The organism is Devosia sp. (assembly GCF_017307495.1).
Taxonomy (GTDB): Bacteria; Pseudomonadota; Alphaproteobacteria; order Rhizobiales; family Devosiaceae; genus Devosia_A.
Map to the genome: position 1 here is coordinate 223,538 of NZ_JAFKHE010000013.1, position 57,671 is coordinate 281,208.

Here is a 57,671-nt window from a genome sequence, read left to right on the forward strand (position 1 = left end):
CGGTGCCGTCGAGCTTCAGCGAGTTGAGCCCGCCCTTGGCGTCCACGGTAACGGTGACGCGGCCGTTCGACAGTACGCCATCCTTGGCCTTGAGGTTCCCGCCGGGCATCACCGCAGCCCTCGAGGCGGGGATGGTGACATAGCTCAGCGCCGGCACTTCCACCGGATCGGTGTAGTAGGCACCATGCTCGGGCAGGTCGGAGGTCACCACGTCCTGCCGCTGGATGCGGTGCGACGAGGGGCCGGTGGGGACGAGGTCCTCGAGGCCGAAGCCGCGCTTGGGATCGGGCGCGTCCGCCATCGGCGGCAGGTACGGGAGGCGGACCGACTGCGTCACCGCAAAGCCGTGCGGGTTGTAGACGAGCAGCGTCGGCTCGTCCCCGCCCGCATCGATGGCGAGGCGCTCGAGCCCGTCGCGGCGCAGCATGCGGGCGACGCTGGCGCCCTCGGCGACGGTCGCGAGCTTCAGCAGCTGCTGGGTGCGCGTCTCGGGCGACCACGGCTGCGTGATCGAGCGATCAGCGCCCCAGGTATGCTCGGCATAGAGCGCGAGGCCCTTGCGCGCGGTGTCATGCAGCATGGCGCGGCGGCGCGGTTCTTCGCCCGGATGCCAGGCATCGAGGCCGGTGGCGGCATCGAGGTCGCGCTGGCCGCGCATCGCCTGAGCGGTTTCGTGCGCGGTCGAGCCGGCGCCGAAATTCCACCAGTCGGTCCAGTCGCCGCGCAGCGTCTGCATGGTTTCGGCGGGCTGCCGACGCACGCGGTCGAAGAACTCGCTGATCGTGCCGAGCCGAAGCTTGATGCCGCCGGTCGAGGCATTGCCCTCGTTGAAGTTGCGAATGAAATCGGGCAGCGCCGCCTGCGGCGAGCCGTTGTCGTGGTAGCGCACATTGGTGATCTGCATCATCAGGAACGGATGCGGATAGCCGGTCGCCTCCCACTTCTTCGCCCAGCGCGGCACGCGGGCGCGGGCCTCCTCCATGTTGGTCGGGATCTGCAGGCTACGGTCCGAGGTCACGCCATAGATGAAGCCGTTATACGCGGTGATGGTGCGGCCCCCCGGCGCCTGCCAGTTGAAGGCGCGCGGCCAGGGTGCCAGGGCGTGGCCGTAATGCTCGTTGATGGCCATCGAGATGCCGGTGATGCCGTGGTCGAGCAGCGCATCGACGACGCCCCAGGGCAGGCCGTTGACGTCGGTGTTCATCGCCGAACGGACGGGGATGCCGAGGTCGCGGAAGAACTGCAGCGGCTTCAGCACGTCGAGGACCATCGAGTGGTCCATCAGGGGCGTCATGTGCCAGCCCATGCCGGCGACTTCGATCTGCCCGCGCTTCACCGCCGCGAGGAAGCGGTCGCGGTCGGCATTGCTGGCGTGCACCCACCAGTCCATCGTTCCGCCGGTGACCTCGCAGGTCCAGCGGAACTTCGCGTCGTCGGGGTAGTCGGCGGTGCGCTCGGCGATATCGAGTGCCTCGTCGATGAAGCGGCGGTGCAGCTCCATCACCACCGGCTGCGGGTGCGTGTAGCCGATATCGGTATGGCTGTGATGGACGAACAGAATCTCGTTGATCATGGGTGGTCCGCGAAAGCTGGAGAGGGTGGAGTGACGCCTCAGAAGGCGGCGAGCTTGACCGAGAGCGGCGTGCCGATCTCGAAATGCTGGAGCGGCTCGGAGAGCTTGCCGTTGGCGACGCGGAACACGGTGAGCCGGTCAGAATCCTGGTTGGCGACCACGAGGTGCTTGCCGGACGGCGAGAAGCAGAGATCGCGCGGCGTCTTGCCGCCGCTCTTCATCCGCGCCGTCTGTGTGAGTCTGCCGTCCGCGCCGATCCGGAGCACGAGGATCTCGTCGCAGACACGCAGCGACACGAAGAGGTGCCGATTGTCTGGCGCCAGCAGGATGCCGGCCGACTGCACGATGCCGCCGTCGAGCGAGGGGACGCGGAAGGCGTCGCGCTGGGTGAGCGCGCCGGTGGCCGGATCGACCGCGAGGCTGACGACGGTTGCAATCAGCTCGCTGACCACGAACAGCGAGCGTCCGTCCGGATGGAAGACGAGATGCCGCGGCCCGAGGCCTGGCGGGAAGCTGAAATCCTTGCCCGGCGCGCGCGCCAGGCTGCCGTCGGCACCAAAGTCGTAGGCCACGAGCCGGTCGATGCCGAGGTCGGAGACATAGACGGTATTGCCGGCGGGGGATTGCACCACGCAGTGCGCGTGCGCCGTTGTCTGCCGCTCGCGGTTCGGGCCGCTGCCGGTATGCACCACGCTGGCCACGGCCGCGCCCAGCGACCCGTCGGGCCCGATCGGAAACACCGTCAGCGCCGCGTCCGGATAGCCTGCCGGGTTGGCACCATTGTAGTTGGCGACGAGCAGGAATCGGCCGTCGCGCGACAGGCTCGCGTGGCAGGCTTCGTTGCCCAGCGTCGGCTGCCGGTTGACGAGGCGCAGCCCGCCGGCCTCGACCGCATAGGCGGCGACGGCGCTCTGGTTGGTCCCGCTGATCTCGCAGGTGGAATAGAGCCGGCCGCGCCCCGCGTCGGTGACCAGCCAGGCCGTGTCGTCGACTCCGCCGGTCATGTCGACGAGCCTCAGCTCGCCCGTGTCGTCGTCGAAGGCCAGCCGGCCGATGCCCTGGCCGTTGGCGGCGCCGTATTGCGGCATCGGGCGCGTGAGGCTCCCGGTGAATGCGTAAGTTGGCACGCTGCCCTCCCCATTTGCCCTGCTTCGTGCCGCTTTTTCGCGGCTTTCCACGGCCCGAGGGCCGCTGTCGGAAGTCAATTGACACGACTAGTATGGTAGAACTACAAGTATTTGACAAGGGAGGAAGCTGGCATGAACGAACCAGCCAAAGGGGCGTCCAACACGGTCCTGGTGACGGGCGCGGCCATGGGCATCGGCCGCGGCGTGGCCGAGGTGCTGAGCGAGCAGGGCAGGAATCTCGTGCTGTTCGACCTCAACGCCGACGCACTGAACGCCACGTCGAAGGAGCTCGGTGGCAGGCATGCGCTCAAGGTCGGCTCGGTCACCAGTCTCGCCGACTGCGAGGAGGCGGTGCACATCGCCGTCGCCCGCTTCGGCGGCCTCGGCGGCGTCTCGCACAATGCCGGCATCCAGACCTATGGCGACGCCGTCAGCACCACGCCGGAGCTGTGGGCCAAGACCCTCGACACCAACCTCACCGGCGGCTTCTACGTCGCCAAGGCGGCGATGCCCGAGCTCAGGCGCAACAGGGGCGCCATCGTCCTCACCGCCTCGGTGCAGGGCATGGCGGCGCAGAAGGGCGCGCTGGCCTATGTCGTCGCCAAGCACGGGTTGATCGGGCTCGTCACCGGCATGGCGATGGACGAGGCCGAGAACGGCGTGCGCGTGCTCGGCGTGGCGCCGGGGTCGGTCGAAACGCCGATGCTGCGCTGGGCCATCAACCAGGACCCCAACCCCAAGGCGCTCGACGAGGAGATCGACGCCATGCACCCGATCGGGCGGCGCGGCCAGCCGCGCGAGATCGGCGAGGTGATCGCCTTCCTCCTCTCCGACAAGGCCTCGTTCATGACCGGCGAAACCGTGCGCGTCGATGGCGGCATGCTCGCCCGCATCCCCGGCGCGCCCAAGAAGGCCGACGGCAAGTCCACCTAGAGATTTTGAGTTCGATGAAGATCGTAGACATCAAGGCCACCACCGTCGCCATGCCGCTCGAGGCGCCGCTGCGGCATGCCTCGGGCGCCCATTGGGGCCGGTTCGTGCGCACCATCGTCGAGGTGGTGACCGACGAGGGCATTTCCGGCTGGGGTGAGCTCGGCGGCGGCGGCGAAAGCGCCGAGGCGGCCGTGAAAGGGCTGCTGCCCTACCTCAAGGGCCACGATCCGCTGCAGCTCGAGCAGCTGCGCTGGAAGATCATGAACCCGGTCGCCAGCCTCTACAATTCGCGCATGCAGCTGCATGCGGCGATCGAGATGGCCTGCATGGATGCGGCGGGCAAGTACCTCGGCATCCGCGCGTGCGACCTGATCGGCGGGGCGCTGCGCGAGTCGATCCCCTTCGCGAGCTACCTGTTCTATCGCTACGCCAGCCCGGAGAACGGCTTCGACGACGAGTTCGGCGCCGACGAGCTGGTCGCCGAGGCCAAGCGCCAGAAGCAGCTGCACGGCTTCAAGTCGCACAAGCTCAAGGGCGGCGTGTTCCGGCCCGAGCACGATGTCGAGGTGTTCTCGGCCATCGCCGAGGCCTTGCCGGGCGACCGTTTCCGGCTCGACCCCAACTCGGTGTGGTCGGTGGAGGAGTCGATCTGGGTGGCCCAGCAGATCGGGCATATCCGGAACGATTACTTCGAGGATCCGTGCTTCGGCCTCGAGGGCATGCGGCGGGTGCGCGAGCGCATCTCCATCCCCACCGCGACCAACACCGTGGTGGTGAACTTCGAGCAGCTCGCCAGCTGCATCAAGCATGACGCGGTCGACGTGATCCTGCTCGATACCACCTTCTGGGGCGGGCTGCGCCAGGCCTACAAGGCCGGGCAGGTGCTCGAGACCTTCCAGTTCGGCGCCTCGGTGCACTCCTCGGGCGAACTCGGCATCCAGCTCGCCTCGATGCTGCACCTCGGGGCGGCGCTGCCCAACATGAGCTTTGCCGCCGACGCGCACTACCACCACCTGCTCGACGACATCATCGTCGGCGGCAAGATGCAGTACGTCGATGGCGAGATCGCCGTGCCCAGGGGGCCGGGCCTCGGCGTCGAGGTCGACCGCGAGGCGCTAGCCAGGTACGCCGCCTACTACAAGGAGGTGGGCGGCTACACCTACGACCGCGATCCCGGCCGGCCCGACTGGTACTCGGTGCAGCCCGAGATGCGCTATGCCGATCCGGCGCGGCACTGAGGGGGCGCGCGCATGGCAACCGTAACCCTTCGCGACATCGTCAAGATCTACGGCGAGTTCGTCGCCATCAAGGGCATCGACCTCGACATCGAGGACGGCACCTTCGTGGTGCTGGTCGGCCCCTCCGGCTGCGGCAAGTCCACGTTGCTGCGCATGATCGCCGGGCTCGAGACCATCTCGCATGGCGAGCTGAGGATTGGCGAGAAAGTCGTTAACGACCTGCCCTCGCGCGATCGTGGCATCTCCATGGTGTTCCAGTCCTACGCGCTCTATCCGCACATGAGCGTCAAGGACAACCTGGGCTTCGGCCTCAAGATCAGCGGCGTGCCCAAGCCCGAGATCGAGCGCCGCCGCAGCGAGGCGGCTGGCATGCTCGGGCTCAGCCCCTACATGGATCGGCGGCCGAGCCAGCTCTCGGGCGGGCAGCGCCAGCGCGTCGCCATCGGCCGCGCCATGGTGCGCGAGCCGGAAGTGTTCCTGTTCGACGAGCCGCTGTCGAACCTCGATGCGAAGCTCCGCAACCAGACCCGCGTCGAGATCAAGCGGCTGCAGCGCCAGCTCGGCGCGACCGTGGTGTTCGTCACCCACGACCAGGTCGAGGCCATGACGCTGGCCGACAAGATCGTCGTTCTGCACGACGGCGAGGTCGCCCAGATCGGCACCCCGCTCGAAGTGTTCGAGCGTCCGCGCAACCAGTTCGTCGCCGGCTTCATGGGGGCGCCGTCGATGAACTTCATACCGGCCACGGTCGGCGAGGGTGCGAGCATCAGGGCAGGGGGCATCGACATCGCCGTCCCGCCCGAGCGCTTCGACCTGCCGGCGGCCGGCACCGAGGTGATCCTCGGCGTGCGTCCCGAGGATGTCGTGCCGGAGGGGCACGGCACCCGCCCGCCGCTGGGCGCCGATTTCACCGGCGCAGTCGAGTTCGCCGAAATGCTCGGCGACCAGAGCCTGCTGTTCACCAGCTTCGGCGGCGCCGAAGTCGTCGCCCGCATGCAGCATCCGCGCGCGCTGGCGCCCAACGAGGCGGTGCGCTTCCGCATCGACGGCAGCCGCGTCCACGTCTTCGACCGCACGACCCAGAATTCGCTGCTCCGCTAACCCCGGGGCAGCGAGGACGACAGAACAAAAGGGAGAGAACGTTATGTCGTTATTCAAGACCATCGGGGCCGCAGGCCTCGCGACTGCCTTGAGTGTCGGTGCCGCATCCGCCGCGGACCTGGCGCTCTATTCGGACAAGACCCCGTGGAACGCCGGCATGACCGGCCTCGCCGAGGCGGCGAGCAAGGCCTCGGGCGCCACCATCAAGCTGCAGGAAATCACGCCGACCGACAAATACCAGGCGTTCATGCAGACCTCGATCGCCGGCAACAACGTGCCCGCCTTCTTCACCTGGTGGAACGGCCAGCAGCTCAACGACCTCGTCGCCACCGGCGTCGCTGCCGACCTCACGCCCTACTGGCAGCAGGCCATCGCCGACGGCGATTTCTCGGCTGACCAGCAGGCGCTCGTCAGCGTCGACGGCAAGCCCTACGGCATCCTGCTCAACGTCGCCAACTGGGTGATGTTCTACAACAAAAACCACTTCCAGAAGGCCGGCATCGCCAACCCGCCGACCACCTGGGCCGAGTTCATCGAGGACTGCGACAAGCTCAAGGCCGCCGGCTTCACCCCGATCAACGGCCCGGCCTCGGGCGGCTGGATGCCGTTCATCTGGTTCAGCCAGCTCGTGCTCGGCACCAACCCGGACTCGTTCGTCGGCCTCACCGACGGTTCGGTCGCCTATGACAGCCCCGACGTGCAGAACGCCTTCAAGGTCTGGGGCGACATGTATGCCAAGGGCTACTTCACCGACCCGCGCGAGCAGGACGACCAGAAGTTCTTCGTCGACGGCACCGCCTCGATGTTCCTCGTCGGCGACTGGCACTCGGGCTCGTTCGTCGAGGCCGGCATGAAGGCGGGCACCGATTTCGGCACCTTCCTGATGCCCTCGCTCAGCCCCGAGGTGCAGCAGTCGGTGATCGTCGAGGCCTCGCCGATCGTCGTTTCGAAGGCCGCTCTCGAGGCCAATCCCGACCTCGGCAAGGGCGTGCAGGCGATGATGGGCGCCGACGCCGCGAACGTGCTGGGCTCGACTGTCCAGGTCTACAACGGCAACCTCAAGGCCAACGCGCCCAACGAGATCATTGCCGCCGACAAGGACCTCGTCGCCGCCGCCAAGCCCCGCGCCCTCGTGCGCTGGTGGGAAGCCGTGCCGTCGCAGATCCAGGGCGACCTCGTCGCCGCCATGGGCGCCTTCATGTTCAACCCGACCGCCGACCAGGCGACCGAGACGATGAAGACGATGCAGACCATCAACGCCGACTACTGGGCCTCGAAGTAAGCCCAGCCTGCCGGTCGCGCTCTCCCGGGCGCGGCCGGTTCTAGCTCTCAGAGAGATCCGCCGCGATGATTCCTGCCTCCGTACTGCTCAGCCCCCAGGTGCTGAAGGAAGCCCGCCGGCGCGAGCGGCGCGTCGCCTGGCGGCAGACGCGCATCGCCTGGCTGTTTATTGCCCCGGCCGTGCTGATGGTCGCGCTGTTCCTGCTGGCACCGGTCGTCTTCAACGTCATCCTGAGCTTCACCAAGTGGCAGAAGTTCACCGGCATCGACCAGTTCGCCGGCTTCAACAACTATGCCCGCCTGTTCCGCGTGCCCTACTTCTCCGAGGCGCTGGGCAACACCGCCGTCTGGGTGGTGGGCGCCGTGATCTTCCCGCTCGCCGTCGGCCTGGGGCTGGCGCTGCTGCTGCGCAACATCCCGTTCCAGGAAACCTTCAAGAGCCTGTTCTTCCTGCCGCGCGTGCTCGCTCCGACTGCCGTCGGCGCCGTCTGGTACTATGTCTACGCCCCGCGCGGCGTGCTCAACTCGGTCATTACGGGCGCTACCGGCAGCCCGTTCGACTACGGCTGGCTCTATTCGCCCGACACCGTCACCGGCTCGGTGATCGTCACTTTCGTCTGGCAGACGCTCGGCATTACCATGGTGCTGCTGCTGCTCGGCCTTGCCGCCATCCCGCGCGACCCGATCGAGGCGGCGCGCGTCGATGGCGCCTCGTCCGGGCAGATCTTCCGCCACATCATCTGGCCGCTGCTGCTGCCCACCGTGCTGGTGGTCACCATCCTCAACGTCGCCGCGGGCTTCACCACCTTCGACCTGCTCTGGGTCATGGCCGGCGACTATCCGGGCAAGCGCACGCTCTCGCTCGCCGTCTACATGTACTACGAGAGCTTCTCCAACGGCGCCTGGGCCTATGGCTCGGCTGTCGCCGTGGTGCTCGGCGCCATGGTGATCGCCGTCAGTGCGCTGCTGGCCGTGGTCCAGTCGCGCGTCTCCAGGAACATTCGGTAGCAAGATGGCCGTCGACGTCACAGACAAGCAGTTCATTGCCGGGCTCATCGACAAGGAGCGGCGCGCGCAACGCAGCGGCGGCCGCTGGCTGGTGCTGCCGATCCTGGCGCTGACCATCGCCTACCTGACGCCGCTCTATTACCTGTTCGTCACGGTGTTCAAGACCAGCCCCGAATACGCCAGGAAGGGCGTGCTGGAACTGCCCGACTCCCTGGCCCCTATCCTCGACAACGTCGTCCAGGCCTGGACCATCGCGCATCTGGGCGAGGCGGCGCTGAACTCGTTCAGCTACGCGCTGGTCGGCGCGGGGCTTGCCGTCGCCTTCGCCGCGGCCGCCGCCTATGGCATGACGCGGCTCCACCTGCTCGGCGCCAACGGCTGGTTCATGCTGATCTTCACCGGCACGCTGTTCCCGTTCCAGATGTACCTGGTGCCGCTGCTGTTCGGCTATCAGCGCGTCGGGCTGATCAACACCTGGTTCGGCATGCTGCTGGTCTATGTGGCGATCTGCATCCCGTTCCCGCTGCTGGTGCTGCGCAACTCGTTCTCCGCCATCACCCGCGAGGTCGACGAGGCGGCGCGCATCGAGGGGGCGTCGGAATGGCGCGTCTTCATCTCGATGATCGTGCCCAACGCCGTCGGCCCGATGATCGCGCTGTTCCTGCTGCAGTTCACCTTCATCTGGAACGACCTGCTGTTCTCCTCGATCCTCGCCAACGGCATCGAGGTGCGCTCGATCATGGTGGCGCTGCAATCGCTGCAGGGCACCTATTCCACACTGGGACCAAATGTCGTGATCACGGCCACGCTCATTTCGAGTATTCCCACCATCTTGTTGTTCATCGCGCTGCGCCGGTACTTCATGGCGGGCCTCCAACTCGGGACCAAATGACCACGCAGATCGGCAAGGCAAAGCGAGGGTCGCGCCTCGGAGACGACAGCAAGCCCGAGCGGCTTGAAAGCAGCTCGATCGCCGCGCAGGTTCATGACGTGCTGATGGAACGAATCCTCGACATGGAACTGCCGCCGTTCGAGGAACTGTCGGAAGCCCGCCTCGCCGCCGAGTTCGGCGTCAGCCGCACGCCCGTGCGCGAGGCGCTGGCCCGCCTGGCCCGCCGCGGCCTCGTCGACATCCTGCCGCAGCGCGGCACCGTCGTCTCGCCGCTCAGCGAGGCGCTGATCGCCAAGTCCCGCTTCATCCGCGAAGCGCTGGAGCGCCCGCTGGCGCGCCTCGCCGCCGAGAAGCTGACGCCGGAGATCGAGGCGCTGCTGACCCGCGAGGTGGCGCTGCAGCATACCTTCGCCAATCTCACCGACGACCAGAGCTTCCTTGCCTCCGACGAGCGCTTCCACGCGCTCATCGCCAAGGCCGCCGGGTTCGAATCGATCTGGGACGACGTGCGCGAGGCCAAGTTCCACATGGACCGCGTCCGTCGCCTGTCGCTGCTCAGCCAGGAGCACATGTTCTTCATCGTGCGCGAGCACGAGGACATCCTCGAGCGGCTGAAGGCCCATGACGTCGAAGGCGCCGACCGCAGCATCGCGGTGCACCTGACCTCGGTCATGCATGAACTCGACGTCATCCACGCGAGGCACCCCGAGTACTTTACGCGCGACGCCAAGTCCTGAGGGCGTTGGCGCTCGGCGCTTCCCCGGCCCATCCTTCTGTTCAGAACGCTCGCTGCCCCCACCCCTACCGGGTCATTCCCGCGAAAGCGGGAACCTCTGTTTTCGCGCAGCCCGCGCCATCGCAAACAGAAATCCCCGCTTGCGCGGGGATGACCCCGTGTTTGATGGAGACCGAGCGGCTGGTCCCGCGCTGCCAGCGTCATGCGCCGCTGTCGTGGCACGTCGCCTCCGCCCCACCAGCCAGAGAGCTTGGGACGGGCGCAGCGGCAACGGTCGCAAACATCCGACTTTATCCGGAAGTAATAGCCCCATCCCCTTCCATCTCAGCGCCAAGTCTGCCAAACATCATACCAAAGCGCGTCAAGCGCCGTATGGGAGTGCTGCTCGATGCGGATCGAGGCTGTCGATTTCTTCTATCTCGCCATGCCCGAGGTGACGCTCGAGGCCGACGGCAGCCAGGATGCGCTGCTGGTGCGCGTCGCCGCTGGCGGGCTGGTCGGCTGGGGCGAGTGCGAGGCCTCGCCGCTGGTCTCGATCGCCGCCTTCGTCACCCCGCGCTCACATGGCGTGTGCCAGCCGGTCGCCGCCTCGGTGCTCGGCGAAAGGCTGGATGGCCCCGAGGATATCCGCCGCATCGCCGCGCTGGTCGAGCGCAACTCGATGGACCTGCTGCAGGCCGCCCACACCTTCTCCGGCGTCGAGATGGCGCTGTGGGACCTCGTCGGCAAGGCGCGCGGCGAGCCGGTGTGGAAGCTGCTCGGCTACCCGCACGCCTTCCCCAAGGTGCCCTATGCCTCGCTGCTGTTCGGCGACACGCCGCAGGCGACGCTGGAAGCCGGCCGGCAGGCCGTCGCCCGCGGCTTCCGCGCCATCAAGTTCGGCTGGGCCGGCTTCGGCGAGGGCTCGGTGGCGCGGGACGCCGACCACCTGCATGCCGCCCGCGAGGCGCTCGGGCTCGACGGGCATCTGCTGGTCGATGCCGGCCAGATCTGGGTCGAGGATGTCGAGGCCGCCGCCGCCCGCCTGCCGGCGCTCGAGGCCACCCGCACCACCTGGCTCGAGGAGCCGTTCCAGGCCAGCGCCTACGAGGCCTATGGCGCGCTGTCGAAGCGCACCGGATCGGTGAAGCTGGCCGGCGGCGAGGGCGCGCACAACGTCCACATGGCGCGCCACCTGATCGATTTCGGCGGCGTCGGCTTCGTCCAGATCGATTGCGGCCGCATCGGCGGCATCGCGCCGGCCAAGGCGGTGGCCGACTACGCCGCAGCCAAGGGCGTGACCTACGTCAACCACACCTTCACCTCGCACCTGGCGCTCTCGGCCTCGCTGCAACCCTATGCCGGCGTCGAGCAAAGCCGCATCTGCGAATACCCCGCTGCCCCCAAGCAACTGGCCGTCGACATTACCACCAGCCACCTGTTGCCCGACGGCAATGGCGAGGTGCATGTCCCAGACGCGCCCGGCCTCGGGCTCGACGTGAACCTCGCCTCCCTGTCGCGCTACCACCGCCCGGTGGAGATCAGCGTCGGCGGCGACATCCTGTTCCGCAGCAAGGCCATGGCATGACCAGCTCCCCCGCGCCCGCCGACAAGCCCCCGCGTCGCCGTCGCACGTCGGCCGCCAGCACGCCCAGCCGCGGCCTGCGCGCCGGCTATGCCATGCGCGGCCTGCAGGGCAAGGTCATCGACGCGCTCGGCCGCGACATCGTCGGCGGCACGTATGCGCCGGGGAGCCTGCTGCCCAAGGAAGCGGAGCTCACCGCCGCCTACGGCGTCAGCCGCACTTCGGTGCGCGAGGCCATGAAGGTGCTCTCGGCCAAGGGCCTGATCGAGATCCGCCAGAAGATCGGCACCCGCGTGCGCGCCCGCGACCTGTGGAACGTGTTCGACAGCGACGTGCTCACCTGGCATCACCAGCAGGGCCTCAGCGAATCCGTGATGCGCGACCTGATCGAGCTGCGCCAGGTCATCGAGCCCGCCGCCGCCCGTTTCGCCTCCTCGCGCGCCAGCATGGCGGACCTGCGCCGCATCGAGCGCGCCCTTGCCGACATGGCCCGGCACGTCACCGACCCGGTCGGCTATGCCGAGAGCGACGTCGAGTTCCACATGGCCGTGTTCGCTGCCTCGCACAACGCGCTGCTGTCGCGCTTCGGGCACCTCGTCGCCGATTTCCTGCACATGAGCTTTTCCATGCAGCAGGAGGCGGTCAGCCGGTCGGGGGTCGATTTCAGCAAGGACGCCGAGGAGCACCGCCGCGTCTACGACGCCATCAATCGCGGCGAGCCCGACGCCGCTGCCGCCGCCATGCTCAATGTCATCCTCGACGGCAAGCGTGCGCTCGGCGAGGCCATGGAGACCTTGTCGCGCTAACGTCATATCTTTGCTGCCCCCGCAGCGGACCGGGTGGGGGCGACGTCGTTGACGCTGGCAAATAAAGTATGATGTTATCGACTTAAGTCGTCAAAGGGGAGGGAACCTATGAACGATACGACACCCGGCGCCGCCACCGGCGTCATGATGCATCGTCGTCACGTGCTGGGCCTCGGGCTCGGCTTCACCGCCACCATCGTGCTCGGCTCGGGCGCCCGCGCCCAGCAGGCCACGGTCAAGTTCTGGGACCCCGGCCTGTTCGCCGTCTCGGCCGACGGCATCCTCAACAAGGACCGCTCGTTCATCTACAAGGCGGTCGCGGCCTACCAGGCCGCCAACCCCGGTGAGACGATCGAGATCACCGAGACCAGCGGCGACATCACCGCCACCTCGAACCAGTTCCGCGCCGCCTCGATCGCGAAGAACGGCCCCGACATGAAGTCGGCCTATGCCGGCGGCGCCGTGCTGTCGTTCAGCCAGTTCATCGAGCCGCTCGACAGCGTCTTCTCGCCCGAGGAGCAGGCGAGGATCACCGGCTGGGACACGGTGCGCGACGGCTACCGCACCGACGGCTCCATCCTCGCGCTGCCCTATGGCGCCGGCTCCTATTTCTACGTCTTCTACCGCCCCTCGCTGTTCCAGCAGGCCGGCGTCGAGTTTGTCGAGCCCAAGACCTGGGAGGACATGCTGGCCCTGGGCGAAGAGCTCAAGGCCAAGGGCGTCACCCCGTTCTGGGTCTGCAACCAGGAAGGCTACATGGGCGCCTGGGCCATCGCCGCGCTCGGCGGCGGCCAGCTCGGCGCCAACGCCTTCACCGAGATGGTGCTGAAGAACCAGCCCATCAACAGCCCGGGCCTGGTCGAGGCCTACAAGGCCTATGCCGACATGTATGCCCGCGGCCTCACCAACCCCGATGCGGGCGAGCTGCAGAACGGCGAGGCCACCTCGGGCTTCGTGCAGGGCCGCGGCGCCATGACCATCAACGGGGCCTGGTCCAATGCCGAACTGCTCGACGCGCTCGGCGACGATGTCGGCATGTTCCCGATCCCGACCCTCGCCTCGGCCACGGAGCCGGGCGTTCTCGCCGGCGGTCCGAACCTGGCGGTGTTCGTCACCAACTACGCGGCCAACAAGGACGCGGCCTTCAAGTTCATCAAGTATCTGGCCGAGGCCAAGACCATCGACCTCTATGTCGAACTGAGCCAGACCGAGCCCTCCAACCACAAGGACGCCGATGCCTCGGTGATCACCAACCGGCTGCTGCGCGAGCAGGCCGAGCGGCTGAAGACGACCAAGACCGTCTATCCGTTCGACAACATCATGCCGCAGCCGGTGATCGACCTGTTCTACCGCGTGAACGCCACCACGTTCACCGGCCAGCAGACAGCCGAGGATGCGGTGGCCCAGCTGCAGGCCGAGTTCGACAAGCAGGGCTGATGTCGAGCTCGCTTGCCGACGGCGATGACCTTGCCGGGGCGGCGCCATCGCGCGGCGCCCCGCTCTCCCGCGGTCGGCGCGCCGAGCGCCGCTTCGCGCTGCTGGCCGTCGCGCCGGCGGCGTTGCTGGTCTTCGGCCTGATGCTGGTGCCGATCTTCGGCGCCCTCGGCATCTCGTTCTTCAAGACCGATGGCGTGACAGCCGATTTCGTCGGCCTCGCCAACTATGTCGGCCTGCTTACCGACCCGCTGGTCGGCGCCGTGCTGCTGGTCAACCTGCAATTCCTCATCGCGGTGCCGCTGGTGCTGGTGACGGCGACGCTCACTGCCGTGCTGCTCTACGAGAAGGTGCTCGGCTGGCGGACCTTCCGCATCGTCTTCTTCATCCCCTCGGTGCTGTCGACCGCCGTTATCGGCCTGATGTTCAAGTCGACCTTTGCCTTCGATGGCCCGGTCAACAAGCTGGTCGTCGCCGCCGGCGGCATGCCGGTGAGCTTCTTCTCTGCCCCGACCCTCGCCATCGCGGTGATCATCCTGGCGCTCGTCTGGTCCGGCTTCGGTTATGGCGCGCTGATCATCCTCGCCGGGCTATCGGCCATCGACCGCGAGGTCTACGAGGCGGCCGATCTCGATGGTGCCGGCTGGTGGCAGAAGCTGTTCTTCATCACCCTGCCGCAGATCCGCCGCGTGCTGCTCTTCGTGTCGGTGATCAACGTCATCTACACCTTCACCTCGCTGTTCGGCTTCGTCTACGTGATGACCGCCGGCGGGCCCGGCTACTCGACCACGACGCTCGACTACCTGATCTACCAGAAGGCCTTCTCGAGCGCCGACATGGGCTCGGGCTCGGCGCTGGCCATCCTCGTCTTCATCCTCATCGGCATCCTCACCGTGCTGCAGGCCCTGGTGAGCCGCGAGCGCGAGCCGAACAATGGCTGAAGCCCGCCGCGCCCCGACCAGGCTGCCGCCGTTCCTGATCCTGCTGCTCGTGGCGGCAACGACGCTCTATCCGCTCAGCTTCGTCGTCGCCAACGCCTTCCGCGCCAAGGCCGAATACCTCAAGGCGCCCTATGGCTGGCCGGCGAACTGGTCGCTCAACAACTTCGTCCTGCTCATCGACAACTACGATGTCATCGGCGCCGCGACCAACAGCGTGCTGGTGATCGGCTGCGCCCTCGCCATCTCGCTCACCGCCTCGACGCTCGCCGCCTATGCCATCGTCAAGCTCGACCTGCCGGGCCGGCGCCTGTTCGGCGGCACCTTCGTGTCGGTGATGCTGGTGCCGAGCCAGGTGCTGATCATCCCAGTCTACCTGCTGCTCTCGTCCCTGCGGCTGGTCGATACGCTCCCCGGCGTCGTCCTCGTCTATGCCGCGACCAACATCCCGTTCGGCGTGTTCTTCATGACCGCCGTGATGCGCTCGGTGCCCAACGACATCATCGAGGCGGCGCGCATCGACGGGGCAGGGCCCATGCGCATCCTGGTCTCGGTGGTGGTGCCGGTGCTGCGCACCTCGATCCTCACCCTAGCCATCCTCGCCTTCCTCGCCATGTGGAACGAGCTGATCTTCGGGCTGATCCTGTTGCCGAGCGAGGCCAACAACCTGCTGACCGCGAAAATGGCCTCGATCGGCGGCCGCTTCGTCACCAACCAGCCGCTGCTGATGGCGGGTCTCCTGCTGACCTCGCTGCCGCCGATCCTAGTCCTCACCTTCCTCTCCAAATACCTTGTCAGCGGCATCGCCGCCGGCATGGGCAAGTAGCGAGTTCCATCGATGACCAGCACCGTCTCCGCCGCCATGGCCACCATCGGCTTCGACCCCGCCCAGGGGGGAGCTTTCCGCCTGGGCCTCAATGGCCGCGACCTGCTGGTCCCCGCGCCGGCGCTGAACCTCGTCATCGACGGCAAGGTGATCACTGGCTGGCACAACCCCAGGCTGACCGGCGGTCGCGGCCTCGACATCACCGGCGCCGTAGCCGATGGCGTCGAGGCCACCCTGTCCGTCGCGCAGGTCGCCGACCGCGATGCCTTCGAGTTCGCGCTCACCCTGCGCAACACCGGCACGGCGCCGGTCCGCATCACCACCGCCGATGCCTTCGCCGGCACGCTCGCACCCGCGACCTGGCAGGGCCTGAGCTTCACCTCCAAATGGGGCGACGAGTTCGAGCCCGAGCATTTCAGCCTCGACGCCCCGCGCGAGATCGAAATCCGCACCGGCCGCTCCTCGCTCGGCCAGAGCCCCTGGCTCGGCGCCACCAGCGCTCTCGGTGCCGTCGTCGTCGCCCCGGTGTGGAGCGGCAACTGGCACATCGGCATCGCGCCCGGTGCCGATGGCGTGCGCCTCAATGCCGGCATCAGCCCATGGAAATTCTGGCACGACCTCGAACCGGGAGAGAGCTTCGAGGCGCCCTCCGTGCTGGTCGCCGTCGGCACCGATCTCGAGGCCGCGGCCGTGGCGCTCACCCGCGCCGTCGGCGCCCGCCTGCCGCGCTCCGCCGCCAGCGAAGCCATCCCGCTCGAGTGGAACCACTGGTGGCCCTACGAGGACAAGGACATCACCGAGGCGATCTTCCTCGAGAACGCCGAAATCGCCACCGAGCTCGGCTTCGAGGTCTCCACCCTCGATGCCGGCTGGTTCGGCGCGGCCGATGCCGACACCTTCTGGTGGGATATCCGCGGCGATTTCTCCGACGAGAACCTCGCCCGCTTCCCGCACGGCATTGCCGGCCTTGCCGACCGCGTGCGCCAGCGCGGCCAGCGCTTCGGCATCTGGATGGAGGTCGAGGCGGTCGGGCTCAAGGCCCGCGTGCGCAGCGAGCGCGCCGACATCATGGCGCGCCGCGACGACGATCCGCCCGAGGCCCCGCTCGATGCCGCCGATCCCGGCTTCCTCGGCTATGTCTGCCTCGGCTCCGAGGCGGGCCGGGCGCATGCCCGGCAACTGCTCGAGACGCTGGTGGCAAAGACCCGCTGCGAGTGGATCAAGATCGACTTCAACCTCGATCCCAAGGCCGGCTGCTCCTGCACCGACCATGGCCACGGCGCCGGCGACGGGCTCTATGCCCACTATCGCGGCCTCTACGCCCTCTACGACGAATTCCGCGCCGCCCACCCCGAGGTCATCGTCGAGGCCTGCGCCTCGGGTGGCCTGCGCGTCGATGCGGGCCTGCTCCGCCACGTCCACTGCGCCTTCCTGTCCGACCCGGACTGGGTGCCGCACCACCTCGCCACCGTCCACGGCAACTCCTACCTGCTGCCGCCCGCCGCCATGCTGCACTGGCCGATGTCGGAGTGGCGCACCAAGAACCCCAACCAGCGCCTCAGCCTGCGCGATCCGGCGCTGACCGAGGACATGTTCGACAGCATCATCCGCGGCGCCTTCATGCACCGCTTCGGACTCAGTTGGCGGCTGCCCGACCTGCCGCACAAGTGGCGCGAGCGGCTGAAGGCGCACCTCGCGCTCTATGCCCGCGATGTCGTCCCCTTCGTCCGCAATGGCGACATGTACCGCCTGACCCCGCCGCCGTCGCGCAAGGGCGGTGGCGAAGCCCAGCCGCGCTTCCAGCTGACGCACGGCGATCGCCACCTGCTGCTCGGTTTCTCGCTCGGCCCGCACGCCGAGAACCTTGGCATCCGTCCGGCCGATGGCGGCTACACCATCCGCCCGCGCAACCTCGATCCGACCCGGCGCTACCGCCTCACCGAACTGTCGCCCGAGGGCGAGGTGCCGAGCCTCGTCCGCACCGGCCACGAGTGGATGGCGCAGGGCCTTCCGCTCATCCGTACCTCGTCCTACGCCGGCATTCTCGAGCCGGCCTGAGCGCCTCCCTCCCCCTAAAGGGGAGGGATCGCGGGAGGGGGTAGTGCGGCGATCATCGATGGACCCCCACACCCAGCCCCTCCCCTTGAGGGGAGGGATCGAGGGAGGGGGTGGTGCGGCGATCACCGTTGAACCCCCACCCCACCCCCTCCCCTCAAGGGGGAGGGGAGCCCCTATGGCACAGTGATGTTCTGGTCGGCCGCGACGGGGGTGGCCTCCCTCCCCCTTGAGGGGAGGGATCGAGGGAGGGGGTAGTGCGGCGATCACCGATGGACCCCCACCCCCAGCCCCTCCCCTCAAGGGGGAGGGGAGCCCCGATGGGCGCAGTGATGTTCTGGTCGGCCGCGACGGGGTGGCCTCCCTCCCCCTTGAGGGGAGGGATCGAGGGGGGGGTAGTGCGGCGATCACCGATGGACCCCCACCCCCAACCCCTCCCCTCAAGGGGGAGGGGGGCCGACTGCGGTCAACAGCTTCCACCCACAGAACACTTTACCTGGCAGGCCCACTCATGTTCCATCGCGCCGGACGGCGCGGCCGGGTTTGATGCCGCGCATGGAGGAATCATCATGAAATACCGCTATCTCGGCCGTTCCGGCCTGCTCGTCTCGCGCCTGTGCCTCGGCACCATGACCTTCGGCAACACCCAGTGGGGCTGCGACCAGGAGGGCTCGAGCGCCATTGTCCGGAAGTTCGTCGAGGGCGGCGGCAATTTCATCGACACGGCGAACTCCTATTCGAACGGCGAGTCCGAAAACATCCTCGGCGTCGCGCTCAAGGACTACAATCGCGACCACCTGGTCATCGCCACCAAGTGCTGGTTCCCCTCCGACCCGGCGATCACCGCGCGGGGCCTTTCCCGCAAGAACATCGTCGAGGCCTGCGAAGCCAGCCTCAGGCGGCTCGGGACGGACTACATCGACCTCTACCAGTTCCACGGCCCCGACCCGTACACGCCGATCGAGGAGAGCCTGCGCGCCGCCGATGACCTGATCCGTGCCGGCAAGGTTCGCTATCTCGGCTGCTCGAACTTCTATGGCTTCCAGATTGCGCAGGCCAACGGCGTCGCCGCCCTCAAGGGCTACGAGCCGCTGGTTTCAGCCCAGCATCTCTACAACCTCGTCCGCCGCGACATCGAGCGCGAGATCCTGCCGGCCTGCGACGCCGAGGGTCTCGGCATGATCTGCTGGAGCCCGCTGGCCGCCGGCATGCTGAGCGGCAAGTATTCCGGCAGCGACAAGCCCGACGCCAATTCCCGCATCGGCATCCAGGCCGCCATCACGCTGCCGCGCTACTGGTTCGAGGATTCGCTGAAGATGATCGACCTCGTCGTCGAGACCGCGAGGGACCTCGGCAAGACCCCGAGCCAGGTCGCGCTCAGCTGGCTGTTCGGCGACCGGCGCGTCACCGCCGCCATCATCGGCGCCCGCCGTGTCGAGCAGGTGGAAGAGAACATGCTGGCCGGCGATTTCGACCTGCCCGACGACGTGCGCCAGAAGCTGACCGACGCCATGCCATTGAAGCTCGGCTATCCCTACGAGTGGATGAGCCTCAACCTGCCGTCGACCTTCGGGAAGGCCGAGTTCGAGCCCAGCCACGCCAGTCGCCTGCCGCTGTAGCACGCGCCGCTTCGACACGAGCGATCGGGACCTCCCCTCACCCTGCCAATGCCGCCGGGCGAGGGAGGTCCGGTGCCGACGCAACCTGAGCCATGCCGCCAGCCGTCGGGCATTTAACCGATCGGTTGACATTGCCGCGGTGATGCAGTATTGAACCATTAGGTTATCAACCAAGTGGTTCACAAATGAGCGCCGACACAAGCACCGGGGGCATCGAGCCCAACCTGGCAACGGTCGAGACCCCGGCCGACGAAGCCGTGATCCGCATTCGCCGCAGCTTCGCGGCGCCGCGCGCGCTGGTCTGGCGCTGCTACACCGATCCCGTCCACCTCGTGCATTTCTGGGGCCCACACGGCGCCACCAACCCGGTCTGCGACCTCGACCTGCGCGTCGGCGGCCACTGGCGGCAGGTGATGCACTTTCCCTCCGGCAACGAGTACGGCTACACCAGCGCCTATCTCGAGATCACGCCGCCCGAGCGGCTGGTCTGGCGCGACGCCCCGGACAGCTACCGCTTCGGCGATCCGCTCCCGCCCGCCGGCATGGTCACCGAACTGACCCTCGCCGAGGACGGCAGCCGCACCCTGCTGTCCGTCATCGTCCGCTTCACCTCGCTCGCCGCCCGCGACGAATCCGTCACCCGCGGTTTCGCCACCACGGTGCTCGAGGGCAGCGAGAAGCTCGACGCCTACCTCGAAACCCTCGCCGCCGACGCGGCTCGCTGACCGGGAGGCACACCATGCCCAGCTTCACCTCGAAAGACGGCACCACCATCGCCTACGACGTGCGCGGCTCCGGCCCGGCCGTCATCCTGATCGACGGCGCCTGGTGCGGTCGCAACATGGGCCCGATGCCCAGGCTTGCGCCGCTCCTGGCCCCGCACTTCACCGTCTACAACTACGACCGGCGCAGCCGCGGCGACAGCTCGATCTCGACCGACTACTCGCCCGACCGGGAGTATGAGGACCTCGCCGGGCTGATCGACATCGCCGGTGGCTCGGCCCATCTCTACGGCACGTCGTCGGGCGCTGCGATCGCCCTGTTCGCCGCCGCGCGCCGACTGCCGGTCAACCGTCTCGCCATTTTCGAGCCGCCCTTCACCGACGTGCCCGGCGGCAAGCCGATGCCGCAGGGCTACCAGGCCGAGGTCGAGCGCCTCGTCGCCGAGGACAACCGGCCCGCCCTCGCCAGGTATTTCATGGTCAGGATGATCGGCATGCCTTCGTTCATGATGCCGCTGATGCGGCTCAATCCGCATTGGAAGGCGATGCTGCACAACGCCCCGAGCCTGCCGCACGACACCGCGGTGATGGAAGGCTATGGCTTTCCCACCGAGGCTGCCCGCTCGATCCGGGTCCCGACCATCGTCATGAGTGGCGACAAGACCTTCAAGCAGCTGAAGGAAACCGTCCGCCTCGCCCGCGAGACCATTCCCGGCGCCCGCTTCGCCTCGTTGCCTGGCCAGAGCCATGACGCGGCGGCCGGGCTGGTCGCCCCCATCCTCATCGATTTCTTCACCGGCGCCGACGCCGCCCGCATTGCAGCCTGACCTTCGAGACCGAGCATGACCGACCACCTGTCCCAGACCCTTTCGGCCCTCGCCGATCCCACCCGCCGCGGCATCCTCGCCCGGCTGGCGCGCGGCGAGGCGACCGTCGGCGAACTGGCCGAACCCTACGACATGTCGATGGCGGCCGTGTCCAAGCACCTGAAGGTGCTGGAAAAGGCCGGGCTGATCTCGCGCGGCAAGGAGGCGCAGTGGCGTCCCTGCCGGCTCGAGGCGGCGCCGATGCGCGAGGTCGCCGACTGGGTCGAGAGCTACCGCCGCTTCTGGGACGAAAGCCTCGACCGGCTGGGCGACTACCTCGCCGAACTGCAGAAGGGAGAGCCGGACGGCCCGAAGAACTAGCCACTTTCAGCCGATCGGGCGGCCTGGCCGAAACGAATGGAACGACCAAAGGTCATATCGCTCGCCGACATCGTCCGGCAGCGACGCGGCGAAGCTCTGCGCCGCCTCCGGCTACGAGCCGGGACCGCACACTGGTTCGTGATCTACTGGCGGTTCTGGGAGGACAGCCTCGATCGCCTCGCCGACTACCTGAAGGAACTCAAGGAGTTGAAGATGCCCATCGAAGACCTGAAGATCGAAACCCCGGCCAACGAGCCGATAATCGTTTCAACCCGCGACTTTGCCGCGCCGCGCGCCCTGGTGTGGAAGGTGATGACCGAACGCGAGCATGTCGCCCGCTGGTGGGGCACCAACGGCCAGAACAATGTCATCACCGATTTCGACGTTCGCCCGGGCGGCAAATGGCGCATCGAGTCGCACGAGCCCGACGGCAAGATCTACATCTTCGTGGGCGAATACCGCGAGGTCGATGCGCCGAACCGGTTTGTGTGGACCTTCGGCATGGAGAACATGTTCATCGGCAAGACGCTCCTCGAGACCCACACCTTCGAGGAAGAAAACGGCGTCACCCACTACAAGTCGATCTCCCGCTTCGACACTGTCGAGGATCGCGACGGCATGATCGCTTCCGGCATGGAAGAAGGCATGCGCCATGGCATGATGGTGATGGACGAAATCCTCGGCGAACTGACCAGGGGCTGACCCGATGCTCGACACCCTCGTCGCCATTCCCGACGATCGCCGCCTTGAACTGGAGCGGGTGCTGCCCGCGCCGCGCGAGCTGGTCTGGACGATGTTCTCCGATCCTTACCACCTCAGCCGCTGGTGGGGGCCAGAAGGCTTCACCAACCCGGTGATCGAGATGGAGTTCAGGGAAGGGGGCAGGTGGCACCACGTGATGCGCGGCCCCGACGGCAAGGACTATCCGATCGACAGCGTCTTCATCGAGGTCACGCCGCCCGAGCGCATCGTCTACCGCAACGCGGCCGCCGATCCGGAAATCTTCGGCGACAACCCGCCGCCGAGCTTCATCCGCGTGATCACCCTGACCGACATCGGCAACGGCCGCACCCGGCTGACGCTCGACGCCTATTTCGACACCGCCGCCAACAAGGATGCCATCATTCGCCGCGGCTTCCGCCAGGGCACCGAACAGAGCCTCGACAAGCTCGCCGCCCACCTGCTCAGTCTTGGAGGGACCAAGTGAAGTTCACCGCCAGCATCCACCAGATGGGCAACAACACCGGCATCGACGTGCCCCCCGCGGTGCGCGACGCACTCGGCGGCGGCAAGAATCCGCTGGTCCGCGTCACCCTTGCCGGCCACAGCTGGCAGAGCAAGATCGCCACCATGGGCGACAGGCTGCTGATCGGCGTTTCCGCCGACATCCGCAGGATCACCGGTGTCAAAGGCGGCGAGACGCACGAGGTCGAGGTGCTCCTCGACGACAAGCCGCGCGTCGTCGAGGCCCCCGGCGACCTGCAGGCCGCACTCGATGCCGACCCGGTTGCCCAGGCCGCCTGGAACAGGCTGGCCCCCAGCCACAGGAAGGCCCACGTCACCGCCATCGAAGGCGCCAAGGCCCCGGAGACGCGGCTGCGCCGGGTGCAGAAGGCCATCGAGATGCTGACCACCGGCTAGCACCACCGAGCCCCGAGCTCCGCGACGCCGGTAAAGCCGCCGCGAGCCGACCGTTCTTCGATTGCCACCCGGCCCGCTCGCCGCATACCCTCCCGCCATCGTGGAGGTGCGATTGGCCGAACCGAGCCGGGGTGCACGTCTTGCCCGACTGTTTCCCGCGCTGGTGCCGACCGGCTCGGGCCTTGTCCGCGATCTCGTCGCCGGCCTTACCCTGGCCGCCGTCACCGTTCCCGAGCAGATGGCCACCGCCCGCCTCGCCGGCTACGCACCGCAATTCGGCCTGCTCGCCTTCATCGCCGCCACGCTCGGCTTTGCCCTGTTCGGGGCGAGCCGGGTGCTCACCGGCGGCGCCGACTCCACCATCACCTCGATCTTTGCCGGCAGCCTCGCCGCGCTGGCGGCCACCGGCGCCGCCGGGGTGCAGCAGTCGGGCGCCATGCTGGCGCTGCTCGTCGGCGCCTTCGTCGTTGCCGCCAGCCTGCTGCGCCTTGGCTGGGTGGCAAGCCTGCTGTCGACGCCGGTGCTCACCGGCTTCCTCGCCGGCATCTCGGTCCATATCATCGTCTCGCAACTCCCGGCCGTCCTCGGCGTGCCGGCCGGTGGCGGCGCGCTGTTCGACCAGTTGGCCGGTCTCGCCGGCCGGCTCGGCGCGCTCAATCCGCTGACGCTGGTCCTGGGCCTCGGCGTCATGCTCGTCGTTCTCGTCGGCGAACGCTGGCGCCCGCGCTGGCCCTGGGCCCTCATCGCCGTGGCCGCCGCCTCGCTCCTCGTCGCCTCGCTCGGGCTCGAGCCGTTGGGCGTCGCCACGCTCGGGGCCCTGCCATCGGGCCTGCCCGCGCCCGTCGTGCCGGCCTTCGGCGAGGTGCTCGACCTGCTGCCCCTGGCCCTCATCGTCGCGCTCGTCGTGCTCATCCAGACCGCCGTCGTCGCCAACGCCTTCCGCGAGCCCGGCCACCCCGCCCAAATCGATCGCGATTATCTCGGCATCGGCATGGGCTGCCTGCTGTCCGGGCTCGCCGGCGCCTTCCCGGTCAATGCCAGCCCGCCCCGCACGGCCGTCGCCGCCTCGGCCGGCGCCCGCTCGCAGCTTGCGGCCCTCCTCGCCGCGCTGCTGGTGCTGGCGCTGCTGCTTGCCGGCGGACCGCTGCTCGGCGGCATCCCGGTCGCCGCCCTTGCCGGCGTGCTGCTGTTCGTCGCCCTGCGCATCCTGCGCGTCGCGACGATGACGCGCGTGCTGCGCGCCGCCCCGGTCGAAGCCGGGCTGATCCTCGTCACCGCGCTGGCCATCATCGTGCTGCCGATCCAGACCGGCGTCGCCATCGCCATCGGCATCTCGCTCCTGCACAGCGTCTACATCTCGGCCAGTACCCGTGCGGTGCGGCTGGTCCGCCTGCCCGGCAGCACCGTCTGGTGGCCGCCTGCTGCCGAAGTGCCCGGCGAGCGCGTGCCCGGCGTGCTGGTCGTCGGCTTTCCGGCCCCGCTGCTCTTTGCCAATGCCGAGATCTTCCGCCGCGGCGTCATGCGCCTCGTTGCCGACGAAGCCGCGCCACCGCGGCTGGTGGTGCTCGAGGCGAGCGGCATCGCCGATGTCGACTTCACCGCCGGCGCGATGCTGGTCGAGCTGATCGGCACGTTGCGCCAGCGCGGCATCGCCGTTGCGCTCGCCCGGCTCGAGTCCGCCCGCGCGGCGCGCTCCGTTCACCGCCTCGGCATCGCCCAGGCCCTCGGAGAAGCCGCGATCTTCCACAGCGTCGAGGAAGCCGTCCGTCAGTTGGGGAGCCGTTCAGATGCGCGCTAGCCTTGGTCCGGTGCTGGAGCCGGTCGACATTGTCTCACTCAGGCCGACCCAGATCACCGTCGGCCTGCGCGAGGTGGAGCTCAAGCGCCGGCAGTGGCGCGAGCGCGGCACCAACCACGATGAGCACTATCTCGGCCGGCACATGGTGCCGGTGGCGATCGGGCCGAAGGGACACCTCTATGTCGTCGACCATCACCACCTGCTGCGCGCCCTGCACGACGAGAAGGTCCCCCAGGTGCTGACCCGCACCGTCGCCGACCTCGGCAGTCTCGACAAGCCGCTGTTCTGGACCGCACTCGACAAGCTCGGGCTGCTGCACCCGTTCGATGCCGCCGGCAGTCGCCGCGACTACGAGCACATCCCGGAGTCGATCGCCGACCTGGTGGACGATCCCTACCGGTCGCTCGCCGGCGAACTGCGCCGCAATGGTGGCTACGCCAAGGTGCAGCTGCCCTTTGCCGAATTCCTGTGGGCCGACTACCTGCGCAGCCAGTTCGCGGCCGCCGACCTCGCCGGCGATTTCGATGCCGTGCTCGAAAAGGCGCTGGTCGTGGCGCGGCAACGGGCCGCGTCCTACCTGCCGGGCTGGTGCGGCGTCGACGATTGAACTTGACCCTGCGGCCCGCCTTCCGACTCTAGGCTCCATGCTTGAGTCGCTGTTCGACATCCCGCACGACCCGGAGGAAATCCTTCGCACCGTGTTCGGCCACCAGAGCTTTCGTGGCCAGCAGGAAGAGGTCGTGCGCCACGTCGCCGGCGGCGGCGATGCCGTCGTGCTGTTTCCGACCGGCGCCGGCAAGTCGATGTGCTACCAGGTGCCAGCACTGGCCCGCAAAGGCGTCGGCATCGTCGTCTCCCCGCTCATCGCCCTGATGCGCGACCAGGTCGAGGCGCTGCGCCAGGCCGGCGTCAACGCCGCGACGCTCAATTCCTCGATCAGCGCCGAGGAATCCACCCGCACCTTCCGCGACCTGAAGGCCGGCAAGCTCGACCTGCTCTACGTCGCGCCCGAGCGCCTCGTGCTGCCCGGCTTCAAGTCGATGATGCAGGGCGTCCCCATCGCGCTCATCGCCATCGACGAGGCGCATTGCGTGTCCCAGTGGGGCCACGACTTCCGCCCCGAGTACCGCGAGCTCTCCAATCTCGCCGCCGACTATCCGGGCGTGCCCCGCATCGCACTGACGGCCACCGCCGACCCGACGACGCGCGAGGACATCATCGAGCGCCTCGGCCTCGCCGACGCCCGTGTCTTCACCACCAGCTTCGACCGCCCCAACATCAGCTATTCGATCGTCGAGCGCGACAACGCCCGCGCCCAGCTCAAGAGCTTCCTCGCCCGGCACACCGGCAATTCCGGCATCGTCTATTGCCTCTCCCGCGCCAAGGTCGATGCCACCGCCGAGTGGCTGAACAAGCAGGGGGTTCGCGCGCTCCCCTATCACGCCGGCATGAACGCGCGGGAGCGCAGCGCCAACCAGGACGCCTTCCTCAAGGAAGAGCAGCTCTGCCTCGTCGCCACCGTCGCCTTCGGCATGGGCATCGACAAGCCCGACGTGCGCTATGTCGCCCACCTGGACCTGCCCAGTTCGATCGAGGCCTACTACCAGGAGACCGGCCGCGCCGGCCGCGACGGCCTGCCGGCCGAGGCCTGGATGTGCTACGGCATGTCCGATGTGGCCCAGCGCCGCCGCATGATCGACGAGGGCAACGCGCCCGACGACGTGAAGCGCATCGAACATTCCAAGCTGACCGCCCTGCTTTCGGTGTGCGAAACCCCGGAATGCCGGCGCAAGTCCATCCTCGCCCATTTCGGCGAGCGCCACGCCGGAAATTGCGGCAACTGCGACACTTGCCTGTCGCCGGTCGAGACCTGGGACGGCTCCGGCGCCGCCATCAAGGCGCTCGCCGCCATCTACCGCACCGGCCAGCGCTTCGGCGCCGGGCACGTCATCGACGTGCTGCTCGGCAAGCAGACCGACAAGGTCACCCAGTTCTCCCACCAGGACCAGCCGGTCTTCGGGCAGGGCAGGGACCTCGACCAGCGCTCCTGGCAATCGGTGTTCCGCCAGCTGACCGCCATGGGCCTGGTCAGCGTCGACCACACCTTCGGCGCCCTGCACCTCACCGAGGAGGCCCGGGCCGTGTTCAAGGGCGAGCGCAAGGTCACCTTCCGCCGCGATCGTCCGCGCAAGGCCACCGAAACCCGCCGCGCCCTGCAGAACGCCGTCGCGCTCCCCGGTCCGGCCCAGGCCCTGTTCGATGCGCTGCGCGCCGAACGCGCCCAGATCGCCAAGGCCCAGGGCGTCCCGCCCTACGTCGTCTTCCACGACACCACCCTGCGCGAAATGGCCATGGACCGCCCGCAGACCATGGCCGAACTGGCCACCATCTCCGGCATCGGCGAGAGCAAGCTCAAGCGCTACGGCGCCGAGTTCCTGGCTGTGCTTAGGGCGGCAGGGCCGGCGTAGTCCGAAAGGCCCCCTCACCCGGCCCTTCGGGCCGACCTCTCCCCCAAAGGGAGAGGTGCGCAGTGGCGAGATCGTGCCCCTTTTTCACCTCTCCCTTGGGGGAGAGGTCGCCGCGTAGCGGCGGGTGAGGGGGCCTTGCGACCCTCACGTCCCCCGCGGCTTCGCCCGCGCCGTCGCCGCCGCCTCGAGCGGGTTCTCCGGCCAGTAGTGCCGCGGATACCGCCCCTTGAGGTCCTTGGCCACGTCCTTCCAGCTGCCGCGCCAGAACCCGGGCAGGTCGCGCGTCGTCTGGATCGGCCGGTGCGCGGGGCTGAGCAGCACCAGCAGCAGCGGCACCTTGCCGCCCGCGACGCTCGGGTGCCTGTCCATGCCGAACAGCTCCTGCACCCGTACCTCCAGCGCCGGCCCGTTCTCCGCCCCGTAGTCGATCGGCAGGCGCGAGCCCGAGGGCGCATCGAAATGCGACGGCAGCAGCCGCTCCATCTCCTGCCGCTTGCCCCACGGCAGCAGCCCCTCGAGTGCCCCCGCCAGGTCCTCCGCCGTGATCTCGCCCAGCGCCGTCTTCCCGACGATGCTCGGCACCAGCCAGTCGACGCTCGCAGCCAGCCCGGCATCCGACAGGTCCGGCCAGTCCTCGCCCTCCGCCGCGCGCAGGAAGCTCGCCCGCTCGCGCAGCGCCTTCTGCTCCCTTGTCCACGGCAGCTGCCCGATGCCGAGTCTGGCGATCCCCTCCGCCAGCGCCCGCGCCGCCGCCTCGGCATCGGCGATCGCCACCGGCGCCTCGTCGAGCCGCAGCGCTCCGAGCCGCCGCACCCGACGGGCGCGCACGCTCTTCGAGCTCCGGTCGAACCCCATCACCGTCTCGTCGACGATCTGGCCGGCGAACAACTCCTCGATCGTCGCCCGCTCGATCGCCACCGCCGAGCGGATCCGGCCGGTCGCCGCTGCCCCGGTCACATCCGCGACGACGAGATAGGGCGCTGCCGCCAGCGCATCGGTTTCATCGAGGCTCGCCTGCCGTCCATTGGCCAGCCGGAACCGGCCGCGCGCCCCGGCCTGCTGCGCCACCCGGTCCGGATAGGCCCGCGCCAGGTGCCGCCCGACCTCGCCGCGGCCTTCCCACCTCTCCCTTGGGGAGGTCGGTCGAAGACCGGGGGAGGGGGCCTTTCCCGGCCCCGCCATCTGGGCCCAGCGCCGCGCCAGGCCGCGCGCCTCGTCGGCCCGCTTGCCGCGCTCGCGCGAAAACCGCTCCAGCCGGTGGCCGAGGTCGGTCCCGTCGCCGCCGAGGCCGCGTTCGCTGAGCAGCACCGCCAGTTCCGCCGCCGTCAGCGCATCGTCCTCCTCGGCGGCGCGGTGGATCATGTGCGCCAGTCGTGGATGCAGCGGCAGCCGCGCCAGCGCCTTGCCCTCGGCCGTGATCCGTCCCGCGCCATCGAGCGCCTCGAGCCCCTTCAGCAGCCCGATTGCCTCGTTCCAGGCCGGCCCCGGCGGCGGATCGAGGAAGCGCATCTGCGCCGGATCGCTTACGCCCCAGCCGGCAAGGTCGAGCGCCAGCCCGCTGAGGTCCGCTTCCAGCATTTCCGGCGCATCGAACGGCGAGAGCGCGGCCTGCTGGCCTTCGCCCCACAGCCGGTAGCACACGCCCGGCTCGACGCGCCCTGCGCGTCCGCGTCGCTGGTCCGCCGAGGCGCGCGACACCTTTCGCGTCTCGAGCACGGTCAGCCCCGTCGCCGGCTCATAGGCCGGCGCGCGCCTCAGGCCGCTGTCGACGACGATCCGCACCCCCTCGATGGTCAGCGAGGTCTCGGCGATCGAGGTCGCCAGCACCACCTTGCGCCGCCCCTCCGGCGCCGGCTGCACGGCGCGATCCTGCTCCTCAGGCGTCAGCTGGCCGTAGAGCGGCGCGATGTCGACATCGCCCGGAACCCGGCCTTCCAGCCGCTCCGCCACCCGGGAGATCTCGGCCTGCCCGGGCAGGAACACCAGCGCCGAACCCGGTTGCTCCCGGAGGGCATCGAGCACCACGCCCGTCACCTGGTCCTCCATCCTGATCAGCGGATCGCGCTCGCGCCAGATCGTCTCGACCGGAAAGGCGCGGCCCTCGGACACCACCACGGGCGCGCCGTCCAGCAACGCCGCCACCCGCGCCCCGTCGATCGTCGCCGACATGACGAGGATGCGCAGGTCGTCGCGCAACGCGCTCGCATCTAGCGCCAGCGCCAGCCCGAGGTCGGCATCGAGGCTGCGCTCGTGGAACTCGTCGAACAGCACCGCCGCAACGCCCTTGAGCACGGGATCATCGAGGATCATCCGGGTGAACACGCCCTCGGTCACCACCTCGATGCGCGTCCTGCTCGTCACCTTGGCATCGAGCCGCACGCGATAGCCGACCGTCGCGCCGACCTCTTCGCCCAGCGTCTGCGCCATCCGCCGCGCCGCCGCCCGGGCCGCCAGCCGCCGCGGCTCCAGCATCACGATCCGGCCGTCACCGCGCCATTTCGCCTCGAGCAGCGCCAGCGGCACGCGCGTCGTCTTGCCCGCCCCCGGCGGCGCCACGAGGACGGCATGTGGCCCGGCTTCGAGCGCGGCCATGAGCCCCGGCAGGGCCTCGTCGATCGGGAGGGGCGGCAGGTTCATGCCGCTTCAATCGAGGAAAATCGGACTGGCGGCAAGCGCCGGCAGTGCCAATCGTCCCTGCGAAGCGGGGGAGGGGGATCAGCGAAGCTGGTGGAGGGGGCGGGCACACGCACCGGAGTGGAGCCCGGCCAGCGCCGATCAGACCACCGTCTTCAGCATGTCGAGCAGCGAGCCGTCGAAGTCATCGACGGCCTGCGGCGCCGGCGCGGCGCTTTTCACCGTCGCGATCTCCGACCAGCCGATCGCCATGGTGATGCCGCCCACCTTGCGGTCGGCCACGAACCACGGCGCGATCACCGTCGCGAACGGTACGGCGGTGCCGCTCGTCGGGCTGATGAAGCTGCGCCTTGTCTTAATCGTCTGGCCCTTCAGTGCGGCGTCGTACTCGGCGGCCTGGTCGGCCGGCATGTCGGGGAACAGCTGCTGCAGAGTCTTGCCAACCACCTCGCGGCGCTCGACGAAGCGGTGCGCCTTCAGCCAGTGCACCGAGCAGTCCATCACCCGCAGCCTGTCGTCCAGCACCACGATCGGCGTGGGCAGACTGCCGACCAGGTCCTGCACCAGCTGCAACCGGCCCTCGTTGCGCAGCTCCAGCTCCATCGCGGCCGTCACGTCGCGGCTGAGGCCGAACAGTTCCGTCACCCGCCCGTCGCGCACCCTGAGGTCGGCGAAGGTCTCGATCATCCGCAACTGCCCGTCGCGGCGCTCGACCCGCAGCCGGCAATGGAAGCCGCGGCGGTCCTGCAGCGCCTGAGCGATCAGGGTCAGCAGCTTGCCGCGATCGTCGGCGTGGTAGAGCCTGACCATGTCCTGCAGCGGCACCGGCGTGTCGGCGTCGAGGCCGTAGAAGTCGGCGGCGCGCGCCGACAGCATCACCGAGCCGGGGAAGATGATCTTCCATTGCCCGTAGCCCTTGCGCTGCTCGATCAGCTGCAGGGTCCGTTCCACGTCGGTCACGGCGGGCGTTGGCTCGACCTGCGCGAGCGATTCCGACGAAGTGGCAATGAGCTGTCTGTCGAACATCTGGACCCGTGGCAATCCGGGGAATATCGCCGGACGCTAGCCCGTAGGGGGTTAAGCATTGGTTCGCATCTGGGGCCGCAGCACGCTAGGCCTGGCGCGCGTGCGGCTCCACCGCCGGCGGTTGCGACGGCACGCCGGCCCGGGCCATGCGCCGCGCCGCCTCGGCCGACATCGGCGGACCGAACAGGTATCCCTGCGCCTCGGTGCAGCCCTCTGCCCGGAGCAGCAGCAACTGCTCCCAGGTCTCGACGCCCTCGGCCGTCACCCGCGTGTTCAGCGAGCGCCCCAGCCCGATGATGGCGGAAACGATGGCGCGCGAATCTTCGGCATCCGGCAGGTCGGCGACGAAGGAGCGGTCGACCTTGATCTTGTCGAACGGGAAGCGACGCAGGTAGCTGAGCGAGGAATAGCCGGTGCCGAAATCATCGAGCGCGACGCGAATGCCCATCCGGTGCAGTTCGTTCAGCGCGGCCAGTGCTTCGGCGCTCTCGTCGAACAGCACCGACTCGGTGATCTCGAGTTCGAGCCGCCGTGGCGCCAGCCCCGTCCGCTGCAGCGCCTCGGCCACTCGTCGGACCACGGCATGGTAGCGGAACTGCGCCGCCGAGATGTTCACCGCCACCGCGATGTCCTCGGGCCATCCGGTCGCCTCGGCGCAGGCGGCTTCGAGCACGAAGGCCCCGATCTCGTCGATCAGGCCGCTCTCCTCGGCCAGCGGGATGAACTGCGCCGGCTCCACCGCCCCACGCGTCCCGCAGTTCCAGCGCAGCAGCGCCTCGAACCCGGTGAGCCGGCTGTGCGTGATATCGACCTGCGGCTGGTAGGCCACCCACAGCTCGCCCCGCTGCAGCGCCAGCGCCAAGTCGCGCTTCATCTCCCGGCGCTGCCGCAGGGCCTCGTCCATCGCCGGCTCGAAGAAGCGATAGTCGCGGCCGTTGTCGGCCTTCACCCGATAGAGCGCCACGTCCGCCGAGTGCAGCAGGCTCTCGCCGGTCGCCCCATCGCGCGGCGCCAGCGCGATGCCGATGCTCGCCCCGACATGCACCGTCTCGCCTTCGATGGTGAACGGTTCGGCCAGCGCCGACAGGATCGACTGCGCCATCCGCGTCGCCTCGTCGGGTCGTCCGAGCTTGAGCAGCAGGGCGAATTCGTCGCCACCCAGCCGCGCCACCAGTCCCTGCGCGCCGGCGCAGTAGCCGAGCCGGCCGGCGACCTCCCGCAACAACCTGTCGCCGGCCTGATGGCCAAGCGTATCGTTGACCTGCTTGAAGTCGTCGAGGTCGATCGACAGCACGGCGAAGCTGCCGGCGCCCAGCCCCGCCAGCCCTGCCTCGAGCGCCTCCTGGAAGTGCATGCGGTTGGGCAGTCCGGTCAGCGCGTCGTGCCGCGCCAGGTGCGCGATGGCATCCTCGTTGCGCTTGGCCTCGGTCACGTCGCGCGACGAGGTCAGCAGCCGCGCCACGCCGCCGCTGTCGTCGAGGATCGGCGATACCGAGAAATCCCACCAGCGCGGCTTGCCCTTGGCCGTCGGTCCGTACAGCGTCTTGCGCACGCTGTGGCCGGCACGGGCCAGCGCGATGGCCTGGGCCACGGCAGGCTTCACCGCGTCGGGCCAGAATGTCTCGAACGGCAGGCCGCGGATCGACTCGAAGCGTTCCACCTCCATGATCTTCATGCCCGGCCCGTTCATGAAGATCAGGCGGCCGTCGCGGTCCAGGACCTCGATCGCCATCGTGCTCGCCTCGAGGATCGAGCGCGCGAAGGCTTCGCTCTCGCGCAGCGCCGCCTCGGCCATCCTGCGGTCGTGGATGTCCTCGAGCGTACCGTACCAGCGGATGATCGCGCCCTGCCTGTTGCGGCGCGGCGCCGCGCGGGCCCGCATCCAGCGGTAGTCGCCGGACTTGAGCTTGACCCGGTACTCGACGTCGGCCGGCTCGCCCGACCGGATCGCCGCCTGCCACGCCGCGAGCGTCGGGCCGAGATCGTCGGGGTGCAGCACGCGGGCCCAGCCCTCGCCCAGCGTCTCCTCGGTGGAGATCTCCACCATCTCGAGCCAGCGCGGCCCGAACTCGATGATGTTGCCGTCCGGATCGGCGAGCCAGGGCACCTCCGGGTTGAGCGCCACGGCGTTGCGGTAGTGGTCCTCGCTCTCGCGCAGCGCCCGTTCGGCCCGGCGGGTGCGCGTCACGTCCTGGACGATGACCTGGATCTGGTTGGGCGCGACCGGGAAATAGGTGGCGTTGTACTGCCGGATGTCGTTGCCGTGCGGGGCGCCGCGAAACGCGAACGTTCCCGACCTGTCGTTGCGCGCCGCGGCCAGCAGTCGTCCGCGCACACGCGCCCGGTCGCCCGGATGCAGGCGCTGCAGCAGTTGTGCAAGAGACAAGACCTGCTCGTGGCCCGGCTCGTGCAGGCTGGTCGGCGCGTGACTGACCCGGTCCGTCGTCGCATCCCAGGTCCACACCGAGATGCCGACCCGGTCGGTGATCTGGCGCAATGTCTCGACCGCGGCCTCGGAGGCGCCGCGGCGCTGGTGGTCGTGTTCGCTCCCTGGTGTCGACATACCGTCCTCAGCGTCGCCGGAGCATGCTACCGGCTCCGGCGACGCCAAAACATTAATCACGGTACGGCGAGGCCAGGCGACCCGATGACAAATCGGTCGATGGTTAAGACTTGCTGAGCGCCGGACCCCCGGCGAACGCCCTTACGCCCACTCGCCCTTGCGCATCACCGGCACCTTGCTGCCGTCCGGCTTGATGCCGTCGATGTCGATCTTGTCCGAGCCGATCATCCAGTCGATGTGGATCAGGCTCTTGTTGCCGCCGCGTGCAGCAATCTCGTCCGGCGTCATCCTGGTGCCGTTGACGAAGCAGTCGGCATAGCACTGGCCGAGCGCGATATGGCTCGCGGCGTTTTCGTCGAACAGCGTGTTGTAGAACAGCACGCCCGATTTGCTGATCGGCGACGAATGCGGCACCAGCGCCACTTCGCCCAGCCGCCGTGCGCCCTCGTCGGTGTCGAGCACCTTGAGCAGCACCGCTTCGCCCTTCGATGCCTTGGCCTCGACGATCCGGCCGGCCTCGAACCTGACCTCGATGTCGGCGATCAGCGTGCCGTTGTGGCTCAGCGGCTTGGTCGAGCGCACGAAGCCCTCGACGCGCTGGCTGTGCGGGGTGGTAAACACCTCCTCGGTGGGGATGTTCGGGTTGCAGGTGATGCCGTTCTTGGCCTCCGACGCGCCGCCCTTCCAGCGATGCTCGTCGGCCAGCCCGATGGTCAGGTCGGTGCCCGGCCCGGTATAGTGCAGCGCGGCGAAGCGCTGGCCGTTGAGCCAGGTCCAGCGCTCCTTGAGGCGCGCATTGTGCGCTTTCCACTCGGCGATGGGGTCCTCGCGATCGACGCGCGAGGCGGCAAAGATCGCCTCGGCCAGCTTGCCGATCGCCACCTCTTCGGTGTCATCGGGGAAGACCAGCCTGGCCCACGCCGGGTTGGGGTAGGACACGATGTTCCAGTTGATGTCGAAGCCGGTGATCTTCTCGAGCGCCGGGCGGTAGGCCATCGAGGTCGCGCGGTTGGCGCGTGCCACCTTGGCCGGGTCCTGCTGCGCCAGCATCATCGGGTTGTCGCCCGAAATCGCGAGCCGTGCCGCATTGCCGTCGAAGGCCTTGGCCATGCCCTCGAACAGCCAGGCCGGCGCCTTGTCGAAGCTCGCGTCCTGTGCATAGCGGTAGCGGTTGAGCGTGATCTCTTCGTCCGAGAAGATCGGCTGCACGATGCCGGCGCCGGCCTTGTAGGCATGCTCGGTGATCTTGCGCACCAGCGGCAGCGCCGACAGCGGCGCCGTCAGTACCAGGTCCTGTCCCGGCTGGAGCTGCAGCCCGACCTTGATCGCGACCTCCGCCAGGCGGTCGAGTTTGACGGGATCGATGGGGTTCTTGCCCTCAGCCATTGGAAAACCTTCGCGAAAACAGGATGAGAACCCTTACCCCTCGCGTCCCGGCGCTTCAAGCCGACCAGGTGGCTGAGCTCGTCGTCGTGTTCGATCCGCGTCCCGGGGCCGAGGGCCCAGGCCCGCAGGAGGATTTCGACCGTGGGATCCATCGCCGCTCTCCGTGCTTGTCACGCAGATGGTCGAATGGCACCGGCCGGGATCGACAGCCTGCCCACCGGACAGGCTCCTGCCTGGCGGGCCCCCGCTTCATCCACGGCCCTCAGTACACGTCCGGCACGTACAGCTCGGGCGGCACGGGATGGCGCACGTAGTCGGCATGCCGGACCCGCGCCGGCAGTTCGACGTCCTGCCTCGGGGCGTCGCCGTAGTCCACCTGGCTGAGCAGGTGCGCGATCATGTTTAGCCGCGCCCGCTTCTTGTCCACCGCCTGCACCACCCACCACGGCGCCTCCTCCGGTATGGGTGCGGTGGAACATCTCCTCCTTGGCGCGCGTGTAGTCTTCCCAGTGCACCCGGCTCTCGAGATCCATGGGGCTGAGCTTCCACTGCTTGAGCGGATCGTGCATGCGCATCTTGAAGCGGAATTCCTGCTCCTCGTCGGTGATCGAGAACCAGTACTTGACGAGGATGATGCCGGAACGGACCAGCATGCGCTCGAATTCGGGCACCGAGCGGAAGAACTCCCCGAGCTCGTCCCTGGTGCAGAACCCCATCACCCGCTCGACGCCGGCCCGGTTGTACCAGCTGCGGTCGAACAGCACGATCTCGCCCGCCGTCGGCAGGTGCGGCACGTAGCGCTGGAAATACCACTGGTGCCGCTCGCGCTCGGTTGGGGCCGGCAGCGCCACGACGCGCGCCACGCGCGGATTGAGCCGCTGCGTCACGCGCTTGATCGCGCCGCCCTTGCCGGCCGAGTCGCGCCCCTCGAACAGCACCACCATCTTGAGCTTCTTGTAGGCGACCCAGTCCTGCAGCCTGACCAGCTCGTGCTGCAGCCGGAACAGCTCGCGGAAATAGACCTTGCGGTCGAGCGTTTCGCCCGCCCCGCCCATCCCCTCGGCGACCAGCTCGTCGAGCCGTTCGTCCTCCAGCTGCATCTCGAGCTCCTCGTCGAAATCGTCGGCGATGGCCTGCTTGATGCGCTCGAGGTCGGGGAGAGTCTTCGGATCGGTGTCGTTCACTTCGGGCATCCTGTTGCTGGTGGCGAGGTGTGCCTTGCCGATGTGAAGCCATTGTGACAGGGCGATGAAGGCTAGGCACCGGCGCCCCTCACCCCTCACCCGTCCCGGCTTCGCCGGTCCACCTTCTCCCCGACGGGGAGAGGAACAGTGCGATCACAGCACTCTCCGAATTCTTCTCCCCGTCGGGGAGAAGGTGGCGCGTAGCGCCGGATGAGGGGTGGCAGGCACGGAGCGCAGGGTAGCTCGCGGTTGAACCGGCACTTCCGCCTCCATCTCCGTGGGCGATGAGCGTAAAGAAGCTCCTCTCACCCGGCCTTCGGCCGACCTCTCCCCCAAGGGAGAGGTGACGCAAGCGCCGAACCCTACGCCTCGGCCAGTCCCGCGAGCTTCAATCCTTCCAGCACCGCCTGCAGCCGGGTCGGGTCGCGCTGCGGCTGGCCGTCCCAGATCAGCTTCACCGTCACCCCGGGCGAGAGGCGCATCAGCGTCGCCAGGTGGCGCCTCGCCTCCTCGATGCGCCCCAGGTGGGCATCGGCCGCCGCCAGCATCCAGTAGGTGCAGACGAAGCTCGCATTGGCGGTCAGGCTGCGCTTGGCCCAGGCCAGCGCCTCCTCGTAGTCGCCGCGAACCATGTGGGCGTGCGCGATCGCCGTCAGCGGCCAGTGCGCGCCGTCGAGCGCGGGCGAGAGCCGGATGGCGTGCTCGCTATAGGCGATGGCATCCTCGATCCGCCCCAGGTGCAACTGCGCGATGCCGGCAAAGATCATCACCGTCAGGTTGTTGGGGTTGAGCGCCACCGCACGCCGGCTCAGCTCGAGGCCGCGGTCATAGTCCTTGAGGTTGTGGATCAGCATCATGCTGCCCAGGCTCAGGATCACCGCGTCGTCGCGCGCATGGGCGAGGGCACGCTCCACCAGCTCGATGCCGCGCTGCTGGTCGTCGGCACCGATCGCCGGCCAGCCCTGCGCCGCGCGGTGCAGCATGGCGTTGCCGGCGTAGACCAGGTAGGTCGGGTTGTTCGGCTCGATCTGGATCGCCTTGAGCAGCAGTCCGATCGCCTCGGCATTGGCCGCCTCGGTCTGCGCCAGGTGCATCGGCAGCGCCCTGAGATACAGGTCATAGGCCTCGACGCTGTCCGGCCGCTCGCGCCGCGAACGCTCGATCTCGGCCCAGCGGATCGCCGGCTCGACGATCGAGGCCACCGTGCCGGTGATGCGATCCTGGAAGTCGAACACGTCCTCGAGCGTGCCGTCGAACTTGTCGGCCCACAGGTGCGCGCCGGTCGTCGCGTCGATCAGCTGCGCCGTGATCCTGAGCCGCTGCCCGGCGCGCCGGACGCTGCCCTCGAGCAGGTAGCGCACCCCCAGTTCCCTCGCCACCTGGCGCACGTCGACGGCCCGGCCCTTGTAGACGAAGCTCGAATTGCGGGCGATGACGGCGAAGTCCTTGAACCGGCTCAGCGCCGTGATGATGTCCTCCACCACCCCGTCGGCGAAGTACTCCTCCTCGCTGTCCCCGCCCATGTTGTCGAACGGCAGCACGGCGACGGATGGCCGGCGCGGGGTCACCGGCCCGAACTCTCGGCCCTTGGGCGCCGCGGCGCCTTCGGCCAGCACCTCGTACACCCGCACCGGCCGGGGGATGTTCTTGAGCTCGCGCTCGCCCATGTCGAGGAAGCCGGCCTTCATGCGGTCGCGCACCTCCTCGAACACCTTGCCCGAGATGTAGATGCCGCCCGGATCGGCGATCTGCTGCAGCCGCGCCGCGATGTTGATGCCGTCGCCGTAGATATGGGCGTCGTCATGCACCACGTCGCCCTGGTTGATGCCGATGCGGAACACCAGACGTCGGTCAGGGGCCGTGCCGGCGTTGCGCTCGGCCATCAGCGCCTGCATGGCAAGGCCCGCCTCGACGGCGGAGACGACACTGGCGAACTCGGCGACAAGTCCGTCGCCGGCCAGGTCGACGACGCGCCCGCCGTGCTTCTGCAGCAGCTGGATGACGGCGACCTGGTGACCCTTGAGGGCAGCGACGGTCCCGGCTTCGTCGATGCTCACCAGCGCGCTGTATCCTGCGACATCAGCGCATAACACCGCCACCAGGCGACGCGACAAAACCTGTTCCATGTCCGCTTCCTAGGCGGCGTCGCCGCCCACTGTCCAAGGGTAAATCCTTGCAGCGTTACTTGGAAGTGGAAACCGCTACTGGCCTTTCGGGATCAGGCGGAAATCCGGCAGCTCGCGCAGCACCAGTTCCGGCCCGGCCGGCGAATAGACGACGAACAGCTGCATCGGCGCCGAACCGGTGTTGAGCGTCGAGTGGAACCGGCTTTCCGGCACGAATACCGTGCAGCCCGGCCCGACCTTCTGCGTCACCGGCACGCCCTCCGGCGTTTCCACCATCTGCTCGCCCTCACCGGAAATGACGAAGATGATCTCCTCGGCCCCCGGATGGTTGTGCCGGCTGTGTCCCTGTCCCGGCGGCAGGTCGACCACGCCGCCCGAAAACTTCCGCGCCCCGTTCACCTCCGGCGCCACCGTCAGCGCCAGCCGCCCCCAGTCGAACCCGAACGCGCTGACGTCGCGCGGATAGACGAAATTGTTCTCGGCCATGTGTTCCTTCTCCCACTGTTCACTTGGCGCCCCTCACCCCAACTCTCCCCAGAGGGGCGAGGGGGCGATGTGGCACCGCCGGTTCCCCTCGCGCCCCCTCGCCCCTCTGGGGAGAGGGCCAGGGTGAGGGGCGCCCCACGCATCTGCGCTCGCCTACGCCCCCGTCCGCAATCCCTTAAACCCTTCGACCTGGGCCTTGATCGCCACTTCCACCGGCAGCCGCTCCATCGAGCTCGCGCCGTAGAAGCCGTGGCAGCCCTTGACCCGGTCGAGCACGTATTTCGCATCATCCGGCATGGCGATCGGCCCGCCGTGGCAGAGCACGATCACATCCGGCTTCACCGATTTCGCTGCCGCCGCGATCGCCTCGATCTCGGCGCAGCACGCATCGAGCGATTTCGCCGCCGTCGCCCCGATGGCGCCGCCCGTCGTCACCCCCATATGCGCCACGACGATGTCGGCTCCGGCGCCGGCCATCGCCTTCGCCTCGTCGGTGTTGAACACATAGGGCGTGGTCAGCAGGTCCTGCCGGTGCGCCTCGGCGATCATGTCGACCTCGAGTCCGTAGCCCATGCCGGTTTCCTCGAAACTGACCCGCATCACGCCGTCGAACAGCCCGATGGTGGGGAAGTTCTGCACGCCCGAGAACCCCATCGCCTTCAGTTCGGAGAGGAATTGTGGCATCAGCACGAACGGGTCGGTGCCGTTCACCCCGGCCAGCACCGGTGTCTTCTTGACCACGGGCAGCACCTCGCGCGCCATCTCCCTGACGATCTCGTTGGCGTTGCCATAGGCGAGCAGCCCCGCCGCCGAGCCGCGCCCGGCCATGCGATAGCGCCCGGAATTGTAGATGATGATCAGGTCGATGCCGCCGGCCTCCTCGGCCTTGGCGGAGATGCCGGTGCCGGCCCCGCCGCCCACGATGGGCACGTGGCGCGCCACCATGTCGTGGAATTTCCTGAGGATGTCGGCGCGCGCGATCGCTGCCATGGGGCCTCCTATGCGGCGATTTCGGTGAACGCCGCGACGGCTGCGCCGGCGAATGCGGGGTCGTTGATGTGGCAGTCGAGCGTGATCAGCCGGCGGTTGGCGTTCCACTGCACGGTGCGCTCGATGGCGCCGAACAGCTCGGCGTCCGCCTCGGCATCGCGAAACGGGCCGCCTTCGATATCGAGCGCCGACACGCCGCGCAGGGGGATCAGCAACCGCACCGGCCCCTCGCAGGCATTGAGCTTGGCCCCGATCCATTCGCCGATGGCGCGGCATTCGTCCGGCGTGGTGCGCATCAGCGTCACGTTGTCGTTGTGCGGATAGAACAGCCGGCCCGCGAACCGCTCCGGCACCGTCGCCGGCGCCCAGAAATTGACCATGTCGCAGGCCCCGACCGAGCCGACATAGGGCACGCGCGTCCGCGCGATGGCATCGAGCCGCTCCGGTCCGGCCGGCAGCACGCCGCCGATCAGGTAGTCGGCCACCTCCGTCGTCGTGATGTCTATGACCCCGGTGATCAGCCCGGAATCGACCAGCATCTCCATGGTCTTGCCGCCCGTGCCGGTGGCATGGAACACCAGCGCCTCGACGCTCCCCGCCAGGTGCTCGACGATCTGCGTGACGGCCGGCGTCGTCACCCCGAACATGGTGAGGCCGACGGCCATCTTCGTTGCCGGAGGGAGCACTTCGCCGCCGGCGCTCATGCCCACGATGGCCTGCGCCGCGTTTGACAGGATAACACGTGATATCCGATTGAGCCCGGCGAGGTCGGTGATCGACGGCACCATGACGACGTCGCTGACCCCGACATACGGGGCGACGTCGCCCGAGGCGAGCGTCGACACCATGATTTTCGGCAGGCCGATCGGCAGCTTGCGCATGCCGGCGGTGATGATCGAGGTGCCGCCGCCTCCTCCGATGCCGATGATCCCGGCAATATCATTGCGTGTTATGATGAACGCTGCGAAGGCTGCTGCCATCCCCGCCACGGCGACGCCGCGATCCGTGCCCTCGAGCAATCCGGGCGGCCCGAAACTAGCAATCTCGGCCGCGCCCACCTCGGGCGGTATCGCCGGCGCGCGCGTTCCGACGTCCACCACCAGCGGGTCGCCGCCGAGGGCCCGGATGCGTTCGGCGAGAAAGGCGAGTTCCTCTCCCTTCGTGTCGGCCGTGCCGACCACATAGATGCGCTTCATCGGCGCTCCTCCCGCGCTCTTGTCGAGGCGACGTGGATGCTCCTCCATCCCGCCGCCGGCGCCCGTCGTCATGTCATGGCAGACCACGGGCGCCGTTGCAAAGCATTTTGAGATGTGCGTATCATTTAGATATGGACGTCTCACCGACCGAAGAGATCCGGCCGACCGAACCGCGCGGCGCCAGGGCGCGTACGCGAAAGCTCATGCTGGAAACCGCCATCGGGCTGATGCAGCGGGGCCAGACCCCCTCCGTCAGCGACGTCGCCGAGGCGGCGCAGGTGTCCCGCGCCACCGCCTATCGCTACTTCCCGAGCCAGGCCGCCCTGGTGCATGCCGTGGTCGACGAGGCCCTCGGGCCGATCCTTGACTGGCGCAGCGACAGCACCGATGCCGAGGCGCGCGTCAACGAGCTGCTCACCCTCACCATGCCCCGCGTGGTGGAGTTCGAGGCCACCTTCAAGGCCGCCCTTAAGCTGTCGCTCGAGCAGTGGGCGCAGCGCCGGGCCGGCACCCTGGGCGAGGAGCCGCCGTTCAAGCGCGGCCACCGCGTTCACATGCTGCAACTGGCGATAGCGCCGCTCAAGTCTAGGCTGCCGGAAGCCAAGTTTCAGCGCCTGGCCATGGCCCTGTCGCTCGTCTACGGCCTCGAAGTTCTTATTGTTCTCAAAGACTTGTGGGGTGCTGAGTTCGACGCGATGCAAGACGTTGCGACCTGGGCGGCCGGCGCTTTGGTGCGCGCTGCCGTTGCCGACGCAGGTACTTGATAGCGCTGCGGGAAACGATTTTCCCAGCCGGCGTATCAACTATCGGAAATGCTAGCATGTTAGCTTGACGAGGCCGGCAAAACGTAGAAACACTAGACGGAGATCACGTCGGTCGGAGGAGGACTTAAGTGCGACGGGCGCCGAGGGGGCGCCACCGCGGGCTGCTTTGGGAGAAGCGGGCCTGCCGATCGGGATTTCCGACGTCGCGACGAAAACGACTGGCCCTTCGTGCTTGGGAGAGCCCGGCCGGTCGCTGCTGAATGCCCCCGGCAAGGAGGAGGGGCGCGGGGCTGGTGTCGCAGCCGGTCTCACGAGCGCTAGAGGGAGGACCATATGCGCGTTCTAGGGAAGGGCATGCTGGCCGGTCTCGGCCTGATGCTTGCGTCGAGCACGTCCGTGCTGGCGCAGGAGCTGACGATTTTCTGGGCCGAGTGGGACCCGGCCAACTACCTGCAGGAACTGGTCAACGATTACACCGCCGAGACGGGCGTCACCGTCACGGTGCAGACCACGCCCTGGTCGGACTTCCAGACCAAGACCTTCGCCGAGCTCAACGCCCATGGCGACGCCTACGACATGGTCGTCGGCGACAGCCAGTGGCTGGGCGCGGCCTCGGAGGGTGGCCACTACGTCGACCTGACGAGCTTCATCACCGACAACGGCATCGACAAGTCGTTCGTGCCGGCGACGCTGCAATACTACAGCCAGTATGGCGGCAAGTACTGGTCCGTTCCGCTCGAGGGCGATGCCAACGGCTGGGCCTATCGCAAGGACTGGTTCGAGGACCCCAAGGAAAAGGAAGCGTTCAAGGCCAAGTACGGCTACGACCTCGATATCCCCAAGGACTACAAGCAGCTGACCGACATCGCCGAGTTCTTCACCCGGCCGGCCGAGAACAAGTACGGCGTGGCGCTCTACACCCAGACCGCCTACGACGCGATGGCCATGGGTGTCGAGCAGACCATCTTCACCTGGGGCGGCGACCTCGGCGACTACGCCAGCAAGAAGGTCGACGGCATCCTCAATTCCGACAAGAACATCGCCGCGCTCGAGGCCTACCGCAAGCTCTACACCTTCACGCCGCCGAACTGGAACCAGGCCTTCTTCGTCGAGAACAACCAGGCCTTCACCGAAGGGCTGGTGGCGATGGCGATGAACTACTTCGCCTTCTTCCCGGCGCTGGCCAACGAGGCGACCAACCCGCACGCCAAGGACACCGGCTACTTCGCCAACCCGCCGGGCCCGAACGGCGACCAGCACGCCGCCCTCGGCGGCCAGGGCATCTCGATCATCAGCTATTCCAAGAACCAGGACGAGGCGAAGAAATTCCTCCAGTGGTTCATCCGCGACGACGTGCAGCAGAAGTGGGCCGACCTCGGTGGCTATACCTGCTCGGCGGCGGTGCTGAACTCCGAGAAGTTCCTCAAGGCCACGCCCTACAACCAGGCGTTCGCCGACTCCATGAAGATCGTCAAGGACTTCTGGGCCAACCCGGTCTTCGCGGACATGCTGTTCCAGATGAACGACCGCCTGCACCCCTACATCACCACGGGTGAAGGCAGCGCCAAGGCCGCGCTCGATGCGCTGGCCGGCGACTGGAACAAGACGCTCGGCAACTGAGCCCGCGTGAACCAATGGACCGGGGCCTCGCCCCGGTCCGCACCACTCAGCACCAGGGGGAACAATTGGCTGTCCTTGCGACGCTCGATTCCGGTTCGCGGGCTGCCGCTCGCGGGTGGAGCGACCTCACCATCCGCAACGCCTTCATCCTGCCGACGATCGCGTTCCTCATCATCTTCAACATCTTCCCGCTGCTCTACTCGCTCGGCTTTTCCTTCACCCAGTTCCGCGTCTCGCTGAACAAGCCGGCCGAGTTCGTCGGCATCCAGAACTATGCCGACCTGCTCGCCGATCCGGCCATCTGGCGCAGCTTCACCACCACCGCGCAGTACGTGATCGTCTCGGTCGGCGGCCAGATGATCGTCGGCTTCGGCCTCGCCCTGCTGCTCAACCGCCCGTTCAAGTTCAAGGGCCTCGTCACGACGCTGCTGATGCTGCCCATGATGCTGTCGCCGGCCGTGGTCGGGCTGTTCTGGAAGCTGCTCTACGATCCGAGCTGGGGCCCGATCAACTACGCCCTCGGGCTGGGCAAGTTCGAGTGGCTGTCCAACCGCGTCAACGCGCTGTTCGCCGTCGCCATCACCGATATCTGGATGTGGTCGCCCTTCGTCATGCTGCTGTCGCTGGCCGGGCTCTCCGCCATCCCCAAGAGCCTCTACGAGGCCGCTGCCATCGATCGCGCCGGCTGGTGGTACACCTTCCGCCGCATCACCCTGCCACTGGTCTCCCCGCTGCTGCTGATCGCGCTGATCTTCCGCACCATGGAAGCGTTCAAGGCCTTCGACCTGCCCTTCATCATGTCGACAGCCAGCGTCGAGACCATCGCCATCAAGCTCTACCAGATGGCCTTCCAGGGCTGGGACACCGGCCGCGCCTCGGCGCTCGCCTACATCGTGCTGATCGTCGTGCTGTGCATCACCAACATCTACGTGAAGTACCTCAACCGGGTGAAGGAGCGCTGAGATGGCTCATCGTCAATACTCGCGGCCATCGCCTCCCTCCCCCTTGAGGGGAGGGATTGAGGGAGGGGGTGGTGCAGTCGGCACTGACGAGACGGCAGACGCAATCTTCGCCAATGCCCGCCACCTCCGCAGCCGAAACGTCACTCGTGCCCGCCAACTGCGAACGGTAGCCACACCGCCCGAACGACACATGTGGAAGCTGCTCCGCTCGTTCACGGACCACAAGTTCCGCCGCCAGGTTCCGATCGGCGCATACATCGTCGATTTCGCCTGCCATCAGGCGAAGCTGATCGTTGAGCTCGACGGCGAGACCCATTTCACCGCGCAAGCCATCGAGCGAGACCGGGCCCGAACAGCATGGCTGAACGCAGCCGGCTATCGCGTCATCCGCTTCACCAACAGCGACATCATTACCAAACCGGACGGAGTGTGGACAACCATTGACGCCATCCTCGCCGGCCTGCCCCCCTCCCCCCTGAGGGGAGGGGTTGGGGGTGGGGGTCCATCGGCGATCACCGCACCACCCCCACCCTCGATCCCTCCCCTCAGGGGGGAGGGAGGCGACAGCGCCGCAACATCGGAAAGGGAGGCGTAGATGGCCGCCGTAACCTCGCGCGGCCAGCGCTTCGGCCGACCCGTCGCCATCCTCGCCATTCTCGCGGTGACGCTGGTGTTCCTCTCGCCGATCCTGTGGATCGGGGCCACCGCCTTCAAGCCGCGCAACGTCGCGACCTCCGTGCCGCCCACCGTGTTCTTCCAGCCGGAGGTCACGCCCTTCGTGAAGCTGTTCACCAAGCGCGTGCAGGCCAAGGAGAAGCCGACAGCCGAGGTCTATGCCGCCGCCCCGTGGTGGGAGAAGGCGATCTACGACGGCGGCGAGCGCGTGCTGCGCGTCGGCGACGAAGTGCAGCTATCGCAATACCCCAACCGCTTCCTCAACAGCCTCATCGTCTCGATCGTCTCGACGCTGCTCGCGGTTTCGATGGGCACCATCACCGCCTATGGCTTCTCGCGCTTCAGGATCAAGGGCGAGCAGGACCTCCTATTCTTCATCCTCTCGACCCGCATGCTGCCGCCGGTGGTCGTCGCCATCCCGATGTTCCTGATGTACCGGCAGTTCGACCTGACCGACACGCATCTCGGCCTCATCATCCTCTACACCGCCTTCAATCTGAGCTTCTCGGTCTGGCTGATGAAGGGCTTCATCGACGAGATTCCGAAGGAATACGAGGAAGCGGCGCTGGTCGACGGCTATACGCGCATGCAGGCCTTCTGGAAGATCGTGCTGCCCGAAGCCGCTACCGGCATCGCTGCTACGGCCGTGTTCTGCTTCATCACCGCCTGGAACGAATACGCCTTCGCGCTGATCATGACCAACCGGCGGGCCCAGACCGCGCCGCCCTTCATCCCGTCGCAGATCGGCTCGGGCCTCCCCGAATGGACGGTGATCGCCGCCGGCACGGTGCTGTTCCTGCTCCCGGTCGCCATCTTCACCTTCCTCCTGCGCAATCACCTGCTGCGCGGCGTCACCTTCGGAGCGATCCGCAAATGAACCTGCGTCAATTCAACCAGCGCTTCCTCGAGCCCGGCTCGCAGCTGTTCATGGTCGGCGGCATCGTCTTCCTGTGCCAGCCCTGGGTGCCGTTGCTGCATGAGTGGAGCGTCTTGATCATGCTGCTCGGCATCATCGGCTTCAACGTCGCCGTCCATATCCCGGCTCCCGAGCCCGTCGACCGGCCCGAAGCCTCCGAGGGGCCCGCCCATGGCTGAGATCGAGCTCAGGCACATCCAGAAGTACTTTGGCGCCGTGCACGTGATCCGCGACGTCAACCTCACCGTGCGCGACAAGGAGTTCGTCGTGCTGCTCGGCCCCTCGGGCTGCGGCAAGACCACGACGCTCCGCGCCATCGCCGGCCTCGAGGAGATCAGCTCCGGCGACATCCTCATCGACGGCAAGCCGGTGCAGAACCTGCATGCCTCCGACCGCGACATCGCCTTCGTGTTCCAGCTCTATGCGCTCTACCCGCACCTGAGCGTCTACGAGAACATCGCCTTTCCGCTGCGCGCCACCGGCATGTCGAATGCCGAAGTGACGCGGAGCGTCGGGGACATTGCCGACGCGCTCGCCATCAACCACCTGCTCAGGCTCAAGCCGTCGGCGCTCTCTGGTGGCGACATGCAGCGCGTCGCCATCGGCCGGGCGCTGGTGCGTCGGCCCAAGGCGCTGCTGCTCGACGAGCCGATCGGCGCCCTCGACGCCAAGTTGCGCGAGGACATGCGCGTCGAGCTCAAGCGCTTGCACCTCGAGAACGGCTCGACCTCGATCTATGTCACCCACGACCAGGTCGAGGCCATGTCGCTGGCCGACCGCATCGTCGTCATGCACGACGGCATCCTGCAGCAGGTCGGCACCCCGTCGGAGGTCTACCAGAACCCGGCCAACCTGTTCGTCGCCCAGTTCATCGGCTCGCCGGTGATGAACGTCACCGAGGCCGCCGTCACCCAGTCCGGCGACGACGTGGCGGTGGACGTTGATGGCGAGAGCTTCGCCATGCCGCGCGAGCTCGTCGGCCTGCTGCAGCAGAAGGGGGCCGACCAGATCGCCCTCGGCGTGCGGCCCGAGGGCGTGCTGCTCAGCCACGGCCAGCAGCCCGGCTATCGTCCGGTCGAGGCCCACCTGATCCAGCCTTACGGCCCGTTCGACATCATCGACCTCAAGGTCGGCAACCAGGTGCTGCGCGCCCGGACCCAGACCGGCTTCGTCGGCAAGCCCGGCGACCGTGTCTGGGCCCGCATCGATCCGGCGCAGGCGCATTTCTTCGATACCCGGTCGGGCAATTCGCTCGGCATTGAGCTCAAGTGAGTTAGCCGATGGCCCGCATCCAGCTCGACAACATCGCCAAGGTCTTCGGCCGCCACACCGCGCTCGAGGATCTCGATCTCGACGTCGCCGACGGCGAGTTCTTCGTCCTGCTCGGCCCCACCGGCGCCGGCAAGACCACGACTCTGCGGCTGATCGCCGGGCTCGAAAAGCCCACCGTCGGCCACATCCGCATCAACGGCATCGAGGTCAACGACTGGGGCCCGGCCGAGCGCGACACCGCGCTCGTCCTGCAGCAGTACTCGCTCTATCCGCGCCTCACCGTGCGCGAAAACCTCACCTTCCCGCTCAAGTCGCGCATCCGCAACACGCCGCAGGCCGAGATCGACAAGCGCATCGACTATGCGGCGAGGACGCTGCGCATCGGGCACCTGCTCGATCGCAAGACCGACCGGCTGAGTGGCGGCGAGATGCAGCGCGTCTCCATCGGCCGCGCCATCGTGCGCGAGCCGCAGGTCTTCTTGATGGACGAGCCGCTCAGCAACCTCGACGCCAAGCTGCGCGAGGCCATGCGCTCCGAGCTCAAGGACCTGCAGCGCCGCCTCGGCGCCACCTTCATCTTCGTCACCCACGACCAGGTCGAGGCCATGACCATGGGCGACCGCATGGCGGTGCTCAACCACGGCCGGATCATCCAGGTCGGCAAGCCGTCCGAGGTCTACAACGACCCCCGCGACACGTTCGTGGCGAGCTTTGTCGGCTCGCCCGCCATCAACCTGCTGAACGGCCGCCTCGCCGACAACCGCGCCGTGGTCAGCCCGGTCAGCTTCGAGCTGCCGGTCGGCGGCCCCGGTGCCGGCGAAGGCGCCATGACCTTCGGCATCCGCCCCGAGGACATCGAGTTGGCCTCGGGTGCGCCCGTCGAGGCCAGGATCCATGATATCGAGAACCACGGCATCGAGAAGATCGTCACCCTGCGCGTCGGCGACAACCTGCTGCGCGCCGCCGTGCCCGCCCGCGTCGACGTCAAGGTCGAGGAAGCCGTCCGCTTCGGCTGGAACCCCGACAAGGTCATGCTCTTCGACGCCCGCACCGGCGTGAACCTCCGGCACAAGGCGGCGTGAGGATGGGGCTAGTGTGCGTGGCCACCCCCACCCCGGCCCTCCCCACAAGGGGGAGGGCGTTCTGTGGCACCGCTCGCGCAACCTCGTCTCCCTCCCCCTTGTGGGGAGGGATCAAGGGTGGGGGTGGCCACGCGCACCGGCATCAGCGTTTGAACAGAGCATAATCCCCGGGGGAGGGGGCCATGTCAGACAACAACTACCCGAAACTGCATAACGCCGCCTGGCCCGGCATCGTCGGCAAGGGCGCCCCTGATTCCGAGCCGATCATCGCGCTCGACACGCTCTTGAAGCTCACCGCCAATGCCGAGGTGGACGGCCAGAAGTTCGACGGCATCGACCTGTTCGTCACCGCCCCGCACTTCTCGATCGACTCCGACCCCGGCGAAGTCCGCCGCATGTCCGATCACATCGCCAGCTACGGCCTCAAGGTCGGCTCGTTCGTCGCGCCGATCTGGGGCGGCGCCGGCGGCGGCTCGGCCATGGGCGATGCCGATGACGTCAAGCGCTTCCTGAGCCAGGTAAAGAAGGCCTGCGCCATCGGGAAACAGATGCGCGAGATCGGCATCCGCCCCACCGGCGGCATCCGCGTCGACAGTTCCGTCGGCGTCGAAGCCTGGGACAAGGACCCCGAGGGCAACACCAGGAAGATCGCCGACACTTTTCGCGAGGCCGGCCGCATCGCCCAGGACCATGGCGAGTACATCGTCGCCGAGGGCGAGATCTGCTGGGGCGGCATGCACTCCTGGCGCGAGAACGTGAAACTGCTCGAGATGGTCGGCATGCCCGGCATCGTCGGCTACCAGGCCGACATGGCGCATTCCATGCTCTTCGTGCTCGGCGCAAATGCCGAGAAGGACCGCATCCTGCCAAAGGATTTCGAGTGGAGCGACAAGGCCGCGCTCGACGCCGCCTATCACAAGGTCGCCGACGCGCTCCGCCCGTGGACGCTCGATTTCCACGTCGCCCAGAACGACGGCACCACCTTCGGCTCGGGCGACCACGAAAAGACCGGCCGCCACTGCCAGATCGACGATCCCAACGGCCGCCTCGATGTGGTGAAGCACGCCGGCTACTGGCTGCGCGACGAAAAGGGCAACCTCACCAAGAAGATGCGCCACATCTGCTGGGACGGCTGCATGTTCCCCAACGCCGTGATGGAAAAGCAGGAGACCTGGAACAAGGTCCTCGGCGCCATGCTCAAGGTCCGGCAAGCCCACGGCTGGGTTGAGTAGTTCGCAGCTCCCCTCCCCCTTGAGGGGAGGGGTCGGGGGGAGGGGGTGGTTCGGTGATCGCCGCTGGACCCCCACCCTCGTTCCCTCCCCTCAAGGGGGAGGGAGGCCCCACCACCGATGTCCCTGACGTGTCGACCGCCCTCTCAAGGAACACCCTATGACCAAACTCCTCAACATCGGCATGATCGGCTACGGCTTCATGGCCCGCTGCCATTCCCATGCCTGGGCCTCCGTCTCCCACTTCTTCGACACCGGCTACCGCCCCGTGCTCAAGGCCGTCGCCGCGCGCAACGACAGCAAGGTGCGGCGCTTCGCCGAGCAGTGGGGTTACGAGAGCGTCGAGCATGACTGGCGCGCGCTGATCGAACGCAAGGACATCGACGCCATCGACATCTGCGTGCCCAACGACCTGCACGCCGAGATCGCCATCGCCGCGGCGAAGGCCGGCAAGATGGTGCTCACCGAAAAGCCGCTGGCCCGCACCGCCGCCGAAGGCCTGCCCATGGTCGAGGCGGTGGAGAAGGCCGGCGTACCCAACCTCGTCTGGTACAATTACCGCCGCATCCCGGCGGTGACGCTGATCCGCAACCTCGTCGCCGACGGCAAGCTCGGCCGTATCTTTCACTATCGTGCCAAATTCCTGCAGGACTGGACCATCTCGCCGGACGTGCCGCAGGGCGGGCAGGGCACCTGGCGCCTCGATGTCGAAGCCGCCGGCTCCGGCGTCACCGGTGACCTCATCTCCCACTGCCTCGACAGCGCCATCTGGATCAACGGCGGCATCTCATCGCTCACCGCCATGACCGAGACCTTCGTCAAGGAGCGCACCCACGCCGACACCGGCAAGAAGCAGGCGGTGGGCATCGACGATGCCGCGGCCGTGCTGACCCGCTTCGCCAACGGCTCGCTCGGCACCTTCGAGTCGACCCGCTACGCCCGCGGCCACAAGGCCGCCTACACGCTCGAGATCAACGGCGAGAAGGGCTCGCTGAGCTGGGACCTGCACGACCTGAACCGCGTGCAGTATTTCGACCACTCGGTCGAAGGCCAGCTGCGCGGCTGGACCAACATCCTCGTCACCGACGGCGAGCATCCGTATCTCGGCAAATGGTGGGTTCCCGGCCTCATCATCGGCTTCGAGCACAGCTTCACCCACACCGCCGCCGATTTCCTCGACGGCCTGAGGACCGGCAAGCCCGCCGCCCCCACCTTCCGCGACGCCCTCGAAACCAACAAGCTCTGCGACGCCATCATCGCCTCGGGACACTCGGGGCAGTGGGTGAAGATGTAGCAACTGAGCGCGAGGCGCCCCTCACCCCGACCCTCTCCCCAGAGGGGAGCGGGGGCGATGGGCTTACGGGTGGTGCAAGGTGCGTCCCCTCTCCCCTCTGGGGAGAGGGTTAGGGTGAGGGGCAGCCAAGCGCTCGAATCCGTCGTCGGGCCGCCAATCAACGGGACAGTCAAATGAAACTCGGCTTCAACCTCCTGCTCTGGACCACCCACGTCACCGACGCGCACTGGCCCGTCATCGAGCGCCTGAAAGCCACCGGCTATGACGGCGTCGAAGTCCCCATGTTCGAGGGCACGCCCGATCACTACGAGAAACTGGGGCGCCGCCTGCGTGCGCTCGGCCTCGGCGCCACCGGCATCGGCGTCATGCCCGGCGGCGGCAAGTCCGCCGTCTCGGCCGACTACGCCGAGCGCGCCGCCGCGCTGGCCCATCTCAACTGGCTGATCGATTGCACCGCCGCGCTCGGCGGCACCCTCGCCGCTGGCCCGTTCCACCAGCCGCTCGGCGAGTTCACCGGCCGCGGCCCCACCGCCGACGAACAGGCCCGCGTCCGCGACGTGCACAAGCAGGCGGCGCAATATGCCGCCAAGCAGGGCGTCGCCCTCTCGGTCGAGCCGCTCAACCGCTTCGAGTGCTACTTCCTCAATTCCGCCGCCCAGGCCGCCGAACTGGTCGGGGCCGTCGACGAGCCGAACTACGGCTATCTCTACGACACCTTCCACTTCAACATCGAGGAGAACTCGATCACCGACGTGATCCCGGCGACCATCCGTCAGATCAACCACGTCCACATTTCCGAGAACAATCGCGGCGTCCCCGGTGCCGGCCACATCGACTTCCAGTCGGTGTTCAATGCGCTCAAGCGCGCCGGCTACGACGGCTGGATGACCATCGAGGCCTTCGGCTCCGCCCTCCCGGACCTCGCCGCCGCCACCAAGATCTGGCGCCCCCTGTTCGCGTCCGAGGTGGACGTCTACGAGAAGGGCTTCAAGCTGATGCGCGACGGCTGGGACAGGGCGGGCTGAGCCCCGCCTCCCCCCCCCTTGAGGGGAGGGATCGAGGGAGGGGGTGGTGCGGTGCTCTCCGATGGACCCCCACCCCCAACCCCTCCCCTCAAGGGGGAGGGGAGCCGTCCCCCTTCCCCTAACCCCCTCTCTCGCCTAAACCTTCCTCGCGAAACCTGAGGAGGACCCCCGCATGCCCAAGCTCAACCTGCTGTCCGGCTCCTACACCGGCCCCGGCGGCGCCGGCCTGAAGCTGTTGAGCTTCGATACCGCAACCGGCAGCTTCGAGCTTGTCCGCGAGTATCCCGGCACGCCCGACGTCTCCTGGATCGCCTTCGCCCCCACTACCCGCACCGTCTATGTCACCGACGAGATGGCCGAAAAAGTCGGCGCCTTCGCCCTCGCGCCTGACCTCGGCGCCGCAGCCCCGCTCGGCTATCAGCCGACCGGCGCCAAGTATCCCTGCTACATCCGGTTGAGCCCCAAGGGCACCAAGCTCGCCACCGCCAATTACGGCGACGACTCCGTCCCCGTCTTCAACCTCGACGCCGCCACCGGGGCGCTGAAGGCCGACCCGACCGTCCTGCGCAGCGCCCATGCGCACGCGGCCGGCCACGCCCACTGGACGCAGTGGTCGCCCGAGGCCGATCGCCTCTACGCCGTCGATCTCGGCCACGACGAAGTGCGCTTCTTCCCCTATGCCGGCGGCAGCTTCACCGGCGGGCCGGTCACCGCCTATTCGACGCCCAGGGGCGCCGGCCCGCGCCACCTCGCCTTCCACCCAAACGGCAGGTTCGCCTACCTGTTCACCGAATACGCCGAGACCGTCACCGCCCTCAGGCGCGAGGCCGACGGCACCCTCACCGAGATCAACACCCTCTCGGCGCTCCCCGCCGATTTCAAGGGCAGCTCGACCGGCGCGCACATCCAGCTCAATCCGGCCGGCACCGTGGCCTATGTCAGCAACCGCGGCCACAACTCGATCACGTCCTTCGCCATCGCCGCCGACGGCAGCATCAGCCTCAAGCAGAACATCGCCTGCGGCGGCAACTGGCCCCGCTTCTTCCTCCTGCTCGGCGATCACCTGATCGTCGCCAACCAGGAGAGCGAGGACCTGGTGACATTCGACGTGGCATCGGACGGCACGCTCAGCGCCACCGGCACGGTGTTCAAACTGCAAAAGCCCGTGGCTCTGCTGCCGGTGTAGCCACCCCACCAAGATCGCAGTCGGGCCTCCCTCCCCCCTGAGGGGAGGGATGGAGGGAGGGGGTGGTCCGGCGATCACGGATGGACCCCCACCCCCTGCCCCTCCCCTCAAGGGGGGGGGAGCCGTCCCCCTTCATGCGCGAAGGCTGGGATCGGGCGGGTTGATGTCCCAGTCAGGCTTCCCTCCCTCCTGAGGGGAGGGATAGAGGGAGGGGGTGGTCCGGCGATCACCGATGGACCCCCACCCCCTGCCCCTCCCCTCAAGGGGGAGGGGAGCCGTCCCCCTTCATGCGCGAAGGCTGGGATCGGGCGGGTTGATGTCCCAGTCAGGCTTCCCTCCCCCCTGAGGGGAGGGATCGAGGGAGGGGGTGGTCCGGCGATCTCCGATGGACCCCCTCAGGGAGAGGCGCAGCAGCGCCCGCGCCCCTACCGCACCTTCCCCATGTCGGGCAAGAACACCGTCAGCAGCCCGGCAAGCGGCATGAACGAGCACAGCCAGTAGACGTACTCGACGCTGGTGACGTCCGCGAGCGCCCCGAGCGCCGCCGCGGCAATGCCGCCGGCGCCGAAGGCGAAGCCGAAGAAGATGCCCGCGATCATCCCTATGCGGCCCGGCATCAGCTCCTGCGCGAACACCACGATGGCCGAGAATGCCGACGAGAAGATCAGCCCGATGATTACCGTCAGCACCACCGTCCAGGTCAGGTCGGCATAGGGCAGGGCGAGGGTGAACGGCAGGGCGCCGAGGATCGAGAACCAGATCACGAACTTGGCCCCGAACCGGTCGCCGATCGGCCCGCCGAGGAACACGCCCAGCGCCGAGGCGCCGAGATAGACGAACAGCAGCAGCTGGCTGTCCTGCACCCCGACCCGGAACTTGTCGATCAGGAAGAACGTGTAGTAGCTCGACAGGCTGGCCATGTAGGCGTTCTTGGTCAGCGTCAGGATGGTCAGCACGATGAGTGCGATCAGCGTGGTGCGCCGGTCGAAGGGCAGGGCCCGGCTCATCGCCGGCCGACCGGCATTGGCGCGGCGATGCTCGGCGTACCAGCGCCCGACACGCGTCAGGATCACGATGCCGACCAGCGAGCCGACGGCGAACAGGCTCACGCTCCACTGCCCGCGCGGCAAGACGATGAAGGCTGCGAGCAGCGGTCCCAGCGCCGAGCCGGCATTGCCGCCCACCTGGAACAGCGCCTGCGCCAGGCCATGCCGCCCGCCCGACGCCAGCCGCGCCACGCGGCTCGATTCCGGGTGGAACACGGCCGAACCCAGCCCGACGAACGCCGAGCCGATCAGCAACATCGGGTAGTTGTTGGCAAAGCCGAGGATGATCAGCCCGACAAGGCTCGATCCCATGCCCACCGGCAGCGAATAGGGCAGGGGCCGCTTGTCGGTGTACATGCCGATCGCCGGCTGCAGCAGCGACGCCGTCACCTGGAAGGTGAAGGTCAACAGCCCGATCTGCACGTAGTCGAGCCCGTAGTTCGTCTTGAGGATCGGGTAGATCGCCGACAGCAGCGACTGCATCACGTCGTTGATCAGGTGGCACACGCTCACCGCGACGATGATCGAGAGCGTGGTCTTGCCGGCGGCGGAGTGCGCCGATGCCGTGGCTGCGACGGTCACTGGGTCAGGTCCGGAAATGGGCTGGTCGGCGCAAGCCCGACCGAAGGATGCCGAGAGCTAACATGTCAGCTGGGGCGTGTCGTTAGCACCAAAGGCTATTTCCGTTCGGCCAAGGGTTCAATTCGCACCCCGGGTAGGCAGGCCAGGGTGCGGGCAGGGAGGCGCATCGAGGCGAAGGCGCCCGCCCTCATGCCCCCCGCCACCCCCGCCACCATTCGATGAAGGCCCGAACCCCGTCCTCCACCGACGTCTCCGGCACATCCCCGACCAGCGTGCGCAGCAGCGCCACCTCCGCTGCCGTGTCGGTCACGTCCCCGGCCTGCATTGGCAGCATGTTCTTCTGCGCTGCACGCCCGATCGCCGCCTCGATCGCCGAAATGAAGCGCATCAGTTCCACCGGCCGTCCGCCCGCGACGTTGATGACCCGCCAAGGGGCCACCGGCGAAAGCGAATCCCTCGCGACCGGCTGACCCTGCACCGGCGCCTTGCCGATCAGGCGCGTCACCGCCGTCACCGTGTCCTCGACGAAGGTGAAGTCGCGCCGCATCCGGCCCTCGCCATAGACGTCGATCGGGCGCCCCTCGGCGATCGCCTCGGTAAAGCGGAACAGCGCCATGTCCGGCCGGCCCCACGGCCCGTACACGGTGAAGAAGCGCAGGCAGGTCGTGGGGATGCCGAACAGGTGCGCATAGGAATGCGTCATCGCCTCGGTGGCCTTCTTGGTCGCCGCATAGAGCGAGACCGGATGGTCGGTGCCGTCCGTTTCGCGCGAGGCCTGTCGTGCCATGCCGTAGACCGAGCTCGACGAGGCGGCCAGCAGGTGCTTCACCGGCCTCGACCGCACCGCCTCGAGCAGCGCCAGGGTCCCGGTGATATTGGACTCCGTGTAGCTGAACGGCGCCTCGATCGAGTACCGCACCCCGGCCTGCGCCGCGAGATGCACCACGACCTCGGGGGCATCGGCGAACGCGGCCGCGAGCGCGCCGGCATCCTCGAGCCGGCCCGACACGGCACGGAATCCGGGCATGGCTTCGAGCAGCACCTGCCGCTGCTGCTTCAGGCGCACGTCGTAATACGGCGTCAGCGCGTCGAGTCCGACGACCTCGTGGCCTTCACCCAGCAGCCGTCGCGCCAGGTGGAAGCCGATGAATCCGGCGCTGCCGGTGACGAGGATACGCAAGGCGATAGGCTCCCGGAGTTCGGCCCTGCCAGACCGGCCTGCCGCGAAATCGATCGAAACTACCCGCCCTCGTACGACAATGCCAAGCCGGCGCGCCACAAAACCGGCTCCCGAGATTTCGCTTGCATGGCAGAATTGGTGTGCTACATAACTAGCACACTACGAAGGCATGACGCATGAGCCAGTTCAATGACAGCCAGCCGATCTTCGTTCAGATCAGCGAAAGGATAGCCCAGATGATCCTCACCGAGGCAGCCGGGGAGGGGGAAGCCCTGCCCTCCGTGCGCCAGATTGCCGCCGAGCTTTCGGTCAACCCCCTTACCGTCACGCGCGCCTTTCAGTCGCTTGTCGACATCGGGGCGGTCGAGTCGCGCCGCGGCATGGGCATGTTCGTCGCCCAGGGCGGCCGCGAGCGCCTGCTCGCCCATGCCCGCGAGCAGTTTCTCACCCAGGAATGGCCGCGCGTTCTCACCCGCATCCAGGCCCTCGGCCTCGACCCCGAACACCTGCTCAAGCAAGGCGGCAAAGATGAATGATCTGGCTCAATCCACGACTGCTCCGATCGTCTCGGCGCGCGGCCTGCGCAAGCGCTTCGGCCGCAACGAGATCCTCCACGGGCTCGATTTCGACATTCCCGCCGGGCGCATCTACGGGCTCGTCGGCCACAACGGCGCCGGCAAGACCACGACGCTGAACGCGCTGCTCGGGCTTACCTCCTACGAGGGCACCGTGCGCGTCCTCGGCGAGGATCCCTACCAGAAGCGCGCCCAGCTGATGGAGAACGTCGCCTTCATCTCCGACGTCGCCAGCCTGCCGCGCTTCCTGCGCGTCCGCGAACTCTTTGCGCTGCTCACCAATATCCATCCCAGCTTCGACCCCCAGAAGGCCCGCGGCTTCCTCGAGGGCACCGACGTGAAGATGGAAGCGAGGATCAAGAACCTTTCGAAGGGCATGATCGCCCAGCTCCACCTTGCCGTGGTCATGGCCATCAACGCCCGCCTGCTCGTTCTCGACGAGCCGACGCTCGGCCTCGACATCACCTACCGCAAGCGCTTCTACCGGCGGCTGCTCGAAGACTACATGACCGAGGAGCGCACGCTGCTGATCACCACCCACCAGGTCGACGAGATCGAGTTCATGCTCTCCGACATCATGTTCATCCGCGAGGGCGAGCTGATCCTCCACATGCAGATGGAGACCGTCTCGACCAAGTTCGCCCAGGTCATCGTCAAGCCCGACCAGCTCGCCGCCGCCACGGCGCTGGGACCGATCTATTCCGAAACCCGCTTCGGCCAGACCGCCATGGTCTTCGACGGCGTCGAGCGCGACCGCCTCGCCGAACTGGGCGAGGTCTCCACTCCTACCCTGAGCGACCTGTTCGTCGCCCTGATGCAGCGCGGTGCCAAATGAAGTCCCTGGTTGCCCTCATCAAGCGTGAGTTCATCGAGCACAAGGGCGCGTTCCTGTACGCGCCGGCGATCATCCTCGCCGTGCTGTCCGTCGTCATGCTGTCCGGCGTCTCCTTCGGCCGCTTCAGCGCGGTGCAGCAGGTCGGCATCATCTCGGGCGCGAAAGGCTTCGAGTTCGGCTTCCTCGCGCTCAGCGGCCTGTGGTTCGCCTACCTGCTGTTCGCGCTGTTCTTCTACTTCGCCGATGCCTTCAGCGCCGACAGCCGCAACAACTCGATGCTGTTCTGGAAGTCCATGCCGGTCTCGGACTTCAAGATGCTGGCCTCAAAGATGACTGCCGGACTCACGCTGTTCCCGGCCCTCATCTTCGGCGCTGCGCTGGTCAGCGGCGTGGTGGTCTTCGTCGGCACGCTCATCATGGTCTACACCGTGCCCGGTTTCCACCTGTCCGACCCGGTGAGCTACCTCGCGACCGGTGCCAACATCGCCGGCTTCAGCCTCGGCTACCTGGTGCTCGCGCTGCTCTGGTACGCACCGTTCTTCGGCTGGGTCGGGCTGCTGTCGACGCTGTTCCGGCGCTGGTCGATCCCGCTCGCCTTCCTCGTCCCCGGCCTCGTCGGCCTCGCCGAGAACCTGCTGCTGCGCGACGCCGGACCGGACGGTGGCTACGTCCTGAGCTACCTGCGCCGCCGGGCCGATTTCGAGATCGACGGCGACGACCTGCGCCTCGCCCTGTTCTCCGACGCGCCCTTCGACATCGCCACCGTTCTCGGCCGCTTCGTCGCCTCCATCGACTGGACCCAGATGGTCGGCGGCCTCGTCGTCGCGGCCCTGTTCGTCTACGTCGCCAGCGAAGTGAGGCGTCGGGCCGTGGCCGGCTGAAGATGGATG

Annotated in this window: 50 protein-coding genes and 1 pseudogene (1 of these 51 cut by a window edge); 38 read left to right on the plus strand and 13 right to left on the minus strand. The window is 67.9% G+C overall.

Annotation, left to right across the window (positions count from 1 at the left end):
• Together J0I99_RS04425 and J0I99_RS04430 are read right to left on the minus strand one after the other, a co-directional pair.
• A protein-coding gene (locus J0I99_RS04425) for a hypothetical protein (protein ID WP_291396116.1) crosses the window boundary here: on the minus strand, positions 1–1,573 show its 5' portion. It extends 1,043 nt beyond the left edge of the window; 1,573 of the gene's 2,616 nt are visible here — the first part of the coding sequence; the start codon lies at positions 1,571–1,573; its stop codon lies off the left edge, out of view.
• A gap of 38 nt (positions 1,574–1,611) precedes the next feature.
• The gene (locus tag J0I99_RS04430; RefSeq protein ID WP_291396118.1) at positions 1,612–2,700 is read right to left on the minus strand and encodes a lactonase family protein; all 1,089 of its coding nucleotides are present in this window, start codon (positions 2,698–2,700) and stop codon (positions 1,612–1,614) included.
• 132 nt (positions 2,701–2,832) lie between these two features.
• On the opposite strand from J0I99_RS04430, the gene J0I99_RS04435 reads away from it, so the two are divergent.
• The 23 genes from J0I99_RS04435 (at position 2,833) to recQ (ending at position 26,947) form a co-directional block, all read left to right on the plus strand.
• Positions 2,833–3,633 (plus strand): SDR family NAD(P)-dependent oxidoreductase, encoded by an 801-nt coding sequence (locus J0I99_RS04435; RefSeq protein WP_291396121.1) that lies wholly within the window; start codon positions 2,833–2,835, stop codon positions 3,631–3,633.
• A gap of 14 nt (positions 3,634–3,647) precedes the next feature.
• On the plus strand, positions 3,648–4,871 hold the full coding sequence (locus tag J0I99_RS04440) for an enolase C-terminal domain-like protein (protein ID WP_291396123.1): 1,224 nt from the start codon (positions 3,648–3,650) through the stop codon (positions 4,869–4,871).
• 12 nt (positions 4,872–4,883) lie between these two features.
• Positions 4,884–5,972 (plus strand): ABC transporter ATP-binding protein, encoded by a 1,089-nt coding sequence (locus J0I99_RS04445; protein ID WP_291391342.1) that lies wholly within the window; start codon positions 4,884–4,886, stop codon positions 5,970–5,972.
• Positions 5,973–6,015: 43 nt separating this feature from the next.
• On the plus strand, positions 6,016–7,254 hold the full coding sequence (locus tag J0I99_RS04450; protein ID WP_291396125.1) for an extracellular solute-binding protein: 1,239 nt from the start codon (positions 6,016–6,018) through the stop codon (positions 7,252–7,254).
• A gap of 65 nt (positions 7,255–7,319) precedes the next feature.
• Entirely contained in the window at positions 7,320–8,261 is a 942-nt protein-coding gene (locus J0I99_RS04455) for a carbohydrate ABC transporter permease (protein ID WP_291396127.1), read from the plus strand.
• 4 nt (positions 8,262–8,265) lie between these two features.
• Positions 8,266–9,153, plus strand: coding sequence for a carbohydrate ABC transporter permease (locus J0I99_RS04460; RefSeq protein ID WP_291389921.1), 888 nt, complete (start codon positions 8,266–8,268; stop codon positions 9,151–9,153).
• The gene (locus tag J0I99_RS04465; protein ID WP_291396129.1) at positions 9,150–9,890 is read left to right on the plus strand and encodes a GntR family transcriptional regulator; all 741 of its coding nucleotides are present in this window, start codon (positions 9,150–9,152) and stop codon (positions 9,888–9,890) included. The genes J0I99_RS04460 and J0I99_RS04465 overlap by 4 nt, the downstream gene beginning before the upstream one ends.
• Before the next feature lie 387 nt (positions 9,891–10,277).
• Complete coding sequence (locus J0I99_RS04470; RefSeq protein ID WP_291396131.1) at positions 10,278–11,456, plus strand: mandelate racemase/muconate lactonizing enzyme family protein; 1,179 nt, start codon at positions 10,278–10,280, stop codon at positions 11,454–11,456.
• Positions 11,453–12,259, plus strand: coding sequence for a FadR/GntR family transcriptional regulator (locus J0I99_RS04475; protein WP_291396132.1), 807 nt, complete (start codon positions 11,453–11,455; stop codon positions 12,257–12,259). The genes J0I99_RS04470 and J0I99_RS04475 overlap by 4 nt, the downstream gene beginning before the upstream one ends.
• Before the next feature lie 108 nt (positions 12,260–12,367).
• Entirely contained in the window at positions 12,368–13,696 is a 1,329-nt protein-coding gene (locus tag J0I99_RS04480) for an ABC transporter substrate-binding protein (RefSeq protein WP_291396134.1), read from the plus strand.
• A complete protein-coding gene (locus tag J0I99_RS04485; protein WP_291396136.1) occupies positions 13,696–14,634 on the plus strand; it encodes a carbohydrate ABC transporter permease in 939 nt (312 codons plus the stop codon). Before J0I99_RS04480 ends, J0I99_RS04485 begins: the two co-directional genes overlap by 1 nt.
• Positions 14,627–15,457: a carbohydrate ABC transporter permease gene (locus tag J0I99_RS04490; protein ID WP_291390265.1), complete on the plus strand. Its 831-nt coding sequence runs from the start codon at positions 14,627–14,629 to the stop codon at positions 15,455–15,457. The genes J0I99_RS04485 and J0I99_RS04490 overlap by 8 nt, the downstream gene beginning before the upstream one ends.
• A gap of 12 nt (positions 15,458–15,469) precedes the next feature.
• Entirely contained in the window at positions 15,470–17,515 is a 2,046-nt protein-coding gene (locus J0I99_RS04495) for an alpha-galactosidase (protein ID WP_291396138.1), read from the plus strand.
• A gap of 566 nt (positions 17,516–18,081) precedes the next feature.
• A complete protein-coding gene (locus tag J0I99_RS04500; protein ID WP_291396140.1) occupies positions 18,082–19,131 on the plus strand; it encodes an aldo/keto reductase in 1,050 nt (349 codons plus the stop codon).
• 185 nt (positions 19,132–19,316) lie between these two features.
• Entirely contained in the window at positions 19,317–19,856 is a 540-nt protein-coding gene (locus J0I99_RS04505; RefSeq protein WP_291396142.1) for an SRPBCC domain-containing protein, read from the plus strand.
• A gap of 14 nt (positions 19,857–19,870) precedes the next feature.
• Complete coding sequence (locus J0I99_RS04510) at positions 19,871–20,680, plus strand: alpha/beta hydrolase (RefSeq protein WP_291396144.1); 810 nt, start codon at positions 19,871–19,873, stop codon at positions 20,678–20,680.
• Between the two features lie 15 nt (positions 20,681–20,695).
• On the plus strand, positions 20,696–21,040 hold the full coding sequence (locus tag J0I99_RS04515; protein ID WP_291390566.1) for a helix-turn-helix transcriptional regulator: 345 nt from the start codon (positions 20,696–20,698) through the stop codon (positions 21,038–21,040).
• A gap of 36 nt (positions 21,041–21,076) precedes the next feature.
• Positions 21,077–21,742 (plus strand): SRPBCC domain-containing protein, encoded by a 666-nt coding sequence (locus J0I99_RS04520; protein WP_291396145.1) that lies wholly within the window; start codon positions 21,077–21,079, stop codon positions 21,740–21,742.
• A gap of 4 nt (positions 21,743–21,746) precedes the next feature.
• Positions 21,747–22,247: an SRPBCC domain-containing protein gene (locus tag J0I99_RS04525; protein WP_291396147.1), complete on the plus strand. Its 501-nt coding sequence runs from the start codon at positions 21,747–21,749 to the stop codon at positions 22,245–22,247.
• Positions 22,244–22,681, plus strand: a complete 438-nt coding sequence (locus J0I99_RS04530; protein ID WP_291390563.1) for a YdeI/OmpD-associated family protein — start codon at positions 22,244–22,246, stop codon at positions 22,679–22,681. Before J0I99_RS04525 ends, J0I99_RS04530 begins: the two co-directional genes overlap by 4 nt.
• Before the next feature lie 112 nt (positions 22,682–22,793).
• Positions 22,794–24,479, plus strand: coding sequence for a SulP family inorganic anion transporter (locus tag J0I99_RS04535; RefSeq protein ID WP_291396148.1), 1,686 nt, complete (start codon positions 22,794–22,796; stop codon positions 24,477–24,479).
• Positions 24,469–25,086 carry a ParB-like protein gene (locus J0I99_RS04540; protein WP_291390561.1) on the plus strand — a complete coding sequence of 206 codons (618 nt, stop codon included), beginning with the start codon at positions 24,469–24,471 and terminating at the stop codon, positions 25,084–25,086. The genes J0I99_RS04535 and J0I99_RS04540 overlap by 11 nt, the downstream gene beginning before the upstream one ends.
• A gap of 37 nt (positions 25,087–25,123) precedes the next feature.
• Positions 25,124–26,947, plus strand: a complete 1,824-nt coding sequence (gene recQ / locus J0I99_RS04545) for a DNA helicase RecQ (protein WP_291390559.1) — start codon at positions 25,124–25,126, stop codon at positions 26,945–26,947.
• Positions 26,948–27,091: 144 nt separating this feature from the next.
• On the opposite strand, the gene hrpB is transcribed toward recQ, so the two are convergent.
• The 9 genes and pseudogenes from hrpB to J0I99_RS04590 form a co-directional block, all read right to left on the minus strand.
• Complete coding sequence (gene hrpB / locus J0I99_RS04550; RefSeq protein ID WP_291396150.1) at positions 27,092–29,584, minus strand: ATP-dependent helicase HrpB; 2,493 nt, start codon at positions 29,582–29,584, stop codon at positions 27,092–27,094.
• A 138-nt stretch (positions 29,585–29,722) separates the two neighbouring features.
• Positions 29,723–30,607, minus strand: a complete 885-nt coding sequence (locus J0I99_RS04555; protein ID WP_291390557.1) for a PAS domain-containing protein — start codon at positions 30,605–30,607, stop codon at positions 29,723–29,725.
• Positions 30,608–30,692: 85 nt separating this feature from the next.
• Positions 30,693–33,170 carry a bifunctional diguanylate cyclase/phosphodiesterase gene (locus tag J0I99_RS04560; RefSeq protein WP_291396151.1) on the minus strand — a complete coding sequence of 826 codons (2,478 nt, stop codon included), beginning with the start codon at positions 33,168–33,170 and terminating at the stop codon, positions 30,693–30,695.
• Positions 33,171–33,311: 141 nt separating this feature from the next.
• Positions 33,312–34,556 (minus strand): aminopeptidase, encoded by a 1,245-nt coding sequence (locus J0I99_RS04565; RefSeq protein ID WP_291396152.1) that lies wholly within the window; start codon positions 34,554–34,556, stop codon positions 33,312–33,314.
• Between the two features lie 262 nt (positions 34,557–34,818).
• Positions 34,819–35,749: pseudogene (gene ppk2, locus J0I99_RS04570) on the minus strand (polyphosphate kinase 2).
• Between the two features lie 353 nt (positions 35,750–36,102).
• A complete protein-coding gene (locus J0I99_RS04575; RefSeq protein ID WP_291390293.1) occupies positions 36,103–37,866 on the minus strand; it encodes an adenylate/guanylate cyclase domain-containing protein in 1,764 nt (587 codons plus the stop codon).
• Positions 37,867–37,941: 75 nt separating this feature from the next.
• The gene (locus J0I99_RS04580) at positions 37,942–38,352 is read right to left on the minus strand and encodes a cupin domain-containing protein (RefSeq protein WP_291390296.1); all 411 of its coding nucleotides are present in this window, start codon (positions 38,350–38,352) and stop codon (positions 37,942–37,944) included.
• Positions 38,353–38,505: 153 nt separating this feature from the next.
• Positions 38,506–39,342, minus strand: a complete 837-nt coding sequence (locus tag J0I99_RS04585; RefSeq protein WP_291396156.1) for a phosphoenolpyruvate hydrolase family protein — start codon at positions 39,340–39,342, stop codon at positions 38,506–38,508.
• Between the two features lie 8 nt (positions 39,343–39,350).
• Positions 39,351–40,538 carry a Tm-1-like ATP-binding domain-containing protein gene (locus J0I99_RS04590; RefSeq protein ID WP_291396158.1) on the minus strand — a complete coding sequence of 396 codons (1,188 nt, stop codon included), beginning with the start codon at positions 40,536–40,538 and terminating at the stop codon, positions 39,351–39,353.
• Between the two features lie 131 nt (positions 40,539–40,669).
• Between J0I99_RS04590 and J0I99_RS04595 the strand changes: the two genes are divergently transcribed.
• From J0I99_RS04595 to J0I99_RS04650, 12 genes are all read left to right on the plus strand, one after another.
• On the plus strand, positions 40,670–41,302 hold the full coding sequence (locus J0I99_RS04595; protein WP_291390104.1) for a TetR/AcrR family transcriptional regulator: 633 nt from the start codon (positions 40,670–40,672) through the stop codon (positions 41,300–41,302).
• A gap of 333 nt (positions 41,303–41,635) precedes the next feature.
• Positions 41,636–42,922 (plus strand): extracellular solute-binding protein, encoded by a 1,287-nt coding sequence (locus tag J0I99_RS04600; protein WP_291396159.1) that lies wholly within the window; start codon positions 41,636–41,638, stop codon positions 42,920–42,922.
• 14 nt (positions 42,923–42,936) lie between these two features.
• Positions 42,937–43,884 (plus strand): carbohydrate ABC transporter permease, encoded by a 948-nt coding sequence (locus tag J0I99_RS04605; protein ID WP_291396161.1) that lies wholly within the window; start codon positions 42,937–42,939, stop codon positions 43,882–43,884.
• Between the two features lie 103 nt (positions 43,885–43,987).
• Complete coding sequence (locus tag J0I99_RS04610; protein ID WP_291396232.1) at positions 43,988–44,479, plus strand: endonuclease domain-containing protein; 492 nt, start codon at positions 43,988–43,990, stop codon at positions 44,477–44,479.
• Positions 44,480–45,436, plus strand: coding sequence for a carbohydrate ABC transporter permease (locus tag J0I99_RS04615; protein WP_291396162.1), 957 nt, complete (start codon positions 44,480–44,482; stop codon positions 45,434–45,436).
• A complete protein-coding gene (locus J0I99_RS04620) occupies positions 45,433–45,654 on the plus strand; it encodes a hypothetical protein (protein WP_291394141.1) in 222 nt (73 codons plus the stop codon). The genes J0I99_RS04615 and J0I99_RS04620 overlap by 4 nt, the downstream gene beginning before the upstream one ends.
• On the plus strand, positions 45,647–46,747 hold the full coding sequence (locus tag J0I99_RS04625) for an ABC transporter ATP-binding protein (protein ID WP_291396164.1): 1,101 nt from the start codon (positions 45,647–45,649) through the stop codon (positions 46,745–46,747). The genes J0I99_RS04620 and J0I99_RS04625 overlap by 8 nt, the downstream gene beginning before the upstream one ends.
• 8 nt (positions 46,748–46,755) lie before the next feature.
• Positions 46,756–47,829, plus strand: coding sequence for an ABC transporter ATP-binding protein (locus tag J0I99_RS04630; RefSeq protein ID WP_291396166.1), 1,074 nt, complete (start codon positions 46,756–46,758; stop codon positions 47,827–47,829).
• Between the two features lie 182 nt (positions 47,830–48,011).
• On the plus strand, positions 48,012–49,061 hold the full coding sequence (locus J0I99_RS04635; protein WP_291394138.1) for a TIM barrel protein: 1,050 nt from the start codon (positions 48,012–48,014) through the stop codon (positions 49,059–49,061).
• A 157-nt stretch (positions 49,062–49,218) separates the two neighbouring features.
• Positions 49,219–50,352: a Gfo/Idh/MocA family oxidoreductase gene (locus tag J0I99_RS04640; RefSeq protein ID WP_291396167.1), complete on the plus strand. Its 1,134-nt coding sequence runs from the start codon at positions 49,219–49,221 to the stop codon at positions 50,350–50,352.
• Positions 50,353–50,525: 173 nt separating this feature from the next.
• The gene (locus J0I99_RS04645) at positions 50,526–51,377 is read left to right on the plus strand and encodes a sugar phosphate isomerase/epimerase (protein WP_291396168.1); all 852 of its coding nucleotides are present in this window, start codon (positions 50,526–50,528) and stop codon (positions 51,375–51,377) included.
• A gap of 172 nt (positions 51,378–51,549) precedes the next feature.
• Positions 51,550–52,563 carry a lactonase family protein gene (locus J0I99_RS04650; protein ID WP_291396169.1) on the plus strand — a complete coding sequence of 338 codons (1,014 nt, stop codon included), beginning with the start codon at positions 51,550–51,552 and terminating at the stop codon, positions 52,561–52,563.
• A 425-nt stretch (positions 52,564–52,988) separates the two neighbouring features.
• Here J0I99_RS04650 and J0I99_RS04655 read toward each other — a convergent pair whose 3' ends face one another.
• Both J0I99_RS04655 and J0I99_RS04660 read right to left on the minus strand, forming a co-directional pair.
• The gene (locus J0I99_RS04655) at positions 52,989–54,191 is read right to left on the minus strand and encodes an MFS transporter (RefSeq protein ID WP_291396172.1); all 1,203 of its coding nucleotides are present in this window, start codon (positions 54,189–54,191) and stop codon (positions 52,989–52,991) included.
• 187 nt (positions 54,192–54,378) lie between these two features.
• The gene (locus tag J0I99_RS04660; RefSeq protein WP_291396173.1) at positions 54,379–55,371 is read right to left on the minus strand and encodes an NAD-dependent epimerase/dehydratase family protein; all 993 of its coding nucleotides are present in this window, start codon (positions 55,369–55,371) and stop codon (positions 54,379–54,381) included.
• A 176-nt stretch (positions 55,372–55,547) separates the two neighbouring features.
• Here J0I99_RS04660 and J0I99_RS04665 point away from each other — a divergent pair, with 176 nt between their 5' ends.
• Genes J0I99_RS04665 through J0I99_RS04675 form a run of 3 tightly spaced genes read left to right on the plus strand, consistent with a single transcriptional unit; the run spans position 55,548 to position 57,662 of the window.
• Positions 55,548–55,907, plus strand: coding sequence for a GntR family transcriptional regulator (locus J0I99_RS04665; protein ID WP_291396175.1), 360 nt, complete (start codon positions 55,548–55,550; stop codon positions 55,905–55,907).
• The gene (locus J0I99_RS04670; RefSeq protein ID WP_291389905.1) at positions 55,900–56,781 is read left to right on the plus strand and encodes an ABC transporter ATP-binding protein; all 882 of its coding nucleotides are present in this window, start codon (positions 55,900–55,902) and stop codon (positions 56,779–56,781) included. Before J0I99_RS04665 ends, J0I99_RS04670 begins: the two co-directional genes overlap by 8 nt.
• Positions 56,778–57,662 (plus strand): hypothetical protein, encoded by an 885-nt coding sequence (locus J0I99_RS04675; protein WP_291396177.1) that lies wholly within the window; start codon positions 56,778–56,780, stop codon positions 57,660–57,662. Before J0I99_RS04670 ends, J0I99_RS04675 begins: the two co-directional genes overlap by 4 nt.
• The last annotated feature ends 9 nt before the right edge of the window (positions 57,663–57,671 follow it).

Excerpts from the sequence above, each read along its gene's own strand:
- J0I99_RS04470 (WP_291396131.1), top strand. The coding sequence starts at position 10,278 with ATGCGGATCGAGGCTGTCGATTTCTTCTATCTCGCCATGCCCGAGGTG.
- J0I99_RS04465 (WP_291396129.1), top strand. The coding sequence starts at position 9,150 with ATGACCACGCAGATCGGCAAGGCAAAGCGAGGGTCGCGCCTCGGAGAC.
- J0I99_RS04605 (WP_291396161.1), top strand. The coding sequence starts at position 42,937 with ATGGACCGGGGCCTCGCCCCGGTCCGCACCACTCAGCACCAGGGGGAA.
- J0I99_RS04480 (WP_291396134.1), top strand. The coding sequence starts at position 12,368 with ATGAACGATACGACACCCGGCGCCGCCACCGGCGTCATGATGCATCGT.
- J0I99_RS04580 (WP_291390296.1), bottom strand. The coding sequence starts at position 38,352 with ATGGCCGAGAACAATTTCGTCTATCCGCGCGACGTCAGCGCGTTCGGG.
- J0I99_RS04665 (WP_291396175.1), top strand. The coding sequence starts at position 55,548 with ATGAGCCAGTTCAATGACAGCCAGCCGATCTTCGTTCAGATCAGCGAA.
- J0I99_RS04600 (WP_291396159.1), top strand. The coding sequence starts at position 41,636 with ATGCGCGTTCTAGGGAAGGGCATGCTGGCCGGTCTCGGCCTGATGCTT.
- J0I99_RS04440 (WP_291396123.1), top strand. The coding sequence starts at position 3,648 with ATGAAGATCGTAGACATCAAGGCCACCACCGTCGCCATGCCGCTCGAG.
- J0I99_RS04625 (WP_291396164.1), top strand. The coding sequence starts at position 45,647 with ATGGCTGAGATCGAGCTCAGGCACATCCAGAAGTACTTTGGCGCCGTG.
- J0I99_RS04525 (WP_291396147.1), top strand. The coding sequence starts at position 21,747 with ATGCTCGACACCCTCGTCGCCATTCCCGACGATCGCCGCCTTGAACTG.
- J0I99_RS04590 (WP_291396158.1), bottom strand. The coding sequence starts at position 40,538 with ATGAAGCGCATCTATGTGGTCGGCACGGCCGACACGAAGGGAGAGGAA.
- J0I99_RS04435 (WP_291396121.1), top strand. The coding sequence starts at position 2,833 with ATGAACGAACCAGCCAAAGGGGCGTCCAACACGGTCCTGGTGACGGGC.
- J0I99_RS04515 (WP_291390566.1), top strand. The coding sequence starts at position 20,696 with ATGACCGACCACCTGTCCCAGACCCTTTCGGCCCTCGCCGATCCCACC.
- J0I99_RS04555 (WP_291390557.1), bottom strand. The coding sequence starts at position 30,607 with ATGTTCGACAGACAGCTCATTGCCACTTCGTCGGAATCGCTCGCGCAG.
- J0I99_RS04645 (WP_291396168.1), top strand. The coding sequence starts at position 50,526 with ATGAAACTCGGCTTCAACCTCCTGCTCTGGACCACCCACGTCACCGAC.
- J0I99_RS04635 (WP_291394138.1), top strand. The coding sequence starts at position 48,012 with ATGTCAGACAACAACTACCCGAAACTGCATAACGCCGCCTGGCCCGGC.
- J0I99_RS04640 (WP_291396167.1), top strand. The coding sequence starts at position 49,219 with ATGACCAAACTCCTCAACATCGGCATGATCGGCTACGGCTTCATGGCC.
- J0I99_RS04475 (WP_291396132.1), top strand. The coding sequence starts at position 11,453 with ATGACCAGCTCCCCCGCGCCCGCCGACAAGCCCCCGCGTCGCCGTCGC.
- J0I99_RS04450 (WP_291396125.1), top strand. The coding sequence starts at position 6,016 with ATGTCGTTATTCAAGACCATCGGGGCCGCAGGCCTCGCGACTGCCTTG.
- J0I99_RS04520 (WP_291396145.1), top strand. The coding sequence starts at position 21,077 with ATGGAACGACCAAAGGTCATATCGCTCGCCGACATCGTCCGGCAGCGA.
- J0I99_RS04595 (WP_291390104.1), top strand. The coding sequence starts at position 40,670 with ATGGACGTCTCACCGACCGAAGAGATCCGGCCGACCGAACCGCGCGGC.
- J0I99_RS04510 (WP_291396144.1), top strand. The coding sequence starts at position 19,871 with ATGCCCAGCTTCACCTCGAAAGACGGCACCACCATCGCCTACGACGTG.
- J0I99_RS04500 (WP_291396140.1), top strand. The coding sequence starts at position 18,082 with ATGAAATACCGCTATCTCGGCCGTTCCGGCCTGCTCGTCTCGCGCCTG.
- J0I99_RS04620 (WP_291394141.1), top strand. The coding sequence starts at position 45,433 with ATGAACCTGCGTCAATTCAACCAGCGCTTCCTCGAGCCCGGCTCGCAG.
- J0I99_RS04650 (WP_291396169.1), top strand. The coding sequence starts at position 51,550 with ATGCCCAAGCTCAACCTGCTGTCCGGCTCCTACACCGGCCCCGGCGGC.
- J0I99_RS04540 (WP_291390561.1), top strand. The coding sequence starts at position 24,469 with ATGCGCGCTAGCCTTGGTCCGGTGCTGGAGCCGGTCGACATTGTCTCA.
- J0I99_RS04585 (WP_291396156.1), bottom strand. The coding sequence starts at position 39,342 with ATGGCAGCGATCGCGCGCGCCGACATCCTCAGGAAATTCCACGACATG.
- J0I99_RS04670 (WP_291389905.1), top strand. The coding sequence starts at position 55,900 with ATGAATGATCTGGCTCAATCCACGACTGCTCCGATCGTCTCGGCGCGC.
- J0I99_RS04675 (WP_291396177.1), top strand. The coding sequence starts at position 56,778 with ATGAAGTCCCTGGTTGCCCTCATCAAGCGTGAGTTCATCGAGCACAAG.
- J0I99_RS04455 (WP_291396127.1), top strand. The coding sequence starts at position 7,320 with ATGATTCCTGCCTCCGTACTGCTCAGCCCCCAGGTGCTGAAGGAAGCC.
- J0I99_RS04485 (WP_291396136.1), top strand. The coding sequence starts at position 13,696 with ATGTCGAGCTCGCTTGCCGACGGCGATGACCTTGCCGGGGCGGCGCCA.
- J0I99_RS04565 (WP_291396152.1), bottom strand. The coding sequence starts at position 34,556 with ATGGCTGAGGGCAAGAACCCCATCGATCCCGTCAAACTCGACCGCCTG.
- J0I99_RS04445 (WP_291391342.1), top strand. The coding sequence starts at position 4,884 with ATGGCAACCGTAACCCTTCGCGACATCGTCAAGATCTACGGCGAGTTC.
- J0I99_RS04490 (WP_291390265.1), top strand. The coding sequence starts at position 14,627 with ATGGCTGAAGCCCGCCGCGCCCCGACCAGGCTGCCGCCGTTCCTGATC.
- J0I99_RS04495 (WP_291396138.1), top strand. The coding sequence starts at position 15,470 with ATGACCAGCACCGTCTCCGCCGCCATGGCCACCATCGGCTTCGACCCC.
- J0I99_RS04560 (WP_291396151.1), bottom strand. The coding sequence starts at position 33,170 with ATGTCGACACCAGGGAGCGAACACGACCACCAGCGCCGCGGCGCCTCC.
- J0I99_RS04505 (WP_291396142.1), top strand. The coding sequence starts at position 19,317 with ATGAGCGCCGACACAAGCACCGGGGGCATCGAGCCCAACCTGGCAACG.
- J0I99_RS04575 (WP_291390293.1), bottom strand. The coding sequence starts at position 37,866 with ATGGAACAGGTTTTGTCGCGTCGCCTGGTGGCGGTGTTATGCGCTGAT.
- hrpB (WP_291396150.1), bottom strand. The coding sequence starts at position 29,584 with ATGAACCTGCCGCCCCTCCCGATCGACGAGGCCCTGCCGGGGCTCATG.
- recQ (WP_291390559.1), top strand. The coding sequence starts at position 25,124 with ATGCTTGAGTCGCTGTTCGACATCCCGCACGACCCGGAGGAAATCCTT.
- J0I99_RS04630 (WP_291396166.1), top strand. The coding sequence starts at position 46,756 with ATGGCCCGCATCCAGCTCGACAACATCGCCAAGGTCTTCGGCCGCCAC.
- J0I99_RS04460 (WP_291389921.1), top strand. The coding sequence starts at position 8,266 with ATGGCCGTCGACGTCACAGACAAGCAGTTCATTGCCGGGCTCATCGAC.
- J0I99_RS04615 (WP_291396162.1), top strand. The coding sequence starts at position 44,480 with ATGGCCGCCGTAACCTCGCGCGGCCAGCGCTTCGGCCGACCCGTCGCC.